At 70.3% G+C, this 54,864-nt stretch carries 56 protein-coding genes and 1 tRNA gene (2 of these 57 running past the window's edge); 15 read left to right on the top strand and 42 right to left on the bottom strand.

Annotation, left to right across the window (positions count from 1 at the left end; all coding sequences use genetic code 11):
* Together ABTW65_RS17375 and ABTW65_RS17370 are read right to left on the bottom strand one after the other, a co-directional pair.
* Window positions 1-3,512 carry the 5' portion of an ATP-binding protein gene (locus tag ABTW65_RS17375; RefSeq protein WP_350662243.1) on the bottom strand. The gene continues 2,008 nt to the left of window position 1, outside the view, so only the first 3,512 of its 5,520 coding nucleotides appear in the window; its start codon is at window positions 3,510-3,512; the stop codon falls past the left edge of the window.
* Between the two features lie 144 nt (window positions 3,513-3,656).
* Complete coding sequence (locus ABTW65_RS17370) at window positions 3,657-4,115, bottom strand: agglutinin cell wall attachment protein (RefSeq protein WP_350662242.1); 459 nt, start codon at window positions 4,113-4,115, stop codon at window positions 3,657-3,659.
* A 148-nt stretch (window positions 4,116-4,263) separates the two neighbouring features.
* Here ABTW65_RS17370 and ABTW65_RS17365 point away from each other — a divergent pair, with 148 nt between their 5' ends.
* Entirely contained in the window at window positions 4,264-4,845 is a 582-nt protein-coding gene (locus tag ABTW65_RS17365) for a helix-turn-helix domain-containing protein (protein WP_350662240.1), read from the top strand.
* Here ABTW65_RS17365 and ABTW65_RS17360 read toward each other — a convergent pair.
* Genes ABTW65_RS17360 through ABTW65_RS17330 form a run of 7 tightly spaced genes read right to left on the bottom strand, consistent with a single transcriptional unit; the run spans window position 4,823 to window position 12,312 of the window.
* The gene (locus tag ABTW65_RS17360; protein WP_350662238.1) at window positions 4,823-6,061 is read right to left on the bottom strand and encodes an amidohydrolase family protein; all 1,239 of its coding nucleotides are present in this window, start codon (window positions 6,059-6,061) and stop codon (window positions 4,823-4,825) included. The genes ABTW65_RS17365 and ABTW65_RS17360 overlap by 23 nt on opposite strands.
* A complete protein-coding gene (locus tag ABTW65_RS17355) occupies window positions 6,058-6,831 on the bottom strand; it encodes a creatininase family protein (protein ID WP_350662236.1) in 774 nt (257 codons plus the stop codon). The genes ABTW65_RS17360 and ABTW65_RS17355 overlap by 4 nt, the downstream gene beginning before the upstream one ends.
* Window positions 6,831-8,174, bottom strand: a complete 1,344-nt coding sequence (locus tag ABTW65_RS17350) for an FAD-binding oxidoreductase (RefSeq protein ID WP_350662234.1) — start codon at window positions 8,172-8,174, stop codon at window positions 6,831-6,833. Before ABTW65_RS17350 ends, ABTW65_RS17355 begins: the two co-directional genes overlap by 1 nt.
* Window positions 8,175-8,179: 5 nt before the next feature.
* On the bottom strand, window positions 8,180-9,364 hold the full coding sequence (locus tag ABTW65_RS17345) for a hypothetical protein (RefSeq protein ID WP_350662233.1): 1,185 nt from the start codon (window positions 9,362-9,364) through the stop codon (window positions 8,180-8,182).
* Window positions 9,365-9,393: 29 nt separating this feature from the next.
* Window positions 9,394-10,275 (bottom strand): ABC transporter permease, encoded by an 882-nt coding sequence (locus ABTW65_RS17340; RefSeq protein ID WP_350662231.1) that lies wholly within the window; start codon window positions 10,273-10,275, stop codon window positions 9,394-9,396.
* A complete protein-coding gene (locus tag ABTW65_RS17335) occupies window positions 10,272-11,015 on the bottom strand; it encodes an ABC transporter ATP-binding protein (protein ID WP_350662229.1) in 744 nt (247 codons plus the stop codon). The genes ABTW65_RS17340 and ABTW65_RS17335 overlap by 4 nt, the downstream gene beginning before the upstream one ends.
* Window position 11,016: 1 nt before the next feature.
* Window positions 11,017-12,312, bottom strand: coding sequence for an amidohydrolase family protein (locus ABTW65_RS17330; protein WP_350662227.1), 1,296 nt, complete (start codon window positions 12,310-12,312; stop codon window positions 11,017-11,019).
* Window positions 12,313-12,492: 180 nt separating this feature from the next.
* Here ABTW65_RS17330 and ABTW65_RS17325 point away from each other — a divergent pair, with 180 nt between their 5' ends.
* The gene (locus ABTW65_RS17325) at window positions 12,493-13,662 is read left to right on the top strand and encodes an MFS transporter (RefSeq protein WP_350662226.1); all 1,170 of its coding nucleotides are present in this window, start codon (window positions 12,493-12,495) and stop codon (window positions 13,660-13,662) included.
* On the opposite strand, the gene ABTW65_RS17320 is transcribed toward ABTW65_RS17325, so the two are convergent.
* The 6 genes from ABTW65_RS17320 to ABTW65_RS17295 all read right to left on the bottom strand — a co-directional run bounded on the left by ABTW65_RS17320 (window position 13,549) and on the right by ABTW65_RS17295 (window position 19,733).
* Entirely contained in the window at window positions 13,549-14,436 is an 888-nt protein-coding gene (locus ABTW65_RS17320) for a helix-turn-helix domain-containing protein (RefSeq protein WP_350662224.1), read from the bottom strand. The genes ABTW65_RS17325 and ABTW65_RS17320 overlap by 114 nt on opposite strands.
* Window positions 14,437-14,493: 57 nt before the next feature.
* A complete protein-coding gene (locus ABTW65_RS17315; RefSeq protein WP_350662222.1) occupies window positions 14,494-15,423 on the bottom strand; it encodes a TAXI family TRAP transporter solute-binding subunit in 930 nt (309 codons plus the stop codon).
* 35 nt (window positions 15,424-15,458) lie between these two features.
* Window positions 15,459-16,814, bottom strand: a complete 1,356-nt coding sequence (locus ABTW65_RS17310; protein ID WP_350662220.1) for a sensor histidine kinase — start codon at window positions 16,812-16,814, stop codon at window positions 15,459-15,461.
* A gap of 23 nt (window positions 16,815-16,837) precedes the next feature.
* Complete coding sequence (locus tag ABTW65_RS17305) at window positions 16,838-17,503, bottom strand: response regulator transcription factor (protein ID WP_350662218.1); 666 nt, start codon at window positions 17,501-17,503, stop codon at window positions 16,838-16,840.
* Window positions 17,504-17,529: 26 nt separating this feature from the next.
* Window positions 17,530-18,792, bottom strand: coding sequence for an Nramp family divalent metal transporter (locus ABTW65_RS17300; protein WP_350662216.1), 1,263 nt, complete (start codon window positions 18,790-18,792; stop codon window positions 17,530-17,532).
* 155 nt (window positions 18,793-18,947) lie between these two features.
* On the bottom strand, window positions 18,948-19,733 hold the full coding sequence (locus ABTW65_RS17295; RefSeq protein WP_350662213.1) for an HAD-IIA family hydrolase: 786 nt from the start codon (window positions 19,731-19,733) through the stop codon (window positions 18,948-18,950).
* Window positions 19,734-19,770: 37 nt separating this feature from the next.
* Here ABTW65_RS17295 and ABTW65_RS17290 point away from each other — a divergent pair, with 37 nt between their 5' ends.
* Window positions 19,771-20,148, top strand: a complete 378-nt coding sequence (locus ABTW65_RS17290) for a YdeI/OmpD-associated family protein (protein WP_350662211.1) — start codon at window positions 19,771-19,773, stop codon at window positions 20,146-20,148.
* 4 nt (window positions 20,149-20,152) lie between these two features.
* Here the strand turns inward: ABTW65_RS17290 and ABTW65_RS17285 are convergent, their stop codons facing one another.
* From ABTW65_RS17285 to ABTW65_RS17270, 4 genes are all read right to left on the bottom strand, one after another.
* The gene (locus ABTW65_RS17285) at window positions 20,153-20,644 is read right to left on the bottom strand and encodes an SRPBCC family protein (RefSeq protein WP_350662209.1); all 492 of its coding nucleotides are present in this window, start codon (window positions 20,642-20,644) and stop codon (window positions 20,153-20,155) included.
* Window positions 20,645-20,735: 91 nt separating this feature from the next.
* A complete protein-coding gene (locus tag ABTW65_RS17280; protein WP_350662208.1) occupies window positions 20,736-20,960 on the bottom strand; it encodes a hypothetical protein in 225 nt (74 codons plus the stop codon).
* Window positions 20,957-21,607, bottom strand: a complete 651-nt coding sequence (locus ABTW65_RS17275) for an RNA polymerase sigma factor (RefSeq protein WP_350662206.1) — start codon at window positions 21,605-21,607, stop codon at window positions 20,957-20,959. Before ABTW65_RS17275 ends, ABTW65_RS17280 begins: the two co-directional genes overlap by 4 nt.
* Window positions 21,604-21,837, bottom strand: a complete 234-nt coding sequence (locus ABTW65_RS17270) for a hypothetical protein (protein WP_350662204.1) — start codon at window positions 21,835-21,837, stop codon at window positions 21,604-21,606. The genes ABTW65_RS17275 and ABTW65_RS17270 overlap by 4 nt, the downstream gene beginning before the upstream one ends.
* A gap of 156 nt (window positions 21,838-21,993) precedes the next feature.
* Between ABTW65_RS17270 and ABTW65_RS17265 the strand changes: the two genes are divergently transcribed.
* On the top strand, window positions 21,994-22,419 hold the full coding sequence (locus tag ABTW65_RS17265) for a hypothetical protein (RefSeq protein WP_350662202.1): 426 nt from the start codon (window positions 21,994-21,996) through the stop codon (window positions 22,417-22,419).
* 20 nt (window positions 22,420-22,439) lie between these two features.
* Here the strand turns inward: ABTW65_RS17265 and ABTW65_RS17260 are convergent, their stop codons facing one another.
* Window positions 22,440-22,826, bottom strand: a complete 387-nt coding sequence (locus ABTW65_RS17260; protein ID WP_350662200.1) for a hypothetical protein — start codon at window positions 22,824-22,826, stop codon at window positions 22,440-22,442.
* Window positions 22,827-22,933: 107 nt separating this feature from the next.
* Window positions 22,934-24,115, bottom strand: a complete 1,182-nt coding sequence (locus ABTW65_RS17255) for an MFS transporter (RefSeq protein ID WP_350662198.1) — start codon at window positions 24,113-24,115, stop codon at window positions 22,934-22,936.
* A gap of 140 nt (window positions 24,116-24,255) precedes the next feature.
* Here ABTW65_RS17255 and ABTW65_RS17250 point away from each other — a divergent pair, with 140 nt between their 5' ends.
* Window positions 24,256-24,708 (top strand): MarR family winged helix-turn-helix transcriptional regulator, encoded by a 453-nt coding sequence (locus ABTW65_RS17250; RefSeq protein ID WP_350662195.1) that lies wholly within the window; start codon window positions 24,256-24,258, stop codon window positions 24,706-24,708.
* A 10-nt stretch (window positions 24,709-24,718) separates the two neighbouring features.
* Here ABTW65_RS17250 and ABTW65_RS17245 read toward each other — a convergent pair whose 3' ends face one another.
* From ABTW65_RS17245 to ABTW65_RS17235, 3 genes are read right to left on the bottom strand one after another with little or no spacing between them, the layout of a single operon-like run.
* Window positions 24,719-25,327, bottom strand: a complete 609-nt coding sequence (locus tag ABTW65_RS17245) for a response regulator (RefSeq protein ID WP_350662193.1) — start codon at window positions 25,325-25,327, stop codon at window positions 24,719-24,721.
* Entirely contained in the window at window positions 25,324-26,388 is a 1,065-nt protein-coding gene (locus ABTW65_RS17240) for a sensor histidine kinase (RefSeq protein ID WP_350662192.1), read from the bottom strand. The genes ABTW65_RS17245 and ABTW65_RS17240 overlap by 4 nt, the downstream gene beginning before the upstream one ends.
* 10 nt (window positions 26,389-26,398) lie before the next feature.
* Window positions 26,399-26,806 (bottom strand): DUF6069 family protein, encoded by a 408-nt coding sequence (locus ABTW65_RS17235; protein ID WP_350662190.1) that lies wholly within the window; start codon window positions 26,804-26,806, stop codon window positions 26,399-26,401.
* 134 nt (window positions 26,807-26,940) lie between these two features.
* Between ABTW65_RS17235 and ABTW65_RS17230 the strand changes: the two genes are divergently transcribed.
* Window positions 26,941-27,594: an NAD(P)H-binding protein gene (locus tag ABTW65_RS17230; protein WP_350662188.1), complete on the top strand. Its 654-nt coding sequence runs from the start codon at window positions 26,941-26,943 to the stop codon at window positions 27,592-27,594.
* A gap of 13 nt (window positions 27,595-27,607) precedes the next feature.
* On the opposite strand, the gene ABTW65_RS17225 is transcribed toward ABTW65_RS17230, so the two are convergent.
* Genes ABTW65_RS17225 through ABTW65_RS17210 form a run of 4 tightly spaced genes read right to left on the bottom strand, consistent with a single transcriptional unit; the run spans window position 27,608 to window position 30,107 of the window.
* Window positions 27,608-28,126: a mycothiol transferase gene (locus tag ABTW65_RS17225; protein ID WP_350662187.1), complete on the bottom strand. Its 519-nt coding sequence runs from the start codon at window positions 28,124-28,126 to the stop codon at window positions 27,608-27,610.
* Between the two features lie 23 nt (window positions 28,127-28,149).
* Window positions 28,150-28,548, bottom strand: coding sequence for a VOC family protein (locus tag ABTW65_RS17220; protein ID WP_350662185.1), 399 nt, complete (start codon window positions 28,546-28,548; stop codon window positions 28,150-28,152).
* A 35-nt stretch (window positions 28,549-28,583) separates the two neighbouring features.
* On the bottom strand, window positions 28,584-29,651 hold the full coding sequence (locus tag ABTW65_RS17215) for an NAD(P)H-dependent flavin oxidoreductase (protein WP_350662183.1): 1,068 nt from the start codon (window positions 29,649-29,651) through the stop codon (window positions 28,584-28,586).
* A 9-nt stretch (window positions 29,652-29,660) separates the two neighbouring features.
* The gene (locus ABTW65_RS17210; RefSeq protein WP_350662181.1) at window positions 29,661-30,107 is read right to left on the bottom strand and encodes a group II truncated hemoglobin; all 447 of its coding nucleotides are present in this window, start codon (window positions 30,105-30,107) and stop codon (window positions 29,661-29,663) included.
* An 81-nt stretch (window positions 30,108-30,188) separates the two neighbouring features.
* On the opposite strand from ABTW65_RS17210, the gene ABTW65_RS17205 reads away from it, so the two are divergent.
* Window positions 30,189-30,770 (top strand): dihydrofolate reductase family protein, encoded by a 582-nt coding sequence (locus ABTW65_RS17205; RefSeq protein WP_350662179.1) that lies wholly within the window; start codon window positions 30,189-30,191, stop codon window positions 30,768-30,770.
* Window positions 30,771-30,776: 6 nt separating this feature from the next.
* Here the strand turns inward: ABTW65_RS17205 and ABTW65_RS17200 are convergent, their stop codons facing one another.
* From ABTW65_RS17200 to ABTW65_RS17185, 4 genes are all read right to left on the bottom strand, one after another.
* Window positions 30,777-32,102: a hypothetical protein gene (locus tag ABTW65_RS17200; RefSeq protein ID WP_350662177.1), complete on the bottom strand. Its 1,326-nt coding sequence runs from the start codon at window positions 32,100-32,102 to the stop codon at window positions 30,777-30,779.
* A 78-nt stretch (window positions 32,103-32,180) separates the two neighbouring features.
* Window positions 32,181-32,597, bottom strand: a complete 417-nt coding sequence (locus ABTW65_RS17195) for a limonene-1,2-epoxide hydrolase family protein (protein WP_350662176.1) — start codon at window positions 32,595-32,597, stop codon at window positions 32,181-32,183.
* A gap of 9 nt (window positions 32,598-32,606) precedes the next feature.
* The gene (locus tag ABTW65_RS17190; RefSeq protein ID WP_350662173.1) at window positions 32,607-33,368 is read right to left on the bottom strand and encodes an FkbM family methyltransferase; all 762 of its coding nucleotides are present in this window, start codon (window positions 33,366-33,368) and stop codon (window positions 32,607-32,609) included.
* Window positions 33,369-33,498: 130 nt separating this feature from the next.
* Window positions 33,499-34,257, bottom strand: a complete 759-nt coding sequence (locus tag ABTW65_RS17185; RefSeq protein WP_350662171.1) for a DsbA family protein — start codon at window positions 34,255-34,257, stop codon at window positions 33,499-33,501.
* A 105-nt stretch (window positions 34,258-34,362) separates the two neighbouring features.
* On the opposite strand from ABTW65_RS17185, the gene orn reads away from it, so the two are divergent.
* Window positions 34,363-35,031 carry an oligoribonuclease gene (orn, locus tag ABTW65_RS17180; protein ID WP_350662169.1) on the top strand — a complete coding sequence of 223 codons (669 nt, stop codon included), beginning with the start codon at window positions 34,363-34,365 and terminating at the stop codon, window positions 35,029-35,031.
* Between the two features lie 48 nt (window positions 35,032-35,079).
* A tRNA-His gene (locus ABTW65_RS17175) sits at window positions 35,080-35,155 on the top strand.
* Between the two features lie 63 nt (window positions 35,156-35,218).
* On the opposite strand, the gene ABTW65_RS17170 is transcribed toward ABTW65_RS17175, so the two are convergent.
* Window positions 35,219-36,100 (bottom strand): Vgb family protein, encoded by an 882-nt coding sequence (locus tag ABTW65_RS17170; RefSeq protein ID WP_350662167.1) that lies wholly within the window; start codon window positions 36,098-36,100, stop codon window positions 35,219-35,221.
* Window positions 36,101-36,217: 117 nt separating this feature from the next.
* Here ABTW65_RS17170 and ABTW65_RS17165 point away from each other — a divergent pair, with 117 nt between their 5' ends.
* Window positions 36,218-37,111, top strand: a complete 894-nt coding sequence (locus ABTW65_RS17165; protein WP_350662165.1) for a bifunctional helix-turn-helix transcriptional regulator/GNAT family N-acetyltransferase — start codon at window positions 36,218-36,220, stop codon at window positions 37,109-37,111.
* Here the strand turns inward: ABTW65_RS17165 and ABTW65_RS17160 are convergent.
* A complete protein-coding gene (locus ABTW65_RS17160; RefSeq protein ID WP_350662164.1) occupies window positions 37,108-37,944 on the bottom strand; it encodes a ribokinase in 837 nt (278 codons plus the stop codon). The two genes, ABTW65_RS17165 and ABTW65_RS17160, sit on opposite strands and share 4 nt — an antisense overlap.
* Before the next feature lie 5 nt (window positions 37,945-37,949).
* Window positions 37,950-40,319, bottom strand: a complete 2,370-nt coding sequence (locus tag ABTW65_RS17155) for a phosphoribosyltransferase domain-containing protein (protein WP_350662162.1) — start codon at window positions 40,317-40,319, stop codon at window positions 37,950-37,952.
* A gap of 137 nt (window positions 40,320-40,456) precedes the next feature.
* Between ABTW65_RS17155 and ABTW65_RS17150 the strand changes: the two genes are divergently transcribed.
* The gene (locus tag ABTW65_RS17150) at window positions 40,457-41,929 is read left to right on the top strand and encodes a glycoside hydrolase family 5 protein (RefSeq protein WP_350662160.1); all 1,473 of its coding nucleotides are present in this window, start codon (window positions 40,457-40,459) and stop codon (window positions 41,927-41,929) included.
* Window positions 41,930-41,984: 55 nt separating this feature from the next.
* A complete protein-coding gene (locus ABTW65_RS17145; protein ID WP_350662158.1) occupies window positions 41,985-42,560 on the top strand; it encodes a TerD family protein in 576 nt (191 codons plus the stop codon).
* A gap of 15 nt (window positions 42,561-42,575) precedes the next feature.
* Here ABTW65_RS17145 and ABTW65_RS17140 read toward each other — a convergent pair whose 3' ends face one another.
* On the bottom strand, window positions 42,576-43,385 hold the full coding sequence (locus ABTW65_RS17140; protein ID WP_350662156.1) for a HoxN/HupN/NixA family nickel/cobalt transporter: 810 nt from the start codon (window positions 43,383-43,385) through the stop codon (window positions 42,576-42,578).
* Between the two features lie 204 nt (window positions 43,386-43,589).
* Here ABTW65_RS17140 and ABTW65_RS17135 point away from each other — a divergent pair, with 204 nt between their 5' ends.
* Window positions 43,590-47,834 (top strand): LamG-like jellyroll fold domain-containing protein, encoded by a 4,245-nt coding sequence (locus tag ABTW65_RS17135; RefSeq protein WP_350662154.1) that lies wholly within the window; start codon window positions 43,590-43,592, stop codon window positions 47,832-47,834.
* Window positions 47,834-48,481, top strand: a complete 648-nt coding sequence (locus tag ABTW65_RS17130; RefSeq protein ID WP_350662151.1) for a hypothetical protein — start codon at window positions 47,834-47,836, stop codon at window positions 48,479-48,481. Before ABTW65_RS17135 ends, ABTW65_RS17130 begins: the two co-directional genes overlap by 1 nt.
* On the opposite strand, the gene ABTW65_RS17125 is transcribed toward ABTW65_RS17130, so the two are convergent.
* Window positions 48,471-48,746 (bottom strand): hypothetical protein, encoded by a 276-nt coding sequence (locus ABTW65_RS17125; protein WP_160024995.1) that lies wholly within the window; start codon window positions 48,744-48,746, stop codon window positions 48,471-48,473. The two genes, ABTW65_RS17130 and ABTW65_RS17125, sit on opposite strands and share 11 nt — an antisense overlap.
* A 33-nt stretch (window positions 48,747-48,779) precedes the next feature.
* Entirely contained in the window at window positions 48,780-49,766 is a 987-nt protein-coding gene (gene mca, locus ABTW65_RS17120; protein ID WP_350662149.1) for a mycothiol conjugate amidase Mca, read from the bottom strand.
* Window positions 49,767-49,893: 127 nt separating this feature from the next.
* Between mca and ABTW65_RS17115 the strand changes: the two genes are divergently transcribed.
* The gene (locus tag ABTW65_RS17115; RefSeq protein ID WP_350662147.1) at window positions 49,894-50,286 is read left to right on the top strand and encodes a DUF4307 domain-containing protein; all 393 of its coding nucleotides are present in this window, start codon (window positions 49,894-49,896) and stop codon (window positions 50,284-50,286) included.
* Window positions 50,287-50,368: 82 nt separating this feature from the next.
* Here ABTW65_RS17115 and greA read toward each other — a convergent pair whose 3' ends face one another.
* From greA to ABTW65_RS17095, 4 genes are all read right to left on the bottom strand, one after another.
* Window positions 50,369-50,878, bottom strand: coding sequence for a transcription elongation factor GreA (gene greA, locus ABTW65_RS17110; protein WP_350662145.1), 510 nt, complete (start codon window positions 50,876-50,878; stop codon window positions 50,369-50,371).
* 215 nt (window positions 50,879-51,093) lie between these two features.
* Window positions 51,094-52,305 (bottom strand): threonine ammonia-lyase, encoded by a 1,212-nt coding sequence (gene ilvA, locus ABTW65_RS17105; RefSeq protein ID WP_350662579.1) that lies wholly within the window; start codon window positions 52,303-52,305, stop codon window positions 51,094-51,096.
* A 1-nt stretch (window position 52,306) separates the two neighbouring features.
* The gene (locus tag ABTW65_RS17100; protein WP_350662142.1) at window positions 52,307-53,746 is read right to left on the bottom strand and encodes an AI-2E family transporter; all 1,440 of its coding nucleotides are present in this window, start codon (window positions 53,744-53,746) and stop codon (window positions 52,307-52,309) included.
* Window positions 53,747-53,756: 10 nt separating this feature from the next.
* Window positions 53,757-54,864: the 3' portion of a glutamate mutase L gene (locus ABTW65_RS17095; protein ID WP_350662140.1), read on the bottom strand. Its footprint extends 260 nt past the window's final position; 1,108 of the gene's 1,368 nt are visible here — the last part of the coding sequence; the start codon falls outside the window, past its right edge — the gene reads right to left on this strand; its stop codon occupies window positions 53,757-53,759.

Below are 54,864 nucleotides of genomic sequence, written 5' to 3'. Positions count from 1 at the left end.
GCACGCTCGACGTGGGGCAGCGCGATCACGCGGCCCTCGTCGTCGCGGACCACGGCGAGCTGGCGCGCCTGGGCAGCCGCGACGAGCCGGCGGTCGGCCGGGTTGGCCCGGGCGACGCACTCGTAGAGCAGTACGTCGTCGGGCGCGGCGAGCCTGGTGACGTCGAACTCGCTGAGGCGCCACAGGTTGAGCCTGCGACCGACCATCGGGTGCATGCCTCGGACCAGGCTGTCCTCGACCAGCTCGGCGGTCGGGGTCTGCGGTGCGCCGTCTGCGTGGTGGCGGTAGGTGAAGTAGTCGATCGGCTGCGGCGCGGCATGGCAGACCGCGATCGAGACACGGCGGGCGCGGCGGGCGAACTCGTGGCCGGCGAGCATCTTGGCGAGCTCGGACGAGGCGAGGTCCGGATCGGCGGGCGCGTCGGTCCAGCGCAGGTAGATCTCGACGACGTCATCGTGGTCCGAGGACAGCGCCGAGGTGATGGCCGCACCGAGCTGGCCGTCCGGCTGGGCGAGCTCCGTCACGTCGCCGATGGTGGACACGACTCGGGTCGCGCCCTTCTCGTCCGTGGCGTACTCGGCGTGGGCGACCGGGCGTCCGCCGTCATCGTCTGTGCCGGTGACGGTCAGATCGTGCAGGTGGTAGTCGCGGTAGTGCCGCCGGATCAGCACCTCCAACAGCGGCTCGCGCTCGGGAATGCCCTCGACCAGCCGGTCCCGGAGGAAGCCGACCAGTGGCTCGGGGACAGCCGCCAGTGCGTCGATGCGGGCGGCCCGGTCGGGGGCGTCCGGGTCGGTCAGGGCGGCGACCTCGGCCGGTACGCCCTCCAGCACCGCGCGACGCTCGTCATCGACCAGCGGCTGGTCGAACCAGCCGAACCGGACCGAGCGGGCCAGATCGCCGACCACGGCGAACCTGCGCTGCGTGGCGCGCACCATCCGCTCGAGCAGCGCGCGGACCGCAGCGGCGTCCTCCGATGCCGGCGGCGGGTCGCCGAGCCAGCGCTGCAGCACCCCGATCGCGACGTCCACGTCGGAAGGATGCTGCTGGGCGAGGAAGATGCGGAACACCGCACGCTCGAGCTCCGGCGTACGTTCGAGGTCGGAGACCCCGTAGTGCGCGAGGACGCGCAGCAGCTTGTCGCGGAAGTGGTCCGGGAGCGCGCCCCGGTCGGGGTCGAGGCTGCGCAGGTAGGTGTGGAAGTATTCCCGCGAGCTGTGCACGCGCAGCTCCGTGGACGGCTCGTCACCGGCCGGACGATTGCGGCTGAGCTCGGCGAAGTCGGTGAACAGCGACAGCAGGTCCATCTCGGTGCGCAGCGTGTCCGCGAGCGCACCGTTGGAGCGAGAGGCCAGGTGAGCGGCGAGCAACGCCGGGCGCTGATCGTCCTCGACGTCGTAGCCGAGCAGCAGGCTGCTCAGGTCGTCCAGCGCACCGTTGCTGCGGCCGCGCTCGGTGGTGGGCTCGGGCAGATCGAGATCGGCCAGGGTGGCAGTGGTCGCCTCGCCCTCGGCCTCGCCGGTCGGCTCGAGGCGCAGCAGTGGCGCCGCGGTCTCGACCTGGCTCCCGACCCGAACCAGGAGCTCCTTGACCCGGCCGGTGAACGGCGCGGTCAGCGCGGTCTCCATCTTCATCGACTCGAGGACCAGGACCGGATGGCCTGCTGCCACCTCGTCGCCGATGGCGAGCGGGGTGGAGACGACGAGCGCCGGCGCGGGGGCGCGGACCATGCCGCCCTCGTCGCGGCTGACCCGGTGCATCACGTCGTCGACCTCGACCAGGTGGACGGGGCCGTGGGTGGCGGTCACCAACCGGTAGCGGTGGCCGTCGACAGTGAGCCGGCCGTGCACCTCGTCGATCCGGTCGAGGGTGGCGGTGAGGGTGCGCCGCTCGCCACCGGCGGTGATGGTGACCTGGTAGCGGGCGGGTCCGGACTGCCGGACGGTCAGGGCGTACGTCGCACCGCGCAGCTTGAGCTCGATGGTGCGGGCAGGGTCGTGCTGGATCTGGGGCCGGCCGCCCTGGGCCGTCTGGAGCATGCGGGCGATCTCTCCGCGCTCGGCCTCGTCGTAGCCCTCGATCGCGGCGGCGACGAGCGCGATGCCGGCGTGCCGGGCGGCCTGGAGCCGCCCCTCGCCGCGCACCCGGTCGATCCAGCCGGTGTCAGCCCAGGCGGGGCTGCCGGTGGTGACCTCGGGCTGGTCGAGGAGGTCGAGGATGAAGCTCTTGTTGGTGGCGCCGCCGTCGATGATGACGGTGGTCTCGCCCATCGCCCGGCGCAGTCGCGCCAGCGCCTGCTCGCGGTCGGCGCCCCAGGCGATCACCTTGGCGATCATCGAGTCGAAGTCGGCCGGGATGGTGTCGCCCTCGGCCACGCCTGTGTCGACCCGGATGCCGGGGCCGGCGGGGAACTCGAGGCGGCTGATCCTGCCCGGAGCGGGCGCGAAGTCGCGGTCCGGATCCTCGGCGTTGAGCCGGGCCTCGACCGCGTGGCCACGCTCGAGCGGCCGGTCGCCGCTGAGCGGTACGCCGGAGGCGACCTGGATCTGCAGCGCGACCAGGTCGGTGCCGGTGACGGCCTCGGTGATGGGGTGCTCGACTTGGAGGCGGGTGTTGACCTCGAGGAAGGCGAACGTCTTCTCGCCCGGGTGGTAGAGGAACTCGACGGTGCCGGCTCCGGCATAGCCCACGGCCGTGGCGAGCCGCTCGGCGGACGCCTTGAGCTCGGCGGCCTGGTCCTCGGTCAGCAGCGGGCTGGACGACTCCTCGATGACCTTCTGGTTGCGCCGCTGCACGGAGCAGTCGCGTACGCCGATCGCCCAGGCGGTGCCTTGACCGTCGGCGATGACCTGGACCTCGACGTGGCGTGCGTCGGTGACCAGCTTCTCGAGGAAGACGACGCCGCTGCCGAACGCCCGCTCTGCCTCGTCCCTGGTGCGCTGGTACGCCTCGGTGAGCTCGGCACCGGAGGTGACCTTCCGGATGCCGCGACCGCCGCCACCGGCGGTCGCCTTGAGCATGAGCGGGTAGCCGATCTCCTCGGCGCTGGTGAGTGCCGACTCGAGGTCGTTCACGCCGCCGCGGCTCCAGGGAGCCACCGGGACACCGACCTCTTCGGCGATCAGCTTCGAGCCGATCTTGTCGCCCAGCTTCCGCATGGCCTCGGCGCTGGGGCCGATGAAGGTGACGCCCAGCCGGTCGCACAGCTCGGCGAAAGCCGGGTCTTCGGCGACGAAGCCCCAGCCGACCCAGGCGGCATCCGCCCCGGAGGCGACCAGCGCCTGCTCGAGGACGGCGAGATCGAGGTAGGGGCGATCCGCGGCGGCGCCGAGCAAGTAGGCCTCGTCGGCCTCGCGTACGAACGCCGACCCGGCGTCGACGTCGGTGTGCAGCGCAATGGTGCGGATCGTCCCTTCGGACGTATCCCGCGCGTTGAGGTCGCGGACGGCATGGATCAGACGCATCGCGGCTTCACCGCGGTTGACGATGGCAATTCGAGAGACCTGTGGCACGGTGCAGACCCTTTCATCAGGCGCCGCCCCTGTGACCGCTCGACTCCGACAGGCTTCTGATGGATTCCTTGTCGATTTCCTAGTGGACACCGCCGGCGACGCCCCGAGATCGCGCCGTTGTGATGCGTCCAGGATGGCCGTTTCCTACAACGTCCGGCGGGCTCCGTTGACCTTCTGCCGGAGCCAGTCCGGGACCCGGTCGTCGGCGCGAGGGAACGTCTCGAGGTCGAGCGCGTACAGGCCCGGGTGGGCCGGCCAGCGCCAGACCGGCTCGTCGTCATAGTTGAAGACGACATTGGTCGAGTGCTTCTCCCCTTCGCCATCCCCGCTCGCGATGGTCCAGCGGGCCGAGAACCAGGCGCCCCGAGCGGGCTCGTACATCACCCGCCTGAGCTCGTCGGTCAGCGCGAGGATGGTGTCGGGTGGCTTGGCGTGGGCGAGGCTGCCGTCCGGTCGGTGCACGTCGATGCGGCCGGTGAAGAACATGGACAGGTTGCGGTGGTTGAAGACCAACGTGGACCAGTCGCCCTCTACCTCGTCAGCGAGGTGGAGGGCGATCTCGTCGATGAGCTGTTCCTGTCTGACCACAGGAGGAACGGTCATGGCCATCAACCTACTACCGCTGTCGACAGCATTTCGAAACTCCGTTTCGCGGAGCAGGAACGGATGTGTTGTTTCCGACATACGACGGATCCGTGAGTTCCTCGTGACGCGGTGAACGCGGAGCACCGTCGACGGCTAGGTTGAGCAGGTGACTCGGAACCCGCGACAGTCCCTGGATCGCTCGGTGCTGCGGCTGGGCGCCCGCGTGCGGGAGCTGCGCAAGGCGCGGGGGATGACGCTGGTCCAGCTCGCCGAGGCGACCGACCTGTCGCACCCGTTCCTGAGCCAGATCGAGCGTGGAATGGCGCGTCCCTCGATGTCCTCGCTGTTCCGGATCGCCGAGACGCTGGGCACGACCCAGCAGGCGCTGCTCGCGGACAGCGTCGAGAGCGCCTCCGCCGGCCCCGTGTCGGTCGTACGCCGCTCCGACCCCGGCACCGCGGAGGCGGCCAACGGCGCCGTGCAGGCGCTGGTCGCCGGGGCCGATCACGCGTTCATCCCGATGGAGTTCACCGGGGACAGGTCGGCCTGGGACCACTACTGGCAGCACGAGGAGGATGAGTTCGTCTACGTGGTCGGCGGGACCCTTCGGATCGACCTGGACGGCGAGGAGCAGGTCATGGAGACCGCCGACTCGGTCTACATCCCCGGCGGCGTACGGCACCGGTGGGCCAGCGCCGACGGCGAGCTCTTCCGGCTGCTGGTGGTCAAGGAGCAGCGCGGGCGCTGAACCGGGCCAGGTCCGCGACGATCTCGCGCTCGTCGGCGGTGACGAGCACCCCATCGCGTACGACGACCCGGCCGGCCACGACCACGTGCCGCGGACGCCGCCCGGGCGAGGCCCACAGCAGCCCGGCGACCGGGTCGTGGACGCCGGCGTCGGCGACCCCGGAGACGTCCCAGATGCACAGGTCCTGGCCCTCCCCCAGCCCCGGCCTGCCGAGACCGGCCGCGGAGCCGGTGGTCGCCATCGCGAGCAAGTCGGCGGCCGCCAGCGGAGGACCCACCAGCGGCGCCACCTGCATCGCGAGCCGGGCATCGGCGAGCAGGTGGCCGGCGTCGTTGCTGCCGCCACCGCTGGTGCCGAGCCCGACCTCGACCCCGGCCTCACGGAGCGCGGCGACCGGCGCGATCCCCCACCCCATCGGCAGGTCGCAGCCGGGCGCATGGGTGGCACTGACCCCGGCCGCGCTCAGCCTCCGGATCTCGTCCGGCGTCACGTCGCACAGATGAGCCAGGGTCACGTCGGGCGCGAGCCAGCCCCATTCCTCCAGCAGGTCGATCGGGCGGCGGCCGTAGCGCTCGGCCGCGATGGCGACGTCGACCTGCTCGTTGGCCTGGGTACGCCGCCGCAGCCCGCGCCGGGCAGCCACCTCCCCCATCAGCCGGAAGGTCGGTTCCAGGTCAGAATGCACTCCGGCCGGGCCGACCGCGACCTGCAGCATGCCGTCGGCGCTCACCCCGCCGGGCGCGTCCCCGACCAGCGCCTCGGCGATCAGGTCAGCGCTGTGCGCCGCGGTCTCGGGGTCGTCCCGGGCAGCACCGCGGACGAAGACGAGACGGGCGCCGAGCTCGACCGCCGCTCGCGCGGTCCCCTGCGCCAGGGGCACCGTCTCCTCGGGCGTGAGGGAGGCCGGCCAGGTCAGGTGATGGTCGGCCACGGTGGTGACCCCGCAGAGCAGCGACTCGGCGAGCCCGGCCCGCGCGGCGGCGTAGGTGAGCTCGGCGTCGACCCCGACGCGGTCGTAGGCCGCCGCCATCGTGGGCAGCCAGGTCGCCATCGGGACGCCGCGGGTGCCGGGCAGCGTGCGGAACGCGGTCTGCAGCAGGTGATGGTGGGCGTTGACCAGACCCGGCGTGACCAGGCAGCCCGAGGCGTCGAGGGTGTCGTCAGGCCCCTCGACCGAGAGGTCGCCCGAGGCCGCCCCGGTGATCCGCAGCGTCATGCTGACGGCGTGAAGCGGGCGGCCTCCACGATGACCTCGGCCAGCGTGGCGACCCCTGCCTCGAAGCGAACCTTGCCGTCCTCGGCGGTGGCGGTGGTCGGGTCGCCGAGGTAGCCGTCGGTGCCGAAGTCGTCGGAGAGCCAGCCGAAGGAGACCGGCTTGCCGAAGCCGATGTGCCGGTAGCCGGCCAGCTGCTCGGGCACCTTCCGCTCACCTCGCTCCTGGTGCACCAGCTCGGGCCGCAGGTGGAGCATCATCGAGGTCTCGCCGTGGCCGCCGTGGATGCCGAGGCCGAGCTCGTCATCTCGCGAGGAGCGTCCACCCTGGTCGGGTGGCAACGAGAGATGCGCGAAGAACGTCGCCAGCCCGAACTGCTTGCGCAGCTCGCGGGTGGCGACCTGCCCGAGCGCAGAGTTCCCGCCGTGCCCGTTGACGAAGAGCAGCCGGGTGATGCCGGAGGTGCTCAGCGAGCGGCCGATGTCGACGAGGACCCGCATCAGGGTGTCCCAGGAGAGCCAGATCGTGCCGGGCGACCAGGAGTGCTCGTCGGACTTCGTATAGGCCAGCGGCTCCAGCAGCACCACGGACGCGCTGCCCGCCGCGGCGACCGTCGCCACCGCGGCCTCGGCGGCCTCGGCGGCGATCACGTAGTCGGTCGAGACCGGCAGGTGCGGACCGTGCTGCTCGATCGCACCCAGGCCGAGCACGGCGACGGTGTCCTCGGGCAGAGCGGCGATCTCGGGAGCGGTGAGGTCGGCGAAGCGGGGCATCAGCGGACTCCGATGTTGATGCGGGTGTCGACCAGCGCGTGGTCGGTGAGCTTGCCCTGGTTGAGCAGCCCCTTCGGGTCGCGCTCGCGCGCGACCGCGGTGACGAGCTCGACGTTGCGGTCGACGTACCACTGGTGCGGCGAGTGCACGCCGACCCCGATCTCGTCGAAGCGCGGGATGCCGGCGAGGACCTGCTCCTCGGAGACGTACTCGGCGACCACCATCGCCAGCGGGGCCTTCCCCATCAGCTCCAGGTGCAGCCAGACCGGACCGTCGTAGATCTGCCGCACCCGGTCGGCGTCGCTCCAGTAGAGCTCGCCGCCGGTCTCCATGTGGAACCAGCTCCGGTCGCGGTGGGCGCGCTGCAGGAAGTAGACCGGATGGTTGTAGGACATCCCGGAGAGCAGATCGGTCGCGGCGTAGTCCTCCAGACGAGCCCGTACGCTGCCTCCGGCCGCCACCACGAGCGACTCGATCGCGGCGACCGTGGACGCCTCGGCGATCACGCGCAGGCTGTGCTGGGACGGGTCGAGCTCGACGTTGGTGGTCAGGGTCGGGACCAGCGCGGGCTCGTCGCCCGAGGCCAGCCGCGGCAGCACCGGCAGGTCGAGCAGCCGGCTGTGCACGGAGACCATCGCGTCCCAGCTGTCGAAGGCGGCATAGACCGCCACCCAGTCCCGTGCGGGGTCGGTGCGAACGACCATCGAGGTCACCACGCCGGTCACTCCGTAGGCGTGGATGTACGGGAGCGTCTCCTCGCCTCGCACCGTGATCAGGCGCCCGCTGCCGTCCATCGGCGCCACCGTCAGCTCGGCCACGAAGCCGTCGGAGGTGGTGCCGTGCTCGATGGTCCCGGTGCCGGCGCTGCCGCCACCGATGAAGCCGCCGATCGTGGATCCCTTGGTGGAGGGGAAGATCCACAGGTCGCGCCCGGCCGCCCGGGCCACCTTGTCGATCCGGGTCATCCGGGCGCCGGCCCCGGTGCGTACGTTGCCGTCGGCCTGCACCTCGATCGCGTCGAGACCACGCAGGTCGAGGATGATCCCGCCGGTGAACGGGGTCGCCTGGCCGTAGTTGCCGGTCCCGGCGCCACGCGGGACTACCGGCACGTCGTGCTCGTAGGCCACGGCCAGCACGTCGGCGACCTCTTGCTCGGTCTGCGGCCGGACGATGGCGTCGGCGACGTACCTGCCGCTCGGCACCTTCTCCTGGAGCACCGGCGACATCCGAGACCAGTCCGAGGAGAGCTTGATCAGCGCGGCCGGGTCGGTCTCGACCCGATCCGCGCCGAGGCGGTCGGCGACCAGGGCGGTCACCTGGGACGTACGTTGCGAGATGGTCATCGACATCACTTCATCGAGATCGAGTCGTCGATGAACCGGTTGTCGTAGAGCGACTCCGGGTCGACGTCGTCGGACGTGATCGTGCCGGCCTGCTTCATGATCGGCGCGAACGTCTCGACGACCTCCTTCATCCGCTCACCGTCGATCTGGCCGAAGACGCCGGACTTCGGGTCGTCGTGGACCAGGTCGAGGTCGGTCATCGTCTTGGCGGCGTACGTGGCGACGCCCTCGCTGTAGGTCCAGCCGGTCTGGTAGCGCTCGACGATGTCGACGATGATCCCGTTGGCCCAATCGGGGTCGGCCAGGTAGTCGATCGCGGCCTGCTGCATCACCGGGACGAGCTTCTCGAGGCAGTCGGCCTCCTTCTCGACGTCCTCGGCACGCACCGCGATCGGCTCGGGGTAGATGGTGTAGCCGACCTCGGCGAGCAGTTGGTAGCCGATCGGCTTGGCCCAGCTGCCGATCTCGTTCTCGTAGATGTAGGGCTCGGCGGTGGCGAAGCCCTGCTGGAGGATCGTGGGCTCGGTGACGAAGCGCTGCGGGGTGCCCTCGTAGGAGAGGTCGGACTGCTTCTTCTCGATCATCCCCTGCGACTCGAGCAGCGCCGGGATCACGTCGCCGGCGGTGACGACCGGGTCGCCGTCCCCGGCGGCCTCGGCGATGGTCCTCGCGTCGTCCTGGCTCTTCGGGTCCCACATCAGGATCTGCGGTGAGACGGTCAGCTGCGAGGCCAGCGCGACGGTCGGTTGCTTCTCCGCGGCCGCGATCGCGGCGTCGGTGTTGACCGCTCCGATCAGGATGTCCTTGTCGAGGTACATGGTCGCGGGGACAGGCTGGAACCCGGTCGCCGGACCACCCGAGCGGACCTCGATCTTCACGCCCGTGTCGACGCCGCTTGAGACGAGCGGGCCGGTGACGGTCTTCTTGTCAGTGTCGACGGTGTAGCCATCGCCGATCAGGCTGTACATGCCGCCGTGCTCGGCCTCGGGCTGCCAGTCCTGCTGCATCACGACGGTCGCTGGACAGACGTCGGAGAGGTCCTTCGCGCTGCCCTTCTCCGCCTTCGTCACCTCGCCTGCGGTGGCGGTGTTGGCGGTGCCGGAGTCGCTCCCGCAGCCGGTCAGGGCCAGCGGGACGACGGTGGAGAGAGCGACCAGGGCGGCGGCTCGGTGGATTCTGGGTCGGTTCATGCTGTGTCCGTTTCTTGAGGGGGAGGAGGTCAGCGCTCGCCGTACCACTTGCCGATCACGGCACGGTCGAGAGCGGCGAAGGCCGAGAAGACGACGACACCGAAGAGGGCGGTCAGGATGATCGCCAAGAAGAGCGGCTCCATGCTGAGCCGGAGCGTGTAGACGCGGAGCAGGCCGCCGATGCCGGGGCTGCCCTGTTGGAAGTAGAAGTCGCCGACGATCACGCCGATGACCGAGAGCCCGGCGGCGTTGCGCAGGCCGGTGAAGATCGCCGGCATCGCGGCGGGCAGCTGCAGCTTGAGCAGCCGCTGCAGCCGGGTCGCCCGGTTGAGGGTGAAGAGGTCGTGCGCCGGCGCCGTCGCCGACTGCAGGCCGAAGAGGGTGTTGGCGATCATCGGGAAGACCGCGATGATCACGCAGACCACGATCCGGGCCGCGATGCCGTAGCCCATCCAGATCCCGATCAGCGGGGTCAGCGCCAGGATCGGGACCGTCTGCAGGATGACCGCGTAGGGATAGAGCACCTTCTCCAGCAGCCGGGTCTGCGCCATCACCATCGCCCAGGCCATCCCGATGACCACCGAGATCACCAGACCGGCCAGCGCGACCATGACCGACTGCCACAGCGCCGCGAGCATCGGCTGCATGATCTCCGGTCGCCCCAGCGTCTCGGCGAAGACCTGGTGCGGCGGTGGCAGCAAGAACCGCTTGTCCTCGCCGAGGACGAGGTACGTCACGGCGTACCACACGGCCGCCAGGCCGGCGAGCGCCGCGACCATCGGCACGACCTTGGCGAGGAGCCGGCCGAGCACAGGGGACGTACGTCTGGCGGGTGGCTCGGCGGGTGTGGCCTCGGTCGCGGGCTCTACGTCCGGCTCGACGATCAGTTCGGTACTCAGCTCGGTGCTCATGCGTGCTCCTCCAGTGCCTCGGAGACCTGGCCGACCAGGTGGGCGAAGTCGGACTCGAAACGCAGCTCCGGCGGGCGCGGGAACTCCCACGGCACCGGGATCTCCGCGACGATCCGGCCCGGCCGGCCGCTCATCACGACGACGCGCGTCGAGAGGTAGACGGCCTCGGCCACGGAGTGGGTGATGAAGAGACCGGCGAAGCCCAGCAGCTTGAAGAGCCGCTGCAGCTCCGTCTGCATCGCCAGCCGGGTGATCTCGTCGAGTGCGCCGAACGGCTCGTCGAAGAGGGCGAGATCGGGCTCGGCGACCAGGGCGCGGGCGATCGAGACCCGCATCCGCATGCCTCCGGAGAGCTGGCGCGGATGCTGCTTCTCGAAGCCGGTGAGGCCGACCAGGTCGAGGGCCTCCTGGGCCGCGCGGCGGCGCTGCTCCTTGGGCATCCCGCTCAGCTCACCGATCAGCTCGACGTTCTTCCGGGCGCTGCGCCACTCAAGCAGCGTGGGGTCCTGGAAGACGTAGCTGGTGGTGTCCGCGTCGACGTCGACCCGGCCGACGGTGGCGTCCTCGAGTCCGGAGGCCAGCCGGAGCAGGGTGGACTTGCCGCAGCCGGACGGGCCGACGACGGAGACGAACTCCCCGGCGTCGACGCTCAGGTCGACCCTGGTCAGCGCGGTCGTACCGGTCGGGAATCGCTTCGTCACCCCGGAGAGGGCGAGCGTGGCGGTGGTGGTCGTGTTCATGTCACCTCGGCATGGGATCGAGATCGAGAACGGTGCTGACGCGGGTGTCGGCGAGGACGCGGCCGCCATGGACGACGACGCGGGCGGCCTGGGAGCCGGCGACGACCTCGTCGAGAGGTACGTCGGGGACGAGCATGAAGTCGGCGCGGCTGCCTGCCCCGGTGCCCGCGTCCGGGAGGCCGAGCACGGTGCGGGTGCTCGTCGTGACGGCGGCGAGGGCCTCTGCCGGCCGGAGATGACCGGCGGCGACCAGGAGCGAGGTGGTCTCGAACGGGTCGGCCCGGCCGACCGGGTTGAACGGGTCGCGCAGGTTGTCGGCGCCGGCCGCGACCGGCACCCCCGCCTCGAGCAGCGCCCGGATGGCGGTGAGACCACGCGGCACCGCCCCGTCGGCGTCGCGGCCCTGCAGGTAGAGGTTGGTGATCGGGAGCGTCACGATGCCGATCCCCGCCTTCGCCACCAGGTCCACGACAGGGCCTCGGCGGTCGTGGCCGAGCATGCCGAGGCGTACGCAGTGGGAGGCGGTCACGCGCTGCTGCATCCCCCGGGCGATGACCTGCTCGGCGAGGTCGGCCAGGTCGAGGTGGCCGGTGGTGGTCTGCTCGTCGGTGTGCAGATCGACGGGGAGACCCGACCGCTCGGCGTGGTCCAGGATGCGGCTGGTCTCCTTGGCGGGCTCGTCGGCCAGGTGCGGACAGCCGCCGAGGACGTCGATCCCGCGCCCGATCGCGTCCTCGATCACCGCGTCCGGGACGTCCTGGCCGGCGAGCAGGCAGACCTGGAGCGTGACCGTCCCGCTGAGCTCCTCGCGCAGGCCGAGCAGGGCATCGACCCCACGCAACGGGTCGCCCGCGAGGAGCGCGTCGGCATGCGTACGGATCGTGGTGATGCCGTTCGCCACGTAGCGGCGGACCGCCCGCCGGGCGCGGTCGGCGAAGTCGTCGGAGGTGAGCGTGGGGACGAGGGAGCGCCACTGCTCGATCGCGGTGACAAGATCGTTCCCGGCCTGCGGGCCCGGCTCGATCTGCTCCGCGCTCAGCGCCTTGTCGAGATGCGCGTGCGGCTCGCCGGCGGCGGGAATCAGCCGCCAGCCGCTCGCGTCGGTCCCGGTGCCGGGCTCGGCGACCGGCTCCTCCCCCGCCGCCCGGACGGCGGTGATCTCGCCGGCCGCGAGATCGAGATCGGCGAGGCTGCCGTCGAGGAGGCGTACGCCGCGCAGCCCGGTCAGCTCCACGCCGGCCAGCTGCGCCGGGCCGTCCACCGGCCCGACCTGTCCTGCACTTCGTGCCACGGCCATCGGCCTACCCCTTCCGGCTCAAATGTTGATGAGATGAACATTTTCGAGCGTAAGGAGCGGTTATTTCGGTGGCGTAACCGTTTCGGTCCTCCTCGATGAAACCGGCGATGGCGGTCGTCCGGTCAAGCACGGGCGACGGACGATCAACGCGAGCGCCCGGATCGCGGCGACGATCGAAGGGTGACAACGACTTCGCCTGAAACGACCCCGTCCCCGACCACCTCCCAAGGCCGAGCGGCGCCGGTGGTCGCGCTCGCCGCCGGGATCGCGATCCTGGTCTCGAGCGAGTTCCTGCCCGCGGGCGTGCTGCCCACGATGGCGCGCGACCTCGGGATCAGCGAGGGGACGGCCGGGCTCGCGGTGGCGGCGACCGCGATCGCCGGGGCCGCGACCGCACCGACCATCGCCATGATCCTTCCCCGGATGGACCGGCGTACCTTGCTGGTCGGCCTCCTGGTCGCCGCGGCCGTCGCCAACCTGGCGGTCGCGATCTCCCCCGGTTTCATCGTCCTCCTCCTCGGCAGGCTCGTGCTGGGCGCGGCGATCGCCGGCTACTGGTCCTTCGCGTTCGCCGTCGGGACGTACGCGTCACCGGGCCGAGATCACGTCATCTCGACCGCGATCGCGATGGGCGTCACGGTGGCCACGATCCTCGGCCTGCCGCTGGGATCGCTGCTCGCCGACGGCCCCGGCTGGCGCTGGGGGTTCGCGGCCGCGGCGGTGCTGAGCCTGATCTCCGCCGCCGCACTGGCCCGGGCGCTGCCGCCGGTGCCGGCCCACCCCGGGGCCGGGCTGGCGATGATGCGTCAGGCCCTCCGCAACCCGCGGCTGGTCGCCGGTGTGGTCCTGGTCGTCGTGGTGGTGCTCGGCAACTTCGTGGCGTACCCGTTCATCCGGATCGCGATCTCGGCCACCTCGCCCGGCGACGAGATGTGGATGCTGGCGCTGTGGGGTCTCGGCGGGCTCTTCGGCAACCTCGCGGCCGGCCGGTTCGCCAACCGGCTGAGGGCCGTCGTCACTGCCGCGCCGCTCCTCCTCGCCGGGGGGCTGGTGCTCACGTTCCTCGCCGAGAGCACGCCGGTCATGGCGCTGGCGATGGTCGTGTGGGGCTTCGGATTCAACTTGGTGCCGGTCGGCACGCAGCTGTGGGTCACCCGCGTCGAGCCCGAGCGCACCGAGTCGGCGCTGGCGCTCCAGGTCACCGCGTTCCAGATCGCGATCACCCTCGGGGCGGCGCTAGGAGGCGCGATCCTCGATCAGTACGGCGTCGGGCGCGTGCTTCTCATCGGCGCGATCGGTGCGGCGATCGCCGCCGTGGGCTTCGGCGCGGTCCGCGTCCCGCGCGGTTGAGGCGTCCCGCCACGCCTGCGGCCCGGTCCCGTGGACTGCGGTGAAGGCCCGGCTGAACGCCGCGCCCGACCCGTAGCCCACGGCGTACGCCACCTGCTCGACCGGACGGTCACCGCCGGCCAGCAGGTGGCGGGCCGCGCGCATCCGCACGTCCCGCAGCGCCTCGCTGGGGCTCTGCCCCAGACCGCGCCGGAACCGCTCCCCCAGCGCCGACCTCGACAGGTGAACGGACTCGGCCATGGCCTCGACGGACCAGGCGCGTGCCGGATCCGCGATCAGCGCGGACAGCACCTTCGCCACCGTCGGGTCGAGGACGGGCGCGGGACCATCGATCCCGCGCCCGGTGTCCTCGAGCCATGAGGCCGTCATCGCCGCACCGAGCAGCGACGCGTAGCCCGACGCGAACAGCGCCGACGGACGGCACGGCCCCGCCAGCGGGCAGCGCCGCACCAGCTCCGCCACCCCGCCGTGCCTACCGACGAAGTCGCGCACGACCAGCGGATTGGCGAGCGGGTACGCCACCGCGACCGCCCGCAGATCAGCCCGGGTCACCGCGGCCCCGTCATGGGTCGCCAGCCGGTGCCTGACCTGGCCTCCGACCAGAGCCGCATCCCCCGTACGGAGCAGATGCGACTGCCCGGCGGCGGTCAGCACGACCGTGCCGTCGTCGACGAGCAACCAGGTGGCGGAGCGTACGTCCTCACCGGCGGAGCCGGCAGCCAGCTGCTCCTGGTAGGCGAGCGTCATCTCCCACGACGGACGGTCCTCGTTCACATCAGCCCCAGCGTGCGACCGCGGTCAGGCTATTCCCGAAGGCCGGTCGCGGGCACGTCATCCGTGCAGGTCGCGATACGCCGACAGCGCGCCGGGATGCAGGGGGATCCGCCCCGTCTGGATCATCGTGGCGGGCTCCAGATACTGAAGCCCTCGGACGAAGTCCGGGATGAGCAGGTCCGCTCGGCTGACCATGACATCGACGATCTCTCGCGCCACCCGGTGCGGTAGATCGCGGCGCGCCAGCAGCAGGTTGGGCACGCCGATCGTCGTGCCACCCGAGCGCGGACCGTAGTCGACCGGCGGCACCTTCCGGGTGGAGTAGCGGTAGCCCGACTGCCGTGACATCGGGGCAGCGAGCGCGCCGAGATCGATCATCCGGAGCGGCCGCTGACGCCCCGCCTTGCTGATCGTGGGCGTCGGGATCCCACCGGACCAGAACACGGCGTCGACGTCGTCCTCGAGCAGCCGGTCCAGACCGGCAGTCAGCCCCATGTACCTCACCGTGAGATCACGGGTCCGCAGACCAGCTGCCTTCAGGAGCACGACAGCGGTCACGGCTGCGCCGGACCCAGAGGCTCCGAGCACGACGCGCCGCCCACGGAGGTCCTCGACCTCGCGGATCGGGCTGTCATCGGTCACGAGAAGATGCAGATAGTTCTCATAGATGCGCGCCAACGCCATCGGCCGCTCTGCTTCGGGCATACCGGCGACGATCCGGTCGAGGCCGTCCTCGAGCGCCAGCCCGAGCGCGGCCTTGCCGTCTCTGAGGAGACGTACGTTGTCGAGACTGCCCTCGGTCGACATGACCGTCGGTTCCAGCTCGGGGCTCACGGCCCGCAGCTGATCGGCGAGCAGGCCCGCGAAGACCGCATAGGTCCCGTACGCCGTGCCCGCCGCGATCGTGACGGATGACGTCTCGGTGTCGCGGCATCCCGCCAAGGAGGCCACCGTCGGTGCAACGGCGGCGGCGGTGACCGTTCGCACCAGCGTCCGCCTCGTCAGCGGTTCAGCCGGCCAGATCATGACGCCACCCGCAGCGAGAACTCGGCGATCGTCCCGACCGGTTCGGCGGGCCGCAGGCGTACGCGGCCACCGTTGGCGCCGGCGAGCTCCTCGGCGATCGCCAGCCCGAGGCCGGTCCCCGGCCGCTGGTCACCGGATCGCCAGAACCGCTCGGTGGCCAGGTGCCACTCGTCCTGTTGGAGTCCCGGACCGTCGTCACGGACCCAGCCGACGACCCCCTCGGCGGTCTCGGTCGCCGAGACCTCGACGTGGGCGCCCGGGCCGGCATAGCGGATGGCGTTGTCGATGAGGACGTCGAGGATCTGATCGAGCACACCCGCTACCTCCACATCGGGCAGCTCTCCCGTGATCACCAATGACTGCCCCGCCGCTTCCGCGGACGGCCTCCAGGCTTCGACGCGCTCGCGGATGACGGCGCCCACCACCTGGTTGGCCACCGTGACGCGTCCACCAGCACGTGCGACACCTTCCTCCTGAGCCCGCGCCAGCGACATCAGCTGGTCGAGGAGCGTCTCCAGACGCGCCAGCTCCTTGGTCAGACCCGCATAGGCCCGCTCGCCGGTGCTGTTCACATGTGACTCCAGGCCGTCAGCCCGCAGGCGCAGCGCCGCCAGCGGGTTGCGCAACTGATGCGACGCGTCGGCGACCAGCTGACGCTGCTGCTCCAGGGACCTGTCGACGGCGGCACCCATGCGGTTGAACTCTGCGACCAGACCGCGAAGCTCCGCCGGGCCGGTCGCGAGCACATCCGCGCTGCGATCCCCGTGCGTGATCGTGCGCGCTGCCGCCTCGAGCGAGTGGACAGGGCGCATGGTCCACCGCGAGAGCCGCCTCGTCAGCACCGCGGCCAGCAACAGGAGCGCCAACGCCCCGACGGCGATGAGCGCCCAGTCCCGCCTCACCTGGGCGGCGGCGGCCGAGGTGTCGACCCGGGTCAGCGCGTACGCCCTGACCTCCCCGTCCTCGCGGCCCGGCGCTCCGCGCAGCGGGCCCGAAGTGGTCCACGGCTGGATCCGGCGCATGGCGACAGGAGGCACCCCCACCAGCCCGACACGCAGCGCTGCCTCGACGGAGGCGGCGCCGGTGTCGAGGTCGCCGGCGAGAGTGAGCGCCTGACCATCGGCATCGACCACGAGGACCGGCTCGTCATAGACGTCGTGGTAGCGATCGACCAGCTCGGTGACCGGCTGGCCGGAGGCAGCCGCCTCCGCGATCACCGCCATCTGCCGGTCCCGTTCGGACGCGAGCCGGGCGGTCCTCCGGTCAGCGAGCGTGGTCGCCAGCGGGAACGCCAGCGCCAGGAGCGTCCCGAGCAGGAGCAGGCCGACCACGAGCTGTACCCGGCGCTCCATCACGGTCGTCTCACCCTCACCGATCAGCCGAGCCGGAAGCCATAGCCGCGCACCGTCTGCAGCGGCAGGTCACGGCCCAGCTTGCTGCGGAGCGCGGTCACGAAGAAGTCCAGCGACCGCGACTTGCCGACCGCCGGCGTACCCCATACCTGGAGCAGCAGCTCGTCACGGCTCACCGCCTCGCCGGTGCGAGTGATCAGCGCGGCCAGCAGGTCGAACTCCGTCGCCGTCACCGAGACCGGTTCCCCGCCACGATGAACGGTGCGCGCAGCGACGTCGACGCTCAGCTCTCCCAACGTGACCACGCGCTCGGCCGGCCGTGGTTCGGCGGAGGCCATCCGGCTCCGCCGAACCAGCGCGTGGATCCGCGCGAGCAGCACCGCCCTGCCGACCGGCTTGACGAGGTAGTCGTCGGCGCCGGCACGCAGGCCGAGGACGACGGACCCATCGCTGTCACGGGCCGTGAGCACGAGCACCGGAACCGTGGAGACCCGCCGCACCGTACGTAGGAAGTCGAGTCCGTCCATGTCCGGCAGGCCGAGATCGAGCACCACCAGATCGGCCTCGGCGATCTTGTGCAGACCGTCGTCGCCGCGTCCACAGAGCATCGGGGTCCACCCCACGTCCTGGAAGGCGTCCACCAACGCCTCCCCGACGCTCGGGTCGTCCTCGACCACCAGAATCCGCACGGGATCAACCTAACGTGGCGTGGTGATCAGAACGCGCCTGTGATGACGACGCGGACCTGGTGCACCGCCAGTGCCAAGAAGACGGCGGCGCACAGGCCCATCACGACGTTGGAGTAGATCCGGTTGCGCCACTCGCGCGGCACCCGGTCGCTGTTGAGAATCCACAGGAGCGTGATGGCGAGGAACGGCATGAAGAGTGCCCCGAGCACACCGTAGGCGAGGATCAGGTAGACCGGTTGGTCCAGGAACAGGGCGATGATCGGCGGGAACGTCAGCCACAGGATGTACGTGCGGTACCAGATGCCGCCGGCGAGCCGCTCCGGCGCGTTCTCGGGGACTTTCCGCAGGTGACCGGCGAAGTCGGCGAACATGAGGCTGACCCCGTGCCACACCCCCACCAGCGAGCTCAGCGCGGCGGAGAGGAAGCCGATCAGGAAGACGGTACCGGCGGCCTGGCCGTACCGGTCCGCGAGCACGTTCCCGATGTCGAGCATGCCCTTGTCGCCGGTGTCGACCGCGATGCCGGCCGAATACAGGAGCTCGGCCCCGACGATGAGCGTGGAGACGACGAAGATCCCGGTCATGACGTACGCGACCGAGTTGTCGATACGCATCACCCGCATGAACGCCGGTGTCGCCCAGCCCTTCTCGCGCAGCCAGTAGCCGTACGCGGCGAGCGTGATCGTCCCGCCGACACCGCCGGCGACACTCAGGATGTTGAGCAGAGAGCCGTCCGGCACCCGGGGCACCAGGCCGACGACGAGGTCGGGCAGGTTCGGCACCGTGAGCGCGGCGGCGGCGACCATCGAGACGAACATCAGCAGCACCATGATGCTGAGCGCCTTCTCGAACAGTCCGTAGCGACCGGACCAGACCAGCGCGAGGCCGAAGATCCCGGCGATGATGCCCCAGGCCTTCACCGACAGCACCGGCATCAAGGCGTGGGCGGCGAGCCCGGTGCCGGACATGGCGGCAGCGCCGTACACGAAGCCCCAGATGATGAGGTACGGCCCGAAGTAGGCGTGGGTCCAGCGGCCCAGGCTGCTCCAGCCCTCGTAGATCGTGCGTCCGGTCGCCAGGCTGTAGCGACCGGCTCCCTCGACGAGCGCGACCTTCATCAGGCACCCGAGCACGACGGCCCAGAGCAGCGCATAGCCGTACTTGCTGCCCGCGATCATGGTGGCAACCAGGTCGGCGGCGCCGACACCGGTCGCCGCGACGACCAAGCCAGGTCCGATCAAACGCCAACGGGGAACGGACCCCGCGGTCTTGTCATCGATGACAGACATCAGTTGTAGCTCCTCGGTCTCGTCCGGGCCGGATCACCCGGACGCCGCCGACTATGTGACGGTCGACACAGTCGCGTCTACGAGGAGCTGCCCTGAGCGGGCTTTCCTTACACAAACCAATGAATCGGGAGGTCGACCCGATCCAGAGGCCAGGTTCAGGACTCGAGCAGCGGAAGTACGTCGGCGATGGAGGCGACCACGCGGGTCGGCCGGAACGGGAAGGTCTCGACCTGCTCGGGCCTGGTCGACCCGGTCTCGACGAGGATGGTGCGCATCCCGGCCTCGAGGCCGCTGATGATGTCGGTGTCCATCCGGTCGCCGATCATCACGGTCGTCTCGGAGTGAGCCTCGAGCTGGTTGAGGGCGCTGCGCATCATCAGCGGGTTCGGCTTGCCGATGAAGTAGGGGGCGCGGTTGGTCGCGGCGCTGATCAGCGCGGCGACGGAGCCGGTCGCGGGGAGCGTGCCCTGCGGGCTCGGCCCGCTCGGGTCGGGGTTGGTGGCGATGAACCGCGCGCCGCCCTCGATCAGCCGGATCGCCCGGGTGATCGCCTCGAACGAGTAGGTGCGGGTCTCGCCGAGCACGACGTAATCGGGGTCGTTCTCGGTCATCACGTAGCCGACCGAGTGCAGCGCGGTCGTCAGACCGGCCTCGCCGACGACGTACGCAGAGCCGTCCGGCCGCTGGTCGGCGAGGAACTGTGCGGTCGCGAGCGCCGAGGTCCAGATCGACTTCTCGGGCACGTCGAGGCCGGACCGGAGCAGCCGAACCCGGAGGTCTCGCGGGGTGTAGATCGAGTTGTTGGTCAGCACCATGAACGGCACCGACTTCTCGGTGAGCTTCGCCAGGAACTCTCCGGCGCCGGGGATCGGCTCCTCCTCGCGCACGAGGACACCGTCCATGTCGGTCAGCCAGGTCTTGATGGGGCGCTCGTCGATCACGGGGACATCCTCGCCCACGGATCAGTAGATTGGCGAGATGGAGTTGATCGATGGCGAGCCGGTGCTGGACCGGCCCTCGGTGACCGAGGTCGAGGCCTACTTCGAGACCGCCGATCCCGACACCCGAGCGGTGTGGCTGCGGCTGACCCGCAAGGGCGTCGAACCGGCCTCGCTCTCCTCCGACGAACTGGTCGACGTCGGCCTCTGCTTCGGCTGGATCTCCGCCGTACGCCGCCGAGGCGATGAGGCGACCTACCTGCAGCGCTACACCCGCCGGCGCCCGAGCTCGAAGTGGTCTCGGCTCAACATCTCCAAGGTCGAGCGCCTCACCGCCGCAGGCCGGATGCGGCCGGCAGGCCTGGCCGAGGTCGAGGCGGCGCAGGCCGACGGCCGCTGGGACAACCCCTGGACCTGACCCATCAGCTGCGCTCGAGCCTCTTCCTCAACCCGTTGGTCATCGAGCCGACCGCGACCGAGAGCAGAGCCCGAACGATGGGTGCCGTGGGTCCGGATCCCTTCGCCACCTCGACCGCAACGGTCCAGGTGAGCCGGGAGCCGGTCGGCGTGGACTCGACGACATAGTCCTCCGCGAAGCGGCGGATGCCGGGACGGGTCGACTCGGCGACCGCGAAGGTCATCCGCTGGTTCTCGTCCCAGCGGTAGAACTTCTCCCGCACCGTGGCCACACCGCCCATGGTGACCTCTCGCACCGTGCCGACGCCGTACGGTCGTGGGCCGACCCACCGCGTCTTCGTGGCACCAGGCCCCCACGAGACCACGGCATCGTCCGCGGCCAGCGCCTCCCACAACGTCTCGACAGGAACGTCGACATCGAGAACCTTGGTGGTGGCCGCGCGCGCGGTCCCCAGGAAGTCGTCGTCGGCGGGAGCGAGGGGATACCAGCGGGTCATGGGCCAACCTTTGTGAGCTCGAGAAGAGGATGACTACATCTTCGTCGATACAGGATCGGCAGGACCGCAGCGGCGCGGCGAGACGATCAGGTCACGACGTGAGCAGGTCCATGAGTGCCTCAGCCTCTTCGGCGCAGGCGCCGCAGGCCTTCAGATGCACCTGCATGGGAAGGTCCACGTGGCTTGGATCGGCCAGCAGCTGCTCGACGTAGGTGTCGAGCTGGTCGAAGCAGTCGTCGCAGGACAAGTAGGGGTTGGTGTCGAGCAGCAGGCCGTCGAGAGCGGCAGCAGGCAGGCGGCGGTTTCTGTCGGTCATGGCGCGCTCCGCAGGGACGGTTCGTCGAGATGGCCGCTCGCCAGCAGGGACGTACGTAGTCGCTGGCGGGCGTCGTGGAGTGTCTTGTACAGGGCGTTGCGGTTGGTGTTGAGCCGCTCGGCGAGCACGTCGATCGGCACCTGATCGATCAGCAGCGCCAGCGTGACCCGCCGCTGGTGGGGTGTCAGGACGGTGGCGATCGCGGCGTGGACGGCCCGCGAGAGATCATCCGCCTGCACGTATCCCTCGGGAGCGGTGCCGTCGTCCGGGACGTCGAAAGAGTCCGGAAGCGCGACCTCCCGATGCCGCCATGCCTGCCGCCGGACGGCGACACCGGCGTGAAGGACGCCGAACTTGTAGACCCAGGTGCTGAACCGGCTTCGCCCCTCGAAGGTGGCGAGCTTGCCGAGCACCGCAACCAAGGCGTCGTCGGCAGCCTGCTGAGCCAGGTCCTCCAGGTCCGCCGGCCCCGCACCAGGCAGCTGGCTCCGCAGGCGCCACACCTGATGCCGGGTCGCTCGCAGCAGCAGGTCATGGAGACTGCGCTGGGCGACATGCCCCGGAGGCCCGGGGTCGTTCAGATCGTTCACCCAGGGCTCGTTCGACGCTACGCCGATCTCAGCCATGCCACCCTGCACGATGTTCATGATCCCACCTCGCCCGGCGACGGATCCACGATCCTCACAGCCAGCTCCGGCGGGCACCCGCGATCCACCAGCTGCAGCAGCGCGTGCAGGTCGAGGCGTACGTCCGCGGCCACCGTCGAGGCCAAGTCGTCCGGAAAGCCGGCGCCGAGCAGGCTTCGCCGACGCCACGCCACCGCCTCCTCGAAGGCCTGGCGCGAGCGCAGCGCGCGGTCCCGCTTCTGCAGCTTCATGACTGGTTGGTGTCGCGTGCAGCGAGGTTCTTACCGGGTGAGCCGAACTTCTTGGACGGCGGTAAGACGCGGACGAGTCGATGACACACATTCAGCAAGGGCACCCGGGGATGTCCCGAGCATCGCCTTCATCCGCCTCTCCGAAAGGGAGCACTCATGACCAGCCACACCTCCGAGACCTCGATCACCAGGTCGATCGCCGAATCCTCCGGCAGCGCCCGCGCCTTCTTCCTGCTGCGTACGGTCTTCGTCATCGCCCCGGTCGCATTCGGACTCGACAAGTTCGCCGAAGTTCTCGCCGATTGGGACCGCTACCTCGCGCCCTGGATCGACAACATCGTTCCCGGCAACGCGCACCAGGCGATGCTGGCGGTCGGCATCATCGAGATCGTGGCCGGCATCGCCGTCGCGATCATCCCTCGCTACGGCGCACTGCTGGTCGCTGCCTGGCTGGCCGGGATCATCGTCAACCTCGTCTCGATGGGCGAGTTCTACGACGTTGCTCTGCGCGACTTCGGCCTGCTGGTCGGGGCGCTCGCCCTCGCCGCCCTCGCCTTCGGCCGCGAACGGAACGCTGCCTGATCGACCAGTGCGCCCCGGGCTCAGTCAGCCAGACGCAGGTCGCCTTCGGCCCGGGGCGGCAGGTTGGAGAGGGCGGCCTGGACGAGCGCGACGCGTGCCTTGACCGTGACCGCGCGGCGGAGCCGGCCGACGTCGTCACCGATGTTGCGCTCGACGGACTCTCGGATCTGCTCTTCCGGGAAGCTCGGGCGACCACCGACGGGGACATCGATGTCGGGGAGGTCGGTGAGCACCGGGAAGATCTGGGTGCCGATGCTGTCCAGCAGCTTGAACCGCTGGAAGCGGTCGGTCTCCTCCCAGACCTTGTCGATGTCGGCACCGCCCTTGCGGAACCTCCGGCCGGAGGCCAGGACGGTCTTGGCCGTCCCGGTCAGGGCCACGGTGAGCTCATGCTCGGTCAATCGCATGCGCCAAGCATGCCCGCAACCGGCCCGGACATCTCCCCCGGGCCGATTACCCTTCGATAACACCTGCCCCAGATATCGGGCGGCGTCGATCGCGGACAGGGCGACGTTCAGGCCGGGACGGGAACGGACGTACGCCGCTCGCCCCCGGGCGCACGGACGGCGACCAGCAGCACGAGGAGACCGAGCGCGGTGACTCCGGCGCCCGCCCACAGCGGCGAGGTGTAGCCGAACCCGGCGGCGAGGGTCACGCCGCCGATCCAGGCGCCCAGCGCGTTGCCGAGGTTGAAGGCGCCGATGTTCGCGCCGGAGGCGAGGGTGGGGGCCTGGTCGGCGTACCCCATCACCCGCATCTGCAGGGCCGGCACCGTGCCGAAGCCGACCGCGCCCATCAGGACGAGGGCGACGACGGTCAGCACCTGGCTGGTGGCGACGAGGGCGAAGGCGGCGAGGATGACGGTCAGCGCGCTCAGCAGCACGCCGAGGGTCTTGACCACGTTTCGGTCGGCTGCCCGGGCGCCCACGATGTTGCCGAAGAAGAGGCCGACGCCGAAGAGGACGAGCAGCCACGGGACCGCGCCCGCGGAGAAGCCGCTGACCTCGGTCAGGGTGAAGGCGATGTAGGTGAACCCGCCGAACATGCCGCCGAAGCCGAGAACGGTCAGGGCGATCGAGAGCCAGACCTGCGGGCTGGCGAAGGCGGCCAGCTCGGTGCGTACGGCCGGGGCGGCCTGCTCGCTGCGGCCGGTGTGGGCCGGGACCAGGAAGGCGATGCCGATGAAGGCGATGATCCCGATGACGGTGATCGCCCAGAAGGTCGAGCGCCAGCCGGCGGCCTGGCCGAGCAGGGTGCCGAGAGGTACGCCGAGGACGTTGGCCAGGGTGAGGCCGCCGAACATGAAGGCGATCGCCCGGCCCTTGCGGTCCGGGGCGACCAGCTGTGCGGCCACGACAGAGCCGATGCCGAAGAAGGCGCCGTGGCACAGGGCCGCGACGATCCGGCCGATCATCATCGTGGCGTAGTCGGGCGAGATCGCGGAGATCAGGTTGCCGAGGATGAACAGCACCATCAGGCCGAGCAGGGCGAGCTTGCGGGGCACGCGAGTGAGCAGGAGCGTCAGGCCGACGGCGCCGATCGCGACGCTGAGCGCGTAGCCGGAGATGAGGTAGCCGGCGGTGGTCTCGCTGACCCCGAAGTCGGTGGAGACCTCGGGCAGCAGGCCCATGATGACGAACTCGGTGAGGCCGATGCCGAACCCTCCGATCGCGAGGGCTAGCAGTGCGACGGGCATGGATGACTCCTGAACATGGACGGGTTGCGTCTGTCGATAGTCCGCGTGCGCAGTAGTTGCACACGCTTCGTATTTATAGTTGCACGCGCGTACTATCCGCGCAACTCGGGTATGCTGGAGGCGTCCACGAAGGAGGACCCATGGGAATCGCTGACGACGCCGTCGAGATCCGCGCGCAGGGCTGGCGCACGCTGGCAGCCGTGCACGGCCTGATCGAGGCCGCGCTCGAGAAGGCACTGCAGCGCGAGCACGGGCTGTCGGTCGTTGAGTTCACCGTCCTCGACGCGCTCAGCCGCCAGGACGGCTGGCACATGCGCATGCAGCAGCTGGCGCGCGCGGCGGCCCTCTCCTCCTCGGCCACGACCCGGCTGGTCACGCGCCTCGAGAACCGCGACCTCCTCACCCGCATCCTGTGCGCCGACGACCGCCGCGGGATCTACACCGAGCTCACGCCCGCCGGGCGAGCCCTGCTGAAGAAGGCTCGCCCGTTGCACGACGAGGTGCTGCGTACGGCACTGGACGAGGCCGCCGAGATCCCCGAGCTCGCGCCGCTCGTGCACGCGCTCGGGACGTTGTCGCCGGCCCCGGCCTGATCGCGCAGTCTCAGGCGAGCCAGCCGTTGCGGCGAGCGGTGAGGGCGGCCTCGGTCTTGTTGCGGGTGCCGGTCTTGCCGATGGCCGCGGAGAGATAGTTGCGCACCGTGCTCGGCGAGAGGAAGAGCTGGCCGGCGATGTCGGCGATGCTCGACCCGTCCTCGGAAGCCGCGAGTACGTCGCGCTCGCGCGCGGTCAGTGGGTTCGGGGCGGCACGGAGCGTGGCGGCGGCCAGGCCGGGGTCGAGGACCGTCTCGCCGCGGAGCACTCGGCGGATCGCGTCGGCCAGCTCCTCGACCGGGCCGTCCTTGACCAGGAAGCCCACGGCGCCCGCGGCCATCGCCTGGCGCACATAGCCGGGCCGGGAGAACGTCGTCAGGATCATCACCCGGCACTCCGGGATTGATGCGCGCAGCTCGCGCGCGGCCTCGAGGCCGCTGATCCCGGGCAGCTCGATGTCGAGCAGGGCCACGTCGGGGCGTACCTCGAGCGCCGTCGGCACGATCTCGGTGCCGGTCCCGACCTGGGCGACCACCTCGAGGTCGTCTTCCAGCCCGAACAGCACGGCGAGCGCGCCGCGCATCATCGCCTGGTCCTCGGCGAGCAGGATGCGGATCACGATGCCGGCACCCTCGCCTCGAGGCGGAACCCGTCGACCCCAGGGCGTACGTCGAGGCGGCCGTCGACCGCACGCAACCGCTGCCGCAGGCCCTCGAGCCCGCCCGACCTCTCACCTGTGTCCGTCGGACCACCGACCCCATCGTCGACCACAGCGAGCCGGAACTCCCCGCCGTCTTCGGTGAGCTCGAAACGGCAGCTGGCCGCCCCGGAGTGGCGGAGTACGTTCGTAGCGCCCTCGCGCACGACCCAGGCGAGCGCCTGGCCGGCGATGTCGGGCACCTCGGCCGGGGCAGCGGTCACCGACGTACGGATCCCGGCGGCGTCGAGCGCACGACGGGCGCCGTCGAGCTCGTCGGACAGGGAGAGCGTCTTCATCTGGTCGACGGCGGCCCGGACGTCGGCCAGTGCGGCACGCCCGACCTCCTCGATGTCGGCCGCGTGCGCGGCGGCTGCCTCGGGGTCACGAGCCGCCAGGCGGCGTACGGCCTCAGCCTTGACGACCATCACGCTCAGCGTGTGGCCGAGCAGGTCGTGGAGGTCGCGCGACATCCGGGCACGCTCCTCGGCGACCGCCGCCCGGGCCAGCTCCTCGCGGGTGCGGCGGAGCTGCTCGACGGCCTCGATGAGGCGGAGGAACGAGGTCGTGGTGACGCCGGTGAGGAAGGTGCCGCCGACGCTGAGCAGGTAGGCGTCGCCGATGCCCTCGATCACCGCGATCGAGACCGCGACGCCGACCGTGGCCGCGACGATCGCCACCAGCAGACGCCAGCCGCGCAGGACCGCCGGGGAGACGATGGCCAGCACTCCCCAGACCGTCTGCCAGCCCTCGCCCTGGATCGCGGCGAGCACGATCAGGGCGACGAGGACGGGCAGCAGAACCGGGACCCGGCCGGTGACCACGAGAGCGACCGCGGTGGCGGCGAGGGCCAGCACCAGGACCACCTGGCCGGCGGCCGCCAACTCATCGCCGGAGAGGTTGAGCAGCGGAAAGAGGAGCAGCACCGGTAGCCACACCAGCACCACGCCGTGGCGCTGAAGGTGACACCTCAGGCCGGACACGCGCGTCACTTTACCGTCGCCGCAGGCCGGCGATGACCACAACGGCCACGACGACGTGCAGGCTCGCGAGCCCCAGTCCCGCGGCCACGGTGAGCGCGCTGGTCGGTGTGATCAGGGAGACCACGGCGACCCCGACGGCGAGCATCGTCCACCGCCTCGTCCCGCGCTCCGAGCGTCCCTGCCACCACCGCAGCAGCCCGCCGCCGGCCAGCGCGATCAGCAGGCTGCTGACGATCACCGACTCGATCCCGATCTGTTGGCTGCCGGCGCCCGATTTCACCTCGAGCTCGACTCCCCCGGCTGCGGTCCACAGCAGCCACAAGGCGGTCGCCGCCACGGCCGCGGCGGCCGCCGTTCCCACGATCCGCGGCCACCCGACCCGGGTGCGCTGCGAGGTCTCGTTCGTCATCGTCGTCATGCGTGTCCTCCGTCTCCACCACCCACCGCGGGTGGCGTCTCCAGACTCGCGCTCCGAGGCACCCAAGCGTCAGATCCGATTGTCCGGACCCGACGGTGACAATTGTCAGTGGTGGGTGTGCCTATCGTGGAGGCATGCGCATCGCCATCGTCGGCGGCCACGGCAAGGTCGCCCTGCATCTCCATCCGATCCTCGCGGCCGCGGGCCACACCCCAGTCGCGCTCGTACGCAGCGAGAGCTACCGAGATGAGCTCGAAGCTCTCGGGGCCGAGGTGGGCCTGCTCGACATCGAGAACCAGGACGCCGACGGATTCGCCGCCGCCTTCGCGGGCTGCGACGCGGTGGTCTTCGCCGCCGGCGGCGGCCCCGACGGCAACATCGAGCGCAAGCGCACCGTCGACCTGGAGGGCTCGACCAAGTCGATCGCGGGCGCCAAGGCCGCCGGCATCCGGCGCTTCGTGCAGGTCTCGGCGATCAGCGTCGACGTGCCGGTCCCGGCCGATGCGGGCGATGTGTGGAAGGCGTACGTCGAGGCCAAGCGTGACGCCGACATCGCCCTGCGCGACAGCGACCTCGCCTGGACCATCCTGCGTCCCGGCGGCCTCACCGACGACGCTCCGACCGGGCGGGTGAAGCTGGCCGAGAAGCTCGACCGCCACACCATCCCGCGTGCCGACGTGGCCGCGGTCATCGCCGCCGTGATCGACGACGACGCCACCGTCGGCAAGCAGTGGGAGCTGGTCTCGGGCGAGGCCACGGTCGACGAGGCCATCGCCGCCGTCCTCTGACCCGGGCGCTGACTCAGCGGAGACCCAGCAAGCCCTTGACGTACGCCGCCTGGCCGATGTGCTGGGCGGCGTCGTCCACGACGCTGACCAGTCGCACCGCGAGAGTCACAGGCGGGTCCCAGCGCGCATCGATGACACGGGCGAGGTCGTCCTCGCTCAACGAGTCGACAAGCTCGATCGTGACCTCGTGGACGGCCTGGTAGTAGCCGGTCAGCAGTTTCGGGTCCTCCAGCCGGAACGCCGCGACGTCCTCGGCGCTCTGCCCATAGCCCATCGCGCCGGGCGCGTACGGCAGTGCGAACCGCTCCACCCAGCCGTCGCGCGCCCACACCTCGTCGGTGCCGGCGAGCGGTGCGATCTGGGCGTCCTCCATCCGGGCGATGTGCCACAGGATCCAGGCGATCGAGTTGGCGCGGTCATAGGGACGCCACAGCAGGTCGTCGACCGAGAGTCCGTCGATGATCTCGGGAAGGGTCTCCGCGATCCGGCCGAAGCCGTCCGCGAGCAGTCGCTGGGGCCAGGTTTCGCTCATGCCTTCCGTTCTACACCGTCGCTCTAGACCACGTCCGGCAGCTGGTCTACCGAGTCCGCCCCCGCGGGCTCCCAGAGCTGAATCGGATTGCCCTCCGGGTCAGCGAGCTCCGCGAACCGGCCGTTGGGATAGCTCTCCTCGTGCTCGCTCACCTGGACACCGTTGTCCCGCAGCTGCGCGACCATCGCGTCCAAGTCGCCTACACGGAAGTTGATCGACCATGTGCCCGGCGCGGTGGCGAGGTGCGGCGACTCCTCGGCCATCGGGGCGAACACGGTCGGGCCGGCTTCCTGGCGCCACGAGGACTGGTCGTAGGACGCGGGCGGAGGCGCGACGCCGAGGTTCGTTTCATACCAGCGCGTCAGCGACTCCGGGTCTCGTGCGCGGAAGAAGACCCCACCGATGCCCGTCACCGACTCCATCGCTCGATGGTAGTCCGCAAGCACCGAGGTCATCCCTACAACGGCAGGTTCTCCTCGGCTTCGCTCCACATCCGTGCGACGATCTGGCCGGCGGGTTCGGGGACGGCGCGCCCGGCGGCTTGGCCGGCCCAGTGGTTGGCCCGGTCCAAGGGCGCCTCGGCGGCGGGGTCGAGCGTTCCCTTGCGCCACCGGGCGACCAGGCGGCGCTGGTGCGGGTAGGGCGCGGGCGACGGCGCACCCGGCGCGTCCCAGGAGCGCACATACGGCGTCGGGGCGGCGCGGCCGAGGCGGCCGGAGTAGGCGCGGGTGGCGACCGTGTCCTCCGGCGCGAGGCCGTCCAGCGAGGCCGCCCAGGCGTCGGCGATCCCGGTCTCCGGCGAGCGCAGCAGCGCGGTGCCGACCTGAACGGCGCTCGCACCGAGGGTCAGCGCGGCGGCTACGGCACGCCCGTCGGCGATCGCGCCGGTGGCGATGACCGGCAGGTCGACCCCGTCGACGATGTGCGGCAGCAGCGCGAAGAGCCCCACGGACGTACGCTCCGCCGTCCCCGGGTCGAAGACCCCTCGGTGCCCGCCGGCCTCGAGACCCTGCGCGACGATGGCGTCGGCACCAGCCTCTTGGGCGGCCAGCGCCTCGGCCAGGGTCGTGGCGCACGCGAACCAGGCGATCCCGGCCTCGTGCAGGCGGTCGACGTACTCCGGCGAGAAGAGCCCCATGATCGAGGAGACGGCCCTCGGCCGGGCGGCGAGCATCGCCTCGCACTGCTCCTCGAACGACGGCGCCGGCGGCTGCTCGGGGCCCGGCGTACCGAATCGGCCCAGGAACTCCTCCGCCGCCGAGATCCTGGCGGGGTCGTCATCGGGCGGGTCGGGGATCCAGATGTTCAGCTGGAGCGGCCCCGCCGACATCGACCGGAACTCCGCGACCCACTCCGCGATCCGCGCCGGCGAGTCGAGCACCACCCCCGCCGCTCCCATCCCTCCGGCATCGGCGACCGCGGCCGCCGCCGCGGGCGGACAGGCACCCGCCATCGGCGCCTGAAGGATCGGCATCGAGAGGCCGTACGCCTCGCAGAACTCCTGAGCACGTCGTCGAGCGGTCACCCGGCCAGGCTAGTCCTTCACCAGCCCGTCGCGGCCCCAGCGGGGCGTCGGCCCCGGGTCGCCGAGGTCGGTCCCCGGCGCCTCCTGGGAGACGTCCTTGGCGATGGCGGTGCCCCAGTCGAAGTAGGCCATCAGCGTCTTGTGCAGGTCCGGCCGGTCGACCAGGACCTCCTCGATCGCGGACTGCATCAGCTCGAGCCAGCGCTGCCGGTGCTCCTCGCGGATCCCGAGGCCGAGGTGAACATTCAGCAGGGCCTGGTGGCCGCCGAGCCTGGCGGTGAAGTCGGCCGGGCCACCGAAGATCTCGCCGAGCCAGATCGCGACCCGCTCGACATGGGTGGGCGTGAAGTTCGCGAACACCGGCGCGAGGAGCTCGTCGGCCAGCACCCTTTCGTAGAACGCGTCGCTCAGCCGGCGCAGCGCGGGCCCGCCGCCGAGGTCCTCGTACAAGGTCATGCCTCACCATCACGTGCCGCACCGAGATGCGCAACGAAATACTTGTGGCGGTATGGGGACCCGCACGGCAGGATCGGCCCCATGCGCACACTCATCTACTCCGCTTTCGTGTCCATCGACGGCGTCGTCGACTCCCCCGGCGGCGGCTCCGAATACGAGCAGCACCGCAGCGGCGGCTGGACCTACAAGGACATCGAGTTCCTGCCGGAGGCCTACGCGATCAAGGGCAGCGAGATGGAGGAGGCCGGCGCGATGATGTTCGGCCGGCGCAGCTATGAGGCCTTCGCTCCGATCTGGCCCGACATCGAGGACTTCACGGTGGTCAAGGAGATCCCGAAGTACGTCGTCTCGACCTCCCTCGGCGACGACGCCCTGGTCGAGGGCTGGGGCTCGCAGACCATTCTGAGGTCGTTCGACGAGGTCGAGAAGCTCAAGCAGGGCGACGGCGGCCCGATCCTGATCGCCGGCAGCGCCGAGCTCGCCCGCAACCTCTCCGACGCCGGCCTGATCGACCGCTACCACCTGCTCGTCTTCCCCGTCGTCCTCGGCGCCGGGAAGTCGATGTGGAGCGAGACCGACAAGGACAAGCAGCGGCTCGAGCTGGTCGAGTCGGAGACCTACGCCAACGGCATCATCAAGCTCGTCTACGACGTCGTCCGCTGACGCTGGTCAGGGGCAGCGCGCGTAGAGACGACGCGACCCGGTCCCGTACGCCGCGGGATCGGTGAACGTGCAGCCGTAGTCGGGTGCGGCGACGGCTGCTCGGTCGAGCACGTCGTCGCCCGCCGGACGGTCGCCGTGCTCGACCCAGTCGACGAGGTCGCCCCAGGCGGCCGAGGCCTCGGCAGGGCTGAACTCGCAGTGCCCGGCCGAGCGGATCGCCCGCTGCACGACCAGACCGTCGCGGTGGTGGCGGGCCACCTCACGCGCGTAGATCTGCTCCAGAGAGAACGGCACGAACATGTCGCCGAGGTTGTGCAGGCTCACCACCGGGGCGGTGGGACGACCGGAGATCCGGGACGGCGCGTTGAGCCGGTGGCTGTAACGCCCGGCGGGGTCGATGGAGTCGATCCGCTCGATCTCCGTGTTCAGGTCGACCGGCGAGCTCGGCGCGTAGACGGTGTCCTGGTTGGTCGCCACCCTGCCGATGTTGAAGCCCAGCGTGCCGCCGTCGTCCACCGACGGCAGCGTGAAGAGGAAGTCCTTCCACTGCCCGAAGGCCGCCGCCGCGCCCGGGCGCGGGCCACCGCTGCGCTCGATCGTCATCGCCCGCAGCTGCTCGCCCTCAGGGGTCAGGGTGCCGCCGAGCCCGAGCCGCTCCTTGATCACCGGGACGTCGACGCTCTGGTAGTCGGCGTCGTAGGGGTAGGCGTCGTGCCCCGCGAGCGCCTGCGCACCGAGGTTGTAGTCGACGAAGAAGTCGAAGAGCTCCACATCTCCCAGCTGCCCGCACATCGGCATCGCACCGTCGTAGAAGCCCGGATACTGCTCCAGCGAGCGCCCGATCACGTGCCCGCCCATCGACACCCCGGTCACATAGGTGCGGCTCGCCTTGCGCGGCAGCAATTCCGAGGCGTACGTCGCCAGGTCTCGCGTCGAGCGCACCCCGGCACCCACGTCGTAGCCGTTGGTCGAGTAGCTCGACGCCGCCCAGGCGTAGCCCTGCTCGAGGAACGTACGCCGCAGCCCGAACCCCGGGGTCTCGGGTGTCAGCGTGTAGCTGAGCCCGCGGTAACCGTGGGCCCACATCACCAGCTCGCCGTTCCAGTCGGCAGGGACCTCGAGGACGTACGCGGCGTGCTCGTGCACGCCCTGGCGCACCGTGGTCGCCTCGCCGCCGACGGCGATCGGCGCCACCGGCGGGTTGTTGATCGTGTAGCCGGGAAGCGGCTGGTCACCGGGTGGTTCGGGGTCGGCGAGCGCCGTGCCGGTCGAGGCGACCAGAGCGGAAGCAGTCAGGAGCAGGGCGAGGAGAGCGGCTGACGCACGAGGCATGTCTTCGAGAGTAGGGCTCGTTGTGACTGGCGTCACAAGAACAGTGCACGATGTGCCTCGTGCATTCTGCACAAGGGCTCAGCGGCCAACGGCCTTCCGGATCGCGCCGAACGCCGCCTGGCCGACGCCCTTGATGCCGGCCGCGATGAACGTCGTCCAGTCGAAGTAGTCGCGCCAGAGCACGATCTTGCCGTCGCGAACCTCGAAGGTGCCGCACACCCAGAACTCGGCCGAGACCGAGCCGCGGCTGAGGACGTCGATGCGTTCGGTGAGCACCACCGGGCCGTTGGAGGCGATGTTGATCATCCGCACCTCGAAACCGGTCGCGTACTTCCCCATGACCCGCAGCTGGCGCCCGACCTCGGAGAGGCCGCGCGCGGGCGGGAGGGGCACGTTCTGGTAGGTGACGTCGTCGGCGCACAGCGCCAGCGCAGCGTCGACCTCACCGGTCTCGAGCGCGGCCAGGAACTGCTCGACGATCTGGATCTCGGTCATGCCGCCACGTTATCGCTGTTCAGCGGCGAGCGCCGGGCTCAGGACGAGACAGTCCTGCCGGTGCAGCGCCGGATCATCGAGAAGCTCCTCGACAGCGACCCGTCCGCCCGACACCCGCCGCAGCGAGGTCGAGTCCTTCTCCTTCACGAACACGTCGCGGGTCCTGGCCAACTCGGCGAGGTAGCCACGGTCCATGTGCTCGATCTCGAGCATGAGCGCCCAGTGGGCAGTATCGGCCAGCGACTGCGCCGCGCCGTCGACGACCTCGCGCTCGAAGCCCTCGACATCCACCTTCACGCAGAACGGCCGCCCGGAGCCGCCGAGCACCTCGTCGAGCGTGGTGACCTGGACGTCGCGGAGCTGCCAGCGGGCCGAGCCGTCGTGGCGCTCGTCGTACAGCGACGACGTCCCCGACCAGGTCCGGTCGACCGCGAACCGCGCGGTGCCGGGCTTGTCGGCCACGGCCTGCGAGCGCAGGTCGATCGTGGTCCCGCGGGTGTCCAGGGTCTTGCGCAGCACCTTGTGCAGCGAGGTGTTCGGCTCGAACCCGATCAGCTCCGCACCCTTCGGGATCTCCACCCCGACGAGCATCTCGCCGTAGTTCACGCCGATGTCGATCACCGTCTGCCACTCGTGGAGCCCGAGCGCCACCCGCCACAGCTCCAGCGAGCCACGGATGATCCGCCCCTTGTTGGCGATCAGGCCCAGAGCCCGCGGATCCGTCGGCTTCACATAGATCCGATGCCCGTCTTCGGTTGTCGCATACGCCATCTCGAGCACCTTCGCCTAGGGATCTTCCGGCCCAGCCGCCATTGGCTGTCGCCGAACCCTAAAGTGCCTACGGAAACGCCAGCCGAACCTTGGGCGACGCGGATCAGGCCGCACGCAGCCCGAGCCAGGGTCAGGAGATCTGCTCGACCAGGTTGTCCGCGTACTCCTGGACGGTGTTGCCGTCCTGGAACTGCTCTCCGTCGAGCAGGACGGTCGGAGTGCCCTGGATACCGTCGTCGGCGGCGGCCTTGGTGGCGGCGTCGGCCCAGGCCTTGCCGTCGAGGTTCTCGATGCGCTCCTTGACGGCCGACTCCTCGGCACCGGCCTCGACGGCGAGATCGACGAGATCGGCGGCCTTCGGGAACGGGCCGGACTCGCTGGGCTGGTTCTCGAAGAGCAGGTCGTGGAAGGTCTTGGCGACCTCGTCGCCGGCCTCCTCCTGGACGACCGCGAAGGCCGAGGTGGCGAGCTCGGAGTAGGGGCCGACCTGGTCGAGGAGCACGAACGGGCGGTAGTCGACCTGGACCTTGCCGTCGGCGGCCAGCTCGGCGAGATCGTCGCGGGAAGCGGCCTCGAACTCAGCGCAGTAGGGGCACAGGAAGTCCTCGTAGATGACGACCTTGTGAGGCGCGTCGTCGGGGCCGATCACCAGGCCGTGCTCGCTGCTGCCGGCCTCGACCGCGGTGACCTTGCTGTCCCCGGATCGGTTCAGGCTGAACCAGACGAGGCCACCGATGATCACCGCGATGGCGACGACGACCGCCGCGACGGTGAGGATCGACTTGCGGGCCTGCTTCTTGCGCAGAGCCTCCAGCTCCGCGGCGGCCTTGGCAGCGCGTGCCTCACGCTTCTCCTTGCGCGAGTGGCTGCTGGCTGAATCCGTGCTCATGGAGCCAACATAGGTCGATCTCCTGAGCGCAGCCTGAAACCACGCCATGGGAACCGTTATCACATCGTCGCCTATCCCTCCGCGAAGCCGGCGACCAGCGGCGTTATGGTGCTCTGCGTGGCTTCACTGAACGAACGTCTGGTCTGGATCGACTGCGAGATGACCGGGCTGTCCCTCGAGCACGATGCGCTCATCGAGGTGGCAGCCCTCGTCACCGACTTCGATCTCAACGTGCTCGGCGACGGGGTCGACATCATCATCAAGCCCCCGGCCGAGGCGCTGGAGCAGATGGACGACTTCGTACGCGACATGCACACCAAGTCCGGCCTGCTGGTCGAGCTCGAGAACGGTGTGCCGATGCGCGAGGCGGAGGAGCAGGTCCTGGCGTACGTCTGGGAGCACTGCGGCAAGGACTCCCGGCCGCCGCTCGGCGGCAACACGGTGGCCACCGACCGCAACTTCCTCGCCCGCGACATGCCCGAGCTGGAGGGCTTCCTCCACTACCGCAACGTCGACGTCTCCTCGATCAAGGAGCTGTCGCGTCGCTGGTTCCCGCGGGCCTACTTCTCGGCTCCGCCCAAGCGCGGCAACCACCGCGCGCTGGCCGACATCCAGGAGTCGATCGAGGAGCTTCGCTACTACCGCGAGGCGGTCTTCGTGCCGATGCCCGGACCGGACTCCGAGGTGGCGAAGGAGATCGCCGGCCGCCACGGAGCCTCGATCACCGGCCTCGGCGACCCGGCGGCCACCCCCGATTCCACAGATCCGGTCTGATTCCCCTATGATTCTTGCTGGCTCGAACATGCGCTGTCCGAGCCGATGGTGGGCGTAGCTCAGCTGGTAGAGCATCGCGTTGTGGTCGCGAGGGTCGCGGGTTCAAGCCCCGTCGCTCACCCCATATGGCGAGGTTCAAACCTCCACCAGAGGGACAACCTCTGGAGGTTTGAACCTCGCCCTTCATCTATTTGAGCGTGACGCGAGCCAGCGCACCGTGCTCGAGAGCGACCCAGAGCGCGCCGTCCGACCCGATGGTGAGGCCATGCGGCTCGGAGTTCGGGGTCGGCAGCGCGACTGACTCGATCACGCCGGCCGTGGTGATCGACCTGACCCGGTTGCCGCCCCATTCGGAGAACCAGAGCTCATCGGCGCCGGCCACGATGGCGTGCGGGCGCGCACCGCGGTCGGGCAACGGATGCTCGGTGATCTTTCCGTCCACGGTGATGCGGCCGATCTGGCCCGCCGCGATCTCGACGAACCACAGCGCGCCATCGGGGCCGAGCGTGATGCCGACCGGCGCTGCGTCGGGAGTGGGGAGCTCGTGCACCGTCACCTCGCCGCGCAGGTCGATCCGGCCGATCGCGTTGGCCCGGTTCATCGTGAACCACAGCGCCTCGTCCGGGCCGGCCACGATCGCCGACGGGAACGCCTCGGTGATCGGGAGCGGAATCTCGGTGACCGTGCCGTCGGTGGAGATGCGTCCGATGGAGTCCGTCGTGGTCGCGGTGAACCACATCGCGCCGTCGGGACCGACTGCGATCCCGTACGGCCCGCACTCCCGCAGCGCATGCTCGCCCACCGCGCCGTCGACCGTGATCCGGCCGATCCGGTTGGCGCGGTACTCGGTGAACCACAGCGCGCCATCCGGCCCGGGCGCGATGATCGTCGGGCCGCAGTCGGCCGCCAGCTGGAACGTGACCGGAGACCCTCCCGGGACGAGGCGGCCGATCTCACCACTGCCCTCCAGGGTGAACCAGAGCGCATCGTCCGGACCTGCGGCGATGGCGTACGGGCCACGGCCCCGCACTGGATGCTCGGTGATGCGGCCAGGCTGTTCGGGTGTCATAGAGGCCTTTCTCCGTTCGGCTTCGGCGCACCCACTCTCGCCTCGCAGCGGACGCCCGAACAACTGGTTTTCGGGCCATCCTTGGAATCCTGGATTTACCTGACTAAAGTCAGGTATATGACAGTGGACACCTCGGTGATGCGCAAGTTCAACATGAGCTACGTCCGTCGGGTGGGAGCGCTCGAGGACTCTTTCCTCGGCAGTGGTCTCCCCTATGGCACGGCCCGGATCCTCTACGAGATCGGGCTCGCCACCTCGGACTCCGCCCCGGCCACAACGGTGCAGGACCTCAGGACCCGCCTCGGCAACCTCGACTCCGGCTACGTCAGCCGGATGCTGCGGACGCTGGAGAGCAAGGGGTACGTCGCGATGGACCGCGACCCGGCCGACGGTCGCCGCCGGCTGGTGGTGCTGACCGAGGACGGCCTCAAGCAGTGGGACGACCTCGAGCGCCGCTCCGAGGAGCGTGCCCACCTGCTTCTCGACCCGCTGACGCAGCGGCAGCGCGACCGTCTCAACGAGGCCCTCGCGACGGCCGACCTGCTGGTGCGGGCCGCCGCGATCACCATCGAGCAGGTCGACCCGCGCGACCCGATGGCCCAGGAGGCGATGGGCCACTACTTCGCCGAGATCGGCGACCGCTTCGGGTTCACGGTCGGCGACGAGGGCTTCGGCGACGACCCCTCCCTGCGGCCGCCCCACGGCGCCTTCTTCGTGGCCGCCAGCGACGGCGCACCGGTCGCCTCGGGCGCGGTGCGTGAGTTCGATGGGACCGGCGAGATCAAGCGCATGTGGGTCGACCCCGCCTGGCGCGGCGCGGGCCTCGGCTCACGCCTGCTGCGCCACCTCGAGGCCGAGGCGCTGCGGCTGGGACACCAGGTCGTACGCCTCGACACCCGCGACGTCCTCAGCGAGGCGATCGGGATGTACGAGCGGGCCGGCTACGAGCGCATCGACCGCTACAACGACAACCCCCACGCCACCCACTTCTTCCGCAAGGAACTGGGCTAGGCGTACGTCTCCAACCGCTCCAGCGGCGGCTGGGCGCTGGGATGCGCGACCGCGGCGGCGCCGACCGCGCAGGCCGTACGCAGCGCCTGCTCGTCCGGCGCGCCGCCCTGGATCGCGAGGGTGAGCGCCGCGGAGAACGCGTCGCCGGCGCCGACGGTGTTGACCACGTCCGGCGCCCGTGCGGCGGGCACGCGAGCGGTCTCGGCGCCCTCCGCGATCATGGCCGCACCCGAGGCGCCGTAGGTCACCGCGACCCGCCGGGCCGCACGCAGCTCGGGCATCGCGGCGTACTCGGTCTCGTTGACGATGAACAGGTCCACCCGGTCGACGAGATCGGCCGGGAGCGGCTGTGCTGGGGCCGCGTTGAGCGCGACGAAGCCTGACACCCGCGCGGCGACGGCGCGGACCACGTCCAGGGACAGCTCGAGCTGCATCAGCACCGCCTCGTCCGCCCCGGCCGAGATCCCGTCGGCGCCGACCGACGCGTTGGCACCGCTGCACACCACGATCTGGTTCTCCCCCGCCGCGTCGACGGCGATCAGCGCCGTCCCTGTCGGCGAGTCGGTGATGCGGATGCCTGCGACATCGACCCCCGCGGCGCGGATCGTCTCGACCGCCCAGCCGCCATCGGCATCGGAGCCGACCGCGCCGACCATCCGCACCCGCGCTCCCAGCCGGCTCGCCGCGACGGCCTGGTTGGCACCCTTCCCGCCGACGTCACGGCGCAGGCGGCCGCCACCGACGGTCTCCCCCGCGCCCGGCAGCCGCTCGACGAGCGCCGTCAGGTCGACGTTGATGCTGCCGACGACGACCAAGTCCTGTGGTGGGCGCACCGGCATCAGGGACGTACGAGGCCGATGCAGGAGTAGGGCAGGCCGGAGATCCGCTCCAGCGGCACTCCGCGCGCCTCGGCGAGCTTCTTGATCTGGCCCAGGTCGGCGTCACGCGCCGGGTCGACCAGGATCGTCGACGGCTCGCCGTGCAGCAGCAGCCGGATGGTCTCGTCGACACCGGCCTCGATCAGGCCGACGTCGCCGTCCGCGAACTTCTCGGCGACCTCTTCGACCGCGTCCCAGCCCACCCAGGTGGGTGTGTGGTCGCCGCCGAGGTGGGCAGCGAGGTCGAGCATCACCTTGGTGCGCACGATCGGGAAGCGGGCCGCGACCGTGTCGATGAACTTCTTGGACACGTCAGCGGCGGCCAGGTCGGAGTGGAACACCGCACCGTGGAAGTCGTTCGGGCTGACCCGGTCGTCATCGATGATCGGGCGCGAGACGAGGCCCGAGACGCTCGAGCCGAGGCACGCCGACGGGATCAGGTAGTCCTCGCGAGTGCCGTAGACGGCCACGCTCCGGCCCGGGTCGGCGAGGACCGCGAGCTCCGGGGAGAACGGCGAGGCCAGATGGGCGTCGAGCGTCGAGTTGGCCTTCTCGACCGACGCCGCCAGCTCCCGGGCGATCGCGCCGGTGCCGGTCCACCCGTCCACGAACATCACCTGCGCGGGGTCGTGATGGGCGGCCAGATAGGCGAGCGCGGTCTGGTCGATGCCGCGACCGCGAATCAGCGAGATCGCGTAGTGGGGCAGGTCGAGCCCGTGCACGCGCTGCGCCCAGCGTCGCATCAGCACGCCGATCGGGGTGCCGGCACGCACCAGGGAGACCAGCACGGCGTCCTGCCCGCGCCGGGCCAGCACCTGCTCGGTGACCAGGCCGATGGCGTACGCAACCCGCTGAGCCGATGCGGTCAGGGCTTCGTCGAAGAGCTCCCGCTGTGCCTCCGCGTGCTCCTCGGCCGGCGTCTCCGCCTCGTCCGCGGACAGGTCCTTGAGCAGCCAGGCGACGTCGTCGCGCTCGTAGGAGCCGAAGGCCGGTCCGTGGAGCGGGGCAGGCAGCTGCCGGGCCGGCTGGTCGTGACGCGGCTCCGGGGCGTACGCCGGGATGGTCACGACCACGACCCGCGGCGCGATCCGGGCGAGCTGGTCGACCAGACCGCCCTCCTCGTGCAGCGCGGGGGTGTCGGCCGGCTCGTCGACGACCAGCACGATCGTCTCGAAGGCGCCCTCACGCAGGTTGTAGGCGAAGCGTGGCTCGTCGCCGTCGGCCGGCGCGTCGTGGGACGGGAAGGTGATCGCGGTGCGGATCGCATAGCCCGGGTCGTCGACGTCGAGCACCGGCGACCGCGTCGTGGTCGAGTAGGTGATCTCGTGGCGGCGGCCCTCGGCCGCGCGCCGGTCCGCCAGGGCGGAGGCGATCCGCAGCGGTGCGTACATCAGCTCCTCGGTGCCGAGGACGTGCACCGGGCCGTCGGGGATACGGCCGGCGACGGCCGCGGCGGTCACCGTGACTGCCGACTCGTAGGAGCCGGCGGCACTGGGCGCGAAGCCGTGGCGGCCACCCTCCGGAACTGCGCGTGGCCAGGTCGCGACGACCTGGACGACCTCGCCGCGCGGTCGCTGGCTCGACTCGACGCCGGCCAACTGGCGGAGGTTCTCGACGGTGTCGATGAGCCGGTTGCCGTTGTCGGCGAGATCCTCGGGCAGCTCGATCTCGCCGCTCGCGAGGGAGACCACGTCCAAGGTCGCGCGCAGCCGCTTGATCGAGCGCTCCATCCGGCCCCGGTCGGCCTCCGAGCGCAGGTCGACGAGCGCGGCCACGACGTAGTGCTTGTGCGGGAACTTCTTGTGCAGCGCCCGGATGGTGTTGACGACGGTCTTGCCGGTGATGACCTCGTCGTCGACCAGCACCAGGGTGTCGGCGCGGGCCAGGAAGGCGGGGTCGGCGGGGAGCAGCCGGTGGGCAGTCGCGTGCGAGTGCTCTTCGTAGAAGTCGGCGACGGACTCGATCCCGTCGACGACCCTACGGGTGGAGTGCAGGTAGGGCGCCCCGATGGCGTCGGCGACGAGATGGCCGAGCGCGGTCGCGGTCTCGGCGTAGCCGAGGACCACCGCGTCACCTGTGACCGCGGCGCGCGCCTTGGCCCCCAGGCGCAGCCCGGCGTCGGTGACCAGACGTGGGTCGGTCGGGACGTGCTTGCCGAGGACGGAGGAGACGAGGAGCTGCGCGCGGCGAGGGTTGCGTCGCACCGCAAGACCGACCAGATCGGTGAGCATCATCCCGCTCGGCGCGTCGGTCGTCCGCAGACGCACGCCCAGACGTTCGGCCACCCAGGTGCCTGACCAGCCGCTCGCTTCGTCTCTCACAGGTGACATTCTCCCCCAATGCTCCTCATCTGACTCAACCGCACGTAGGGCACCCATGTCCACTGCGGAGCCCGTCCAAGCGGCCCAGACGTCCAGAATGAGAACACGTTCTTGTCGGTTGCGTCGGGGAGCAATAGGTTCCGCACATGCCTCGTCGCTCGGGAAGCATCGGAATCGTGGCCGCCGCGGCGGCCGTGCTCGCCTTCGGGACCTCGCTGTTGAGCCCGGTCGGGCCAGCTGGCGCAGACCCGGCGGAGGAGACGCCACGGCTGTCCCGCGAGGGGCGCTGGCTGGTCGACCAGCACGGCCGGATCGTGCTGGTGCACGGTCAGAACCTGGTCTGGAAGCACGATCCGTACGTCCCACCCGACTCGCCCGAGGGCTTCACCGCCGCCGACGCGGAATGGCTGGCGGAGCACGGCTTCAACGGCGCCCGGATCGGCACCCTGTGGGCAGGCGTGACGCCGGACGCCCCCGGACAGGTCGACGAGGACTACCTCGACGACTGGCAGCGGGTGATCGACCTGCTCGCCGACCAGGGCATCTGGATGCAGTACGACTTCCACCAGGACATGTGGCACGAGACCTACGGCGGCGAGGGCGTGCCCGACTGGGCAGCGAAGCGGCCGGCGCCCTACAACCTGCACCCGCCGATCAAGCTGTCCTTCCCGGCGACGTACATCACGCCCGAGCTGGCCACCGTCTACGACAACTTCTGGGCCAACAAGAACGGCGTCCAGGACGGCTGGGCCGCGGCTTGGGGCGCGGTCGCGGAGCGGTGGGGCGACCAGCCCTACTCGATGGGCTACGACCTCATCAACGAGCCGTGGGCGGGCCGGGAGTGGCTGACCTGCCCGATCACCGGGTGCGCGAGCTCCTACCGGGACGAGTTCCAGCCGGCGTACGAGCGGGCGACGGCGGCGATCCGCCGGTCCGACCCCGACGGGATCGTCTGGTACGAGTCGCAGCTGCTCGCCAACCAGGTCCCCAACTCGAGCTTCGGGCCGGCCAACGACGACCAGGTCGGCTACTCCTGGCACAGCTACTGCCCGTACGGCTACCTCGACTCCCAGGGCATCCCGGTCGGCGTCAGCGGCTGCAAGGACTATGACGAGACCCATAACCTCAAGGCGCTCGAGCAGGCCGAGACGATGGGCGCGACCAACCTGATGTCGGAGTTCGGCGCGACCGACAACACCGAGCTGCTGGCCATCGACACCGCCTCGGCCGACGATCACTTCACCTCCTGGATGCACTGGGCCTACAAGCACTGGGACGACCCGACCACCGCCGACGGCGCGCAGGGGATGTTCGCGGACGACGCCGATCTCTCGACGGTGAAGCCCGAGAAGCTGCGTACGCTGGTCCGCACCTACCCGCAGGCCACGGCCGGCAGCCCAGTTAACCTCTCCTTCGACCCCGCCACCGGCGCGTTCAGCTACACCTACGAGCCGTCCGCGGAGATCGACGAGCCGACCGAGATCTTCGTCAGCCCGATCCACTATCCCTCCGGGGCGGACATCGATGTCGAGGGCGGCCGGGTCGTCGGCGAGGCCGAGCACAACCGGATCCTGGTCGAGGCGACCGGAACCGAGCCGGTGACCGTCACGATTGACTAGGGTGGTGGTGTCCCGCCCGCTCCGGCCCGCGTCGGTCCAGCCCTCGGAGGATCACTTGTCCGTCTCGCTCGCCAAGGGGCAGTCGGTCCCGCTCACCACAGGTGACGGCAGCAGCATGACGCACGTACGGATAGCGCTCGGCTGGGACGCGGTCAGACAGGGCCTCTTCGGCGGGTTCCGTGGCGCCGACGTCGACATGGACGCCTCCGCGATCCTCTACGACGCGACCGGCGCCCACCTCGACCAGGCCTGGTTCCGACAGCTGAAGTCCAGGGACGGCGCCGTCGTCCACACCGGCGACAACCGCACCGGTGCCGGCGAGGGCGATGACGAGTCGATCATCGTCCACCTGGACCGCGTGCCCGCCGAGGTCGCGCAGATCGTGTTCACGATCAACTCCTTCACCGGACAGAGCTTCGCCCAGATCCAGAACGCCTTCTGCCGTCTGGTCGACGAGAACACCCGCACCGAGATCGCCCGCTTCGACGTGAGCCAGACCGGCCCGCACACCGCGGAGATCATGGCCAAGGTCAGCCGTCAGGACGGTGGCTGGGCGATGACCGCGCTGGGCGAGATCGGCAACGGACGTACGTTCCAGGACCTGCTGCCCTCGATCGCTCCGACGCTCTGAACCCTGAGGTCGCGGTCAGCCGAGTGAGCCGACACCGACGACGGTGAGGCCGGCGCCGAGGACCGTGACGCCGAGCGCGGCCAGGATCGGGGTGACCTTCGCCGCGACCTGGAGGTAGGTCTTCGACTCGGCGACGCGGACCACGAGGTTGTTACCGGCCAGAGCCAGCAGGCCGACGCCGAACAGGATCGTCGCCATTCCCAGGCCGAAGGTGATCACCAGCAGCAGCGCGAACGCCGAGCGGCCCGCGAACAGGCCGGTCACCAGGACAAGGAACGCGCCCGGGGACGGCGTCAGGCCGCCGGAGATGCCGAGCAGGACGATGCCGGGGCGGCGTACGCCTTCGCGGTGACCGTGTCCGTGCTCGCCGGAGTGGCCATGGGGGTGCCCGTGGGAGTGCCCGTGGGAGTGCCCGTGTCCGGCCCCCGAGCGGGCAGCGCGCCAGTGCCGGCGCAGCAGCCAGAGCCCGGTGCCGACGACCAGCACCCCGGCGACGATCTGCAGCCCGGCGGTGAGGTTCTCCAGGCGTACGAGATCCGAGAGCGAGAAGAACGCCCAAGCCACCGCGATGACCAGCACCGAGAAGGTGTGCATCACTGCCACCGAGCCGCCCAGCCAGGCGGCGTCGCGCACCCGGCCCTCCGCGCCGATCAGGTACGCCGCCGCCAGGGTCTTGCCGTGGCCTGGCGCGATCGCGTGCGCCGCGCCGGCGGCGAAGGCGAGCACGAAGGCGGCCGCGGCGATGCCGGGCTCGTCCAGATAGCCCTGCACGCGCTCGACCAGGGCCGCCGCGCCGAACCAGTCACCCGTCAAGAAATCGTCCATGTCAGGCGCAAACGATGGCACAGAGTTTCGTCGCCGGATACGGCTGAGGCAAGCGTTTACCAACCGGACAGACGGGCGTCAACAGCGGCGCTCGGCCACGTTCACCGGATCTCAGGATCCTCAGCCAATGGCCGGGCGTGTGCCTCGGCCGTTCGGCACCTCGGGCGATGCCGCACGTCATGCCGCACGACCCCAAGGAGCATCGTGTTCGCACCAACGAGTGCCAGCCTCGCCAGACCCGGACGGAGGCGACTCGTCGCCGTGGCCGCCGGTCTGGCCCTCGCGGGTGGTGTCATCGCCGCCCTGCCCGGTGACGCCGTCACCTCCGCCAGCGCGGCGAGCTACACCGCCGTCGGCGCACCGCTGACCGGACCGCCGCGCGCCGCGCTGGCGACCGTGGACGCCCCGACACCCGACGTACTCGACATCGACTTCGACAGCGGCGCCCCGCACGAGCGCGCCCAGTCGCTCGAGCCGCGCACCTGGGGTGCGCCGACGTACGGCACCGACGACAGCCTCGCCGAGACGCCGACCGACGTCATGACCGTCGACGGCACCGACGACGCGGTCTCCGTCGAGCACGACCCGTGGGCCGACCTGCAGCAGGGCTTCACCATCGAGTGCGTCTTCCGGGTCGAGACCACGCTGCCCACCACCAACGAGAAGGACCTCTGCTCCAACAAGGAGGCGGGCGGCTACTCGGTCTACGTGACCGGCTCCAACCTGGGCACGATGGCCCATATCGGCGGCGGCTACAAGACGGTGCTGACCCCGATCACGGCCAACCGCTGGTACCACGTGCTCTCGGTCTGGGACGGCCAGCGGCTGAACCTGTACGTCAACGGCACCAAGGCCGGCTCGACGGCCGCCACCGGCGCGCTGCAGGCCCCGGCCGCGACCTCGCGCCGCTTCGTGGTCGGCGCCGACTCGTCCCCCACCGGGATCGGCCAGCCGGCCCCGCCCGCCTCGTTCGCCGCTGCCTCTCTCTTCGCCCGGGCGGTGACCGATGCCGAGGCCGCGGCGCTGGCCGGCTCCTACGACACCGCTCCCCCCGTCCCGGCCGCGGACGTGCTCGACGTCGACTTCGACGACGGCACCCCGGCCGACGACACCGGCCGCGCCGTGACCACGGTCGGCGAGCCGGTGATCTCCGACGACACCGCACTGGACGCCAAGGTCGCCTCCTTCGACGGCTCCAACGACGCGTACGCCTATGCGATGGGCTCCACTGCCTGGGACCAGATCGACGAGCAGGTCTCGATCGAGTGCACCTTCAAGGACAACGGCACCTTCCCCAACGGGACCGAGCACTCGATCTGCTCGGAGAAGGAGGGCGGCGGCTACTCGATCGTCGTCTACAGCGGCAAGCTGACCTTCGCGGTCCACGCCGGCGGCGCCTACCGCAACGCCCAGGTCGAGATCGAGTCCGGCCGCTGGTACCACGCCGTCGGCACCTGGGACGGCTCGACCGCCCGGCTGTACGTCGACGGTCAGCTCGCCGCTCAGATCGCAGCGCCCGCTCCGCTGACCCGTCCCGGCGGCAACGCCCTCAACTCCTTCTACGTCGGGGCCGACTCGGTCAACCAGTTCTGGTCGCCCGTCACCGTGCGCACCGCGCGGATCTTCACCGACGTGCTCACCGCCGACCAGGCCAACGCCCTCAACGTGGCCGCGCTCGGTGACGTACGCGACGCCGGAGTGGTCGTCAACGGCACCACCCCTGCGGCCGGTTCGCACATCACCACGCCGACCGAGTTCGCCGTCGACATCACCAACCAGGGCAACGCCTCCGGCTGGACCTACACGCTCGACGGCGACCCGATCCGGCCCGGCCAGGAGATCGGCGCAGGCCTCGCTCGCGGCGAGCACACCATCGAGATCACTGCGAAGGACGTCTTCGGACGGCCGGTCGCGCACACCTCGACGTTCACCTCCGACGCCATCCCGACCGGCGGCGGCACCGACACGGGCCAGGGCAAGGGGAGGGTGACGCTCTCCGCGATCGCCAACAGCCCCGACGGCTCGGACGTGACCACCACCTTCAAGGCGGCCTCCGCATCGGTCGCCGACGGCGGCGTCCAGGGCGTCGTGCCGGTGCTCCCGAGCGCGCTCGAGTTCGACTACTCCTCCCCCGAGACGATCGCCGGGAGCCAGAAGCCGGACGGGCAGACCACCGACAGCGCTTCGAGCAAGCTGATCCCGTTCCAGCGCTACGACGTCTCCGTCCCGGCCTCAGACTCGCGTCGCCACGTGGTCTGGACCGGCACGGCCGACCCGGCCCGCTCGGTCTCGCTGCGGGTGTGGAACACCGTCGAGAGCCGCTGGGACGAGCTCGCCTCCGGCCGCGGGATCGCCGACGGCGACACCACGCTGCAGGGCCGGGCACTGGCCGCTCACGTCGACAACGGCGTCGTGCACGTCCTGGTGACCGGCATCGACCCGTTCGCCGACGACCTCTCGCCGCGCGACGACTCGGCCGCCGCCGACAAGGACCACTTCGAGAACCCCGAGGACTACGACTTCTCCTTCGCCCACTTCACCGACACCCAGTACATCGCCGAGGGTGCGGCCGGTGGGACGTACGAGAACTTCAACGGGATCGAGGAGCCCTCGGACGTGCAGCTGGTCGAGGAGCAGGCGGTGTGGCAGCGCGCCTACCGCGCCGAGACCGAGTGGATCCGCGACAACGCCGACCAGCGCAAGATCGCGTTCACCTCGCACACCGGTGACGTGACCGAGAACGACACCAAGGACCCGCTGGCGACCGACGCCAACGGCAACCTGCTCTACCCGGGGCTCGACGAGCAGATCACCCGCGAGTTCGAGTTCACCTCGGGCGCGCAGGGGATCCTCGACGAGGCGGGCGTGGTCAACCAGGTGGTCGCGGGCAACCACGACAACCAGGGTGGCCGCGAGACCGGGGCGCAGTCGCGGTTCAGCCGCTACTTCAGCCCGTCGCGCTATTACGACGCGGCGCAGGCGTGGCCCGAGGGCGCGTCCTACCACGCCTGGGACGAGGAGACCGACGCCTCCGGCAACGTGGTCACGCCGGGCACGGACAACCAGAACAACTACGTGCTCTTCTCCGCCGGCGGGCTCGACTTCGTCGCCGTCGGCCTCTCCTACGGCGTCACCCCGGAGGAGGCGGCCTGGGCGAGCGAGATCTTCGCCCGCTTCCCGGACCGCAACGGCATCCTGAGCACCCACGCCTACCTGGCGCCCTCCTCGGCTCCCGACGGGCGTGGAGCCAACTTCTCCACCGACGGCTCCCGGCTGTTCGACCAGGTCGTGGAGGCCAACCCCAACGTGTTCCTGGTCCTCGCCGGCCACGAGCACGGCGTCGGCACCAACCTCAAGCGCGGCATCGGCGCCACGGTCTCCCACAACGTCGTGGAACTGCTCGCCGACTACCAGTTCTACAAGGTGACCGCCGGTGAGCTCTTCCCCGACTCGGTCGACGCCTCCGGCAACATCGACCTGAACGGTGACGGGACCGTCGACCACAAGTCGACCGACCTACTGCAGTTCGGCGCCTCCTACCTGCGCCTGCTGCAGTTCGACACCGAGCGCGCCGAGATGTCGATCGACACCTACTCCCCGCACCTGGACGACTTCGGAGCGACGGAGTACGACGACCGACACCGCTACAACGGGGCCGAGGACAACCTGACGCTGCCTGTGGACCTCTCCACCAGGCGTACGTCCTTCAAGACCGACGCGCTGACGGTGGTCACCCCGACCGACACCGTGATCGGCACCGACACCGCGCGTTCGGGCTGGCCGGCGACGGTGGAGTGGGCCGGGCTGACCGAGGGCCAGGTGTACGCCTGGACCTCGACCTCCCGCACCGGTGAGGCCCAGACGCTCGGCTCGATCGACCAGTTCGGCGGCGTCTTCCTGGCCACCGCGGCCGGCACCGACGCGACGCCGCCGGTGCTCACGGTCCCGGCCTCGACGACGATCGAGGTGGGCGCGGAGTTCGACCCGCTGGACGGCGTCAGCGCGACCGACAACACCGACGGTGACCTCACCGGCAGCATCCAGGTCTCCGGCAGCGTCGATGTGAACACGCCGGGCGCCTACCCGCTGACCTACACGGTCACCGACTCCAACGGCAACCAGGCCGTCGCCTCGCGCGCGGTCGTCGTGGAGGAGGCCGACGTGCCGGACCTGACCCCGGTCACGCTCACCGCGAAGGACATCACGGTCCGCTTCGGACGGGACCTGGTGTTGCGTACGTCGGTCGCGCCGCGAAGCGCCACCGGGACGGTGCAGTTCCTCATCGGTGAGGACGTCCTGTGCGAGGCTCGGGTGCGGCGCGGGGTCGCCGAGTGCGAGGTCGACGTGATGCCCCCGCCGGGCCGTCACCAGGTGCAGGTCTTCTACCCGGGTGACGAGACGCATGCACCAGCGACGACGAACCTCACGCTGACGGTCAGGCAGCGTTAGTGGCTCGTCTGCTCCGGGCTCTCGCGGTGGTCGCCGGCATCCTGCTGGCGGCCACCGCGGGCCTGCCCGCCTCCGCTCATCCGTTCGGGGCACCGCAGACCGCGACGATCGCCGGCACCACCGGCGCTCCCAAGGTGACCTGGCGATTCGGGGCCACCGACGACATCGCCTACCTCGCCGTGCAGGTCGGCGCGCTGCCGCCGGACCGGATGACGCTCGACGGCGTCGTCCTCTACGAGCCCGGCGACGAGAAGGCGCTGGCGCGGTCGGAGGCCTACGCCGACTACGTGCTCGACCACATCCGGATCGAGGGCTGCGACGGGTCGGTCGAGGCGGGCGAGGACCTGATCACCGATGGCACCACGGTCACCTTCGACTGCCCGTCACTGGCCTCCGCCACGAAGATCGAGATCGACATGATGACCGACCTGCACCCGGCGTACCAGACCATGGCCTCGGGGCCGAACGGTCAGAAGGCGGCGTACGCAGGGACCACCCGCTCCCACGGCTGGACGCTCGACGAGTCGCGGGCTGCGGCGACCGGACTCAGCGCACTGCTCCAGCTCGGCGGCACCCTCGGCGCGATCGCGCTGGTCGGTGCCGGCGGGTGGTGGCTCGTGCGGCGCCGCCGGCAAGCTAGCGCTTGAGCTTCTTGATCTCGTCCTTGGCGGCCTGCTGGGCGATCGCCTCGGCCTGGGCCTCCTCGCCGAAGACACCCTCGACCTTGGCCTTCTCGACCTTCTTGAACTGACGCAGCATGCTCCACGCGATCACCGCGACGGCGACGCAGAGCGCGATGAAGATGCCGAAGGCGGTCCAGCCCGCGACCACGTCCTCGTCCTGCGGCGGGGTGGGCTCAGGAGCGGGCTGTGAGGTGTGCAGGGTGTGCGTCGTCATCGGGAGGCCGGACATACCGACATTGTCTCACTTGTACCTGAGGAAACCTCAGGCGGTGACGACCTTGCCGAAGCTGATGTCGCGTCCGACCGCGGCCTTGCCCTCGTCGTCGGCGGTGGAGACGTCGAGACCGGCGAAGAGATCGGTCTCCTCACGCTTCTCCGCCTCGGGCACCGGCACGTAGGAGGTCACCAGCTCGTAGTCCTCGGTCGGCCAGGCCTCCTTCTCGATCTCCCGGGGCACCGCGAACCAGGGGCCGTCGGGGTCGATCTGGGTGGCGTGCGCGAGCAGGGCCTGGTCACGTACACCGAAGAACTCGGCGCACTCGACCTTCGTGGTGACCCGCTCGTCCCAGCCCGGATCCGGCTTCCAGCTCTCGAGGCGGTCCTCGTACGGCGAGGCGAGGCCGTGACGCGTGATCGCATCGTGCAGGGCGATCATCCGGGGGTAGTTGAAGGTGTGGCTGTAGTAGAGCTTCAGCGGCTGCCACGGCTCGCCCGCATCCGGGAACAGATCTGGGTCGCCCGCCGCCCGGAACGCCTCCACCGAGACCCGGTGGCACATGATGTGGTCCGGGTGCGGGTAGCCCCCGTTCTCGTCGTACGTCGTGACCACGTGCGGCCGGAAGGCGCGGATGATCTCGACGAGCCGGCGCGTGCTCACCTCGAGCGGCGTCCGGCCGAAGCAGCCTTCGGGGAGCAGCGACCAGTCCTTGGCCCCCATCTCCTCGACCAGCATGAACTCCTCGACCCAACCGGAGTCGACGAAGCCGAGCCAGTCCTGCTTGATGCCGAGGATGTCGCGGGCGCGATGCATCTCCTCGCGGCGGATCTCGTGGATGTTCTCCAGGATCCCGGGGCGCTCCATCTTCGGGTTGAGGATGTCGCCCCGCTCGCCGCCCGTACACGTCGCGACATGGACGTCGACCCCTTCGGCGACGTACTTCGCGGTGATCCCGGCGCCCTTGCTCGACTCGTCGTCGGGGTGCGCGTGAACGTGCATCAGGCGAAACGCCTGCTGGAGCTGTTCTGGCATGAGTTCAATCCTAACCACGCTCTGTCTCACGGATCGGTTACCCGCTCCCACTCCGCGGACAACTTTGGTGGTAGGCGTCCGGGGACGGATGTGCGGTCTCCTTCGGCGAGGTGGGACCATGTTTCCTGTGAGCACGCCGTCAGCCGAAGAAACCCGCATCGCGGCCCGCTACGGCCGCGGCCCGCGCCGTCGCCCGGGCGTACTCATGGTCGCCCTGGTCCTCGCCCTCGTGGCGATCGTCGGCTGGTTCGGCTGGGCGCTGTGGCTGGCCCTGCACCCCGAGGTCTCCTCCGGCCTGGAGAAGTGGGAGGCCGTCAGCGAGAACGAGGTCGAGGTGACCTTCGTCGTACGCCTTCACGACAAGGACGCCAAGCCGGTCTGCACCGTCGAGGCCGAGGACGACCAGGAGGAGAAGGTGGGCCACCTCGAGTTCACCGCCACCGAGGGGCGCCAGACGATCACCATCCCGACCGAGCGCCGCGCGCTGCGGGTCGAGTGGGGTGACTGCACGGTCGAGTGACCGTACTTCTCAGGCAATCCCTGCACTTCTCTGGCATTGCATTGCCAGAGAAGTGCAGGAATCACCGGTTAACCGGGTATCCCTACGCGGTGAAAACCTCAGTCTTCAGGATCTCGACCTTGAGCGGCCCGCGAGGACCCTCGTAGGTCACGGTGTCACCGGCGCTGGCACCGATCAGGGCAGCGCCGATGGGCGAGGCGGCCGAGGAGATCTCGAGGCCGCCTGCGTACTCCTTCATCTCGATCGAGGCGATGAGGCGGGTCTCGGCCTCGTCGTCGTCATCGCCCTCGAACTTGAACGTGACCAGCTTTCCGACCGAGACGACACCGTCGTCCTCGGGGACGGTGGTGTCGGCCTTGCGCAGCAGTGCTTCGAGCTGCTGAATCTGACCCTCGAGCTTGCCCTGCTCCTCGCGCGCGGCGTGGTAGCCGCCATTCTCCTTGAGGTCACCTTCGTCGCGGGCGGAGCTGATCTCGGCAAGGATCTCCTGGCGTCGGGGGCCCTTCAGGTATTCCAACTCCGCGGTGAGCTTGTCGAATGCACCCTTGCTGAGCCAGATAGTGGCAGCCGTGGTCTCGGTCGACTGAGTCATAGCGAGTTACTCCTGATGGGTAGTGAATAGGTAAGGGGCGCCGGTCAACCCCCATCAACCGGCGCCTTTTCTCCCTGCTGAGCGGGCGTGTTTCACCCAGCTGAACGTTCCGCGGGAGATTGTCAGAAGGTTCAGTTTAACAAGGCAACCACACCCGAAGACAGTTCGCGACCGAAACGTTGCGCAATCTGACCTCGGGACCGTTCCACGGAACGTCAGGGGCTGATCGCGGGATATCCCTTGCTGCGCAGCTGCTCGAGCACCCGCTCGGCATGGTTCTGGCCCCGGGTCTCCAGCTGGAGCTGCACACCGACCTCGGCGAGCCGTAGTCCGGGGTTGGTGCGCGAGTGCACCACCTCCATGACGTTGGCTCCGGTGTCGCCGATCACCGACAGCAAGGTCGCCAAGGCGCCGGGCTGGTCGGGGATCGTCACCGCGACCGGCAGATAGCGCCCGGCCAGCGTCATGCCGTGCTGGATCACCTTGCCGAGCAGGAGCGGGTCGATGTTGCCGCCGGAGAGCACCACCACGACAGGGCCCTCGAAGGCCTCGGGCGCGTCCATCAGGGCGGCCACGCCGACCGCGCCGGCTGGTTCGACGACGAGCTTGGCCCGCTCGGCGAGCGCCAGCAGCGCGCTCGAGATCGCCTCCTCCGAGACCGTACGGATCTCGTCGACGTAGGCCTGGATCATCGGGAAGTTGGTCTCCCCCGGCAGGCCGACCGCGATGCCGTCGGCCATCGTCGGCATCTTGTCGAGCCGGATCGGGCGGCCCTCGCGCAGCGAGACCGGGTAGGCGGCGGCGGTCTCGGCCTGCACACCGATCACCTTCACATCGGGGTGCTTCGCCTTGATCGCGAGCGCCGCACCGGCGAGCAGACCACCACCGCCGAGCGGGATGACGACCGTCTTCACGTCCGGCGTCTGCTCGAGGATCTCGAGCCCGATCGTGCCCTGGCCCGCGACGACGTCGGGATGGTCGAAGGGGTGGATCATCACGGCGCCGGTGCGCTCGGCGAAGGCCATCGCGGCCTCGAGGCACTGGTCGACGTACTGCCCCTCGAAGATCACCTCCGCGCCATAGGCACGTGTGGCCTTCTCCTTCGGGATCGGCGCGCCCTCGGGCATGAACACGGTGGACGGGATGCCGAGGGTCGTCGCGGCCAGCGCGACGCCCTGGGCGTGGTTGCCCGCGCTCGCGGCCACCACCCCGTTCTTGCGCTGCTCATCGGTCAGCCGGGCGATGCGTACGAAGGCTCCGCGGGCCTTGAAGGAGCCCGTACGTTGCAGGTTCTCGCACTTGAGGATGACCGTGTCGCCGATCATGTCGGTGAGCCAGCGGGCTCCCTGGACTGGCGTCTCGGTGATGTGGTCGCGCAGCAGCTCGCGGGCCTCGATGATGTCCTCGTACGTCGGCTGACCATGCATCTCAGGCACTGCCTGCTCCTGGGCTCGGCGGGGGTGGGGAGGTCGGGCCGTTGGCCGGCAGCGGGGACGGAGGCGAAGTCGGCGCCTGCGCCTGGGTCGGAGCCGTGGCGGTCAGATGGTTGGCCACCGCATTGAGGGCGGCCACCAGCGGCACGGCCACGAGCGCACCGGCCACGCCACCGAGCACGATGCCGGTCGCGACCGCGAGGATGACGCCGAGCGGGTGGACCCGCACCCAGCGGCCGAGCAGGAACGGCTGCAGGCCGTGGGCCTCGAGCTGCTGGACCAGGATCACGCCACCGAGCATCAGCAGCGCCGTCACCGGCCCCTGGGAGACGAGCGCGACGAGCACGGCGACCGCGCCGGCGACGGTGGCACCGATCAGGGGTACGAACGAGCTCAGGAAGACGAGCACGCCGATCGCCACCACGAACGGGACCTGCAGGGCCGCGGCGATGATCATGATGCCGACCGCGTCGACCGCGGCCACGATGACCGTGGCCCGGGTGAACTGGGTCAGCGAGACCCACGCGACCCGGCCCGAGCTGTCCATCCGGCTGCGTGCGGCCCGCGGCGCGAGCCGGACCAGCCAGCCCCAGATCCGCTCGCCCTCGGCGCAGAAGAAGTAGGTGGAGAAGAGCACGATGAACAGACCGGCGAAGACGTCGAGGGCGACCCCGCCGACCTCGCTGACCCGGGAGAACGGGTTGGAGGCGTACGCCGCGGCCCAGTCCTCGAGCGTGGTCTGCACCGTGTTGAGCCAGGTGTCGATCTGGGTCTCGCTCGCGTTGAACGGGCCGTTGATCAGCCAGTCGCGGATCTCGTCGAGCGCCTTGACGGTCTGCCCGGCCAGGTCGTTGAAGCCGTTGGCTACCTGCGTGCCGGCGAAGCTGAGCATGGCGATGACCACCACGAGCACGCCGATCACCACGAAGAGGGCCGAGATGCTCCGCTTGAGCCCTATCCGGGCCAGGCCGTGGACGACCGGGGAGACGAGCGCGGCGATCAGCAGCGCGATGACCACCGGGACCACGACGATGCTGAGGAAGCCGAGGGCGCGGACGATGAGGTAGCCGGCGGCGACGATCACCAGGAACCGCCAGGCCCACTGCGCGGACAGCTCGACGCCGTAGGGGACGTAGGTGCGGCTGACAGCCTTGGGCGTCGTCACCGGCTCTGGGGCGGCCAGCTGCTCCTGGCGCTCCTCGCGCAAGCGCTCGAACTGGTTGACGAGCCGCAGCGCGAAGTTCTCGGCCGACTCACGGGCCTCCGCAGCGGCCTCCTTGGCCACCTCGGCCGACTCGCGCGCGTCGGCCTCGTCCTGGGCGAAGCGCTCTGCCTCACGCGCCTCTCGGCTGCGTCTGAACGCGCCCCTCATCCGCTCGAGGCCATCCTTGGCGCTCCGCTTCTCGGCACCGGGAACATCCCCCTGATCTGTCACCTGACAGAGGCTACCGGGAAGGTGTGAGGTGGGTCGCAAGGCGCCTTGCCGTCGCGGGATGCGACCTCGCGAGCATGCCCACCGCGGCGAGCACGTAGTCGCCGTCGACCGCCCGCAGCGGCGACTCCGGGAGCTGCCATCCACCGCGAGCCGACCAGCGCATCACCCGCTCCTCGATGCCCCGGCGACCGTGCCGGAGTACGCCGCCCGAGCCGATCACCACGCCCACCCGGCGCAGGTCGGTGCCGGTGCGCTCGATGACCTTGCCGCCCGGGGCCAGGACGACCCGGGACCGTCCCGCGTGCCGCTGCAGGGCCGTGGAGATCGCGATCCTCGCCAGGAGCTCGTCGATGTCTCTGTCCTGCTCGGTGCGCGGCAGCCAGCCCGGGTGGTTGCGTCGATGCTCGACCTCGCCGGAGAGGTCCGACTCGGCGAGACTCGGGTCGGAGTGGTCGGCCGCGGCGAGGGTCGTGGTCGCCGACCAGCGCATGCCCAGATCGCCCTCGACGGTCCGGGTCACCGGAGTGACGGCGACGACCTCCTCGCGTACATGCTCTGCCTCGGGATCGGGGCGGACCACGCTGTGCACGTCGGTCGTGGCTCCGCCGACGTCGACGACGACCACGTCCTCGCCGAGCACCTCGGCCAGCGTCTCGACTCCCTGGAGCACGACATCGGGCGTCGCCCCCTGGACGATCCGCCGGAAGTCGGCCCGCCTGCTGAGGTTCTTGCCGCCGATCACGTGCTCGAGGAACATCTCCCGGACCGCCGCGCGGGCGCTCTCGGGCGCCAGCACGCCGATCTTCGGAACGACGTTGTCGCAGGTCACATGGGGAACCTCGGCCAGGATCTCGTCGATCTCCGAGTTCGCCTCGCGGTTGCCCGCCACGACCACCGGTCCACGCCAGCCGGCCGCGGCCAGCTCGCGTGCGGCCGAGACGACGGCGTCCCGGTTGCCCCCGTCGGTGCCGCCGGTGAGCAGCACGAGGTCGGGGGTTGTGAGGCCGAGGGTGGCCCCTAGGTCACTCTCGGCTTCACGATCCGCGGTCGCGACCACTGCGACGACCTTGCCGCCGCTGGACAGCGCCACACGTCGCCCGGCCTCGGCGGTCACCAGC

The sequence above is a fragment of the Nocardioides sp. NPDC127503 genome, from assembly GCF_040302165.1.
Taxonomy (GTDB): domain Bacteria; phylum Actinomycetota; class Actinomycetes; order Propionibacteriales; family Nocardioidaceae; genus Nocardioides.
This window is presented reverse-complemented; position numbering and strand designations above follow the sequence as displayed.

What these genes read in the sequence shown, in the direction of transcription:
- ABTW65_RS17370 (WP_350662242.1), bottom strand. Translation starts at nt 4,115, where the DNA reads ATGACCGTTCCTCCTGTGGTCAGACAGGAACAGCTCATCGACGAGATC.
- ABTW65_RS17360 (WP_350662238.1), bottom strand. Translation starts at nt 6,061, where the DNA reads ATGACGCTGCGGATCACCGGGGCGGCCTCGGGCGACCTCTCGGTCGAG.
- ABTW65_RS17355 (WP_350662236.1), bottom strand. Translation starts at nt 6,831, where the DNA reads ATGCCCCGCTTCGCCGACCTCACCGCTCCCGAGATCGCCGCTCTGCCC.
- ABTW65_RS17350 (WP_350662234.1), bottom strand. Translation starts at nt 8,174, where the DNA reads ATGACCATCTCGCAACGTACGTCCCAGGTGACCGCCCTGGTCGCCGAC.
- ABTW65_RS17345 (WP_350662233.1), bottom strand. Translation starts at nt 9,364, where the DNA reads ATGAACCGACCCAGAATCCACCGAGCCGCCGCCCTGGTCGCTCTCTCC.
- ABTW65_RS17340 (WP_350662231.1), bottom strand. Translation starts at nt 10,275, where the DNA reads ATGAGCACCGAGCTGAGTACCGAACTGATCGTCGAGCCGGACGTAGAG.
- ABTW65_RS17335 (WP_350662229.1), bottom strand. Translation starts at nt 11,015, where the DNA reads ATGAACACGACCACCACCGCCACGCTCGCCCTCTCCGGGGTGACGAAG.
- ABTW65_RS17330 (WP_350662227.1), bottom strand. Translation starts at nt 12,312, where the DNA reads ATGGCCGTGGCACGAAGTGCAGGACAGGTCGGGCCGGTGGACGGCCCG.
- ABTW65_RS17310 (WP_350662220.1), bottom strand. Translation starts at nt 16,814, where the DNA reads ATGGAGCGCCGGGTACAGCTCGTGGTCGGCCTGCTCCTGCTCGGGACG.
- ABTW65_RS17300 (WP_350662216.1), bottom strand. Translation starts at nt 18,792, where the DNA reads ATGTCTGTCATCGATGACAAGACCGCGGGGTCCGTTCCCCGTTGGCGT.
- ABTW65_RS17290 (WP_350662211.1), top strand. Translation starts at nt 19,771, where the DNA reads ATGGAGTTGATCGATGGCGAGCCGGTGCTGGACCGGCCCTCGGTGACC.
- ABTW65_RS17285 (WP_350662209.1), bottom strand. Translation starts at nt 20,644, where the DNA reads ATGACCCGCTGGTATCCCCTCGCTCCCGCCGACGACGACTTCCTGGGG.
- ABTW65_RS17280 (WP_350662208.1), bottom strand. Translation starts at nt 20,960, where the DNA reads ATGACCGACAGAAACCGCCGCCTGCCTGCTGCCGCTCTCGACGGCCTG.
- ABTW65_RS17275 (WP_350662206.1), bottom strand. Translation starts at nt 21,607, where the DNA reads ATGAACATCGTGCAGGGTGGCATGGCTGAGATCGGCGTAGCGTCGAAC.
- ABTW65_RS17270 (WP_350662204.1), bottom strand. Translation starts at nt 21,837, where the DNA reads ATGAAGCTGCAGAAGCGGGACCGCGCGCTGCGCTCGCGCCAGGCCTTC.
- ABTW65_RS17265 (WP_350662202.1), top strand. Translation starts at nt 21,994, where the DNA reads ATGACCAGCCACACCTCCGAGACCTCGATCACCAGGTCGATCGCCGAA.
- ABTW65_RS17260 (WP_350662200.1), bottom strand. Translation starts at nt 22,826, where the DNA reads ATGCGATTGACCGAGCATGAGCTCACCGTGGCCCTGACCGGGACGGCC.
- ABTW65_RS17255 (WP_350662198.1), bottom strand. Translation starts at nt 24,115, where the DNA reads ATGCCCGTCGCACTGCTAGCCCTCGCGATCGGAGGGTTCGGCATCGGC.
- ABTW65_RS17250 (WP_350662195.1), top strand. Translation starts at nt 24,256, where the DNA reads ATGGGAATCGCTGACGACGCCGTCGAGATCCGCGCGCAGGGCTGGCGC.
- ABTW65_RS17235 (WP_350662190.1), bottom strand. Translation starts at nt 26,806, where the DNA reads ATGACGACGATGACGAACGAGACCTCGCAGCGCACCCGGGTCGGGTGG.
- ABTW65_RS17230 (WP_350662188.1), top strand. Translation starts at nt 26,941, where the DNA reads ATGCGCATCGCCATCGTCGGCGGCCACGGCAAGGTCGCCCTGCATCTC.
- ABTW65_RS17225 (WP_350662187.1), bottom strand. Translation starts at nt 28,126, where the DNA reads ATGAGCGAAACCTGGCCCCAGCGACTGCTCGCGGACGGCTTCGGCCGG.
- ABTW65_RS17220 (WP_350662185.1), bottom strand. Translation starts at nt 28,548, where the DNA reads ATGGAGTCGGTGACGGGCATCGGTGGGGTCTTCTTCCGCGCACGAGAC.
- ABTW65_RS17210 (WP_350662181.1), bottom strand. Translation starts at nt 30,107, where the DNA reads ATGACCTTGTACGAGGACCTCGGCGGCGGGCCCGCGCTGCGCCGGCTG.
- ABTW65_RS17205 (WP_350662179.1), top strand. Translation starts at nt 30,189, where the DNA reads ATGCGCACACTCATCTACTCCGCTTTCGTGTCCATCGACGGCGTCGTC.
- ABTW65_RS17200 (WP_350662177.1), bottom strand. Translation starts at nt 32,102, where the DNA reads ATGCCTCGTGCGTCAGCCGCTCTCCTCGCCCTGCTCCTGACTGCTTCC.
- ABTW65_RS17195 (WP_350662176.1), bottom strand. Translation starts at nt 32,597, where the DNA reads ATGACCGAGATCCAGATCGTCGAGCAGTTCCTGGCCGCGCTCGAGACC.
- ABTW65_RS17190 (WP_350662173.1), bottom strand. Translation starts at nt 33,368, where the DNA reads ATGGCGTATGCGACAACCGAAGACGGGCATCGGATCTATGTGAAGCCG.
- ABTW65_RS17185 (WP_350662171.1), bottom strand. Translation starts at nt 34,257, where the DNA reads ATGAGCACGGATTCAGCCAGCAGCCACTCGCGCAAGGAGAAGCGTGAG.
- orn (WP_350662169.1), top strand. Translation starts at nt 34,363, where the DNA reads ATGGTGCTCTGCGTGGCTTCACTGAACGAACGTCTGGTCTGGATCGAC.
- ABTW65_RS17170 (WP_350662167.1), bottom strand. Translation starts at nt 36,100, where the DNA reads ATGACACCCGAACAGCCTGGCCGCATCACCGAGCATCCAGTGCGGGGC.
- ABTW65_RS17165 (WP_350662165.1), top strand. Translation starts at nt 36,218, where the DNA reads ATGACAGTGGACACCTCGGTGATGCGCAAGTTCAACATGAGCTACGTC.
- ABTW65_RS17155 (WP_350662162.1), bottom strand. Translation starts at nt 40,319, where the DNA reads ATGTCACCTGTGAGAGACGAAGCGAGCGGCTGGTCAGGCACCTGGGTG.
- ABTW65_RS17150 (WP_350662160.1), top strand. Translation starts at nt 40,457, where the DNA reads ATGCCTCGTCGCTCGGGAAGCATCGGAATCGTGGCCGCCGCGGCGGCC.
- ABTW65_RS17140 (WP_350662156.1), bottom strand. Translation starts at nt 43,385, where the DNA reads ATGGACGATTTCTTGACGGGTGACTGGTTCGGCGCGGCGGCCCTGGTC.
- ABTW65_RS17125 (WP_160024995.1), bottom strand. Translation starts at nt 48,746, where the DNA reads ATGTCCGGCCTCCCGATGACGACGCACACCCTGCACACCTCACAGCCC.
- mca (WP_350662149.1), bottom strand. Translation starts at nt 49,766, where the DNA reads ATGCCAGAACAGCTCCAGCAGGCGTTTCGCCTGATGCACGTTCACGCG.
- greA (WP_350662145.1), bottom strand. Translation starts at nt 50,878, where the DNA reads ATGACTCAGTCGACCGAGACCACGGCTGCCACTATCTGGCTCAGCAAG.
- ilvA (WP_350662579.1), bottom strand. Translation starts at nt 52,305, where the DNA reads ATGCATGGTCAGCCGACGTACGAGGACATCATCGAGGCCCGCGAGCTG.